This window comes from Streptomyces sp. NPDC055955 (genome assembly GCF_042270245.1).
Taxonomy (GTDB): domain Bacteria; phylum Actinomycetota; class Actinomycetes; order Streptomycetales; family Streptomycetaceae; genus Streptomyces.
Window position 1 is genome coordinate 173,015 of the sequence record NZ_JBHJYS010000001.1, and the last position, 57,379, is coordinate 230,393.

Here is a 57,379-nt window from a genome sequence, read left to right on the forward strand (position 1 = left end):
GGTCGACAGACGAACTCACTCCTTGGATTGCCTGCACGCCGGCGCGGCGGGCACAGGCGTGGTGGGGGCGCCCCGGGCCGAGACCGGCCGGGCGGCACGTCGGCAGAGGCTATCGGATGATGAGAAGCGGGCGTTCACCGCCCGTTTACGGCCCGATAAGAGCGGTCTGAGTGTGCCCGACCGCCCCGTCATCATTGTCGATCAAGGCCCCGCCCCACAAACCGCCGGTCGCGCGAGGGCCCGGGCAGGCGCACAGGGGCACACCCTAGGGTGGTCGACCATGACATGGCTGATCACAGGTGGAGCGGGTTATATCGGGGCACATGTGGCGCGGGCGATGGCTGCCGCCGGTGAGGCCGTGGTCGTCCTCGACGACATCTCGACCGGGGTGACCGAGCGGCTGCCGTCGGACATCGAGCTGGTCAGGGGCTCGGCCCTGGACGCCGAGCTGGTGAAGCGGGTGTGCGCCGAGCACTCCGTGACCGGTGTGGTGCATCTCGCGGCCCGCAAGCAGGTCGGGGAGTCCATGGAGCGCCCCGAGCTCTACTACCGCGACAACGTGGGCGGCCTGGCGGTACTCCTGGACACGGTCGCCGCGGCCGGCGTGCGACGCTTCGTCTTCTCCTCGTCCGCGGCCGTGTACGGCAATCCGGATGTGGACCTCATCACCGAGTCCACCCCCTGCGCGCCGATGAGCCCGTACGGCGAGACGAAGCTGGCGGGCGAGTGGCTGGTGCGGGCGGCCGGCCGTGCGCACGGCATGGCGACCGTGTGCCTGCGCTACTTCAACGTGGCGGGCGCCGCCGCCCCCGAACTCGCGGACACCGGCGTCTTCAACGTGATCCCGATGGTCTTCGACCGGCTGAGCCGCGGCGAGGCCCCTCGGATCTTCGGCGACGACTACCCGACGCCGGACGGCACGTGCGTACGTGACTATCTGCACGTCGCCGATCTCGCCGAGGCCCATCTCGCGGCCGCGCGCCGGCTCACGGAGCCGGGCGCGACGGGCGACCTGACGGTGAACATCGGCTCCGGCGAGGGCGTCTCCGTACGGGAACTGGTCGACCTGATCTCCGAGGTCAGCGGCGATCCGCGGGCGGCCGTGGTCGAGCCGCGCCGCGCGGGCGACTCCCCGCGCGCGGTGGCCGTCGCGGAGCTCGCGGCGAAGGAGCTCGGCTGGGCGACGCGTCGCGGGGTGCGCGAGATGGTCGAGTCGGCGTGGGCGGGCTGGCGGCTGCGACACCCGCAGACCGCCGGCAACTGAGCCTCGCGACGCCCTGACCTGCACCCATTTCCGCAGGTCAGGGCATATGACAACGGTGTTCAGTGCAGTGTTTGCAGATACCCCCTACCCGTAGTTCACTGTGATATCGGGGGCGGCCGACGAGGTGCGCCGCACAACGGACGGAGGGCGGTTTCCATGGGGGCCGGACACGATCACGGGCACAGCCACGCGCCCACGGGCACGGCCTCGGCCGCGCATCTGGGCCGGCTGCGCATCGCGCTCGGCATCACGCTGACCGTGATGGTGGTCGAGATCGTCGGCGGGGTCCTCGCGGACTCGCTCGCCCTGGTCGCGGACGCGGCACACATGGCGACCGACGCGCTCGGCCTCGGCATGGCGCTGCTCGCCATCCACTTCGCCAACCGTCCCGCGAGCGAACAGCGCACGTTCGGCTTCGCCCGCGCCGAGATCCTGGCCGCGCTCGCCAACTGCCTGCTGCTGCTCGGCGTCGGCGGCTATGTGCTGGTCGAGGCGATCCGGCGGTTCATGGAACCCGCCGAGACCGAGGGCGGGCTGACGATCGTCTTCGGCGTGATCGGCCTCGTCGCGAACATGATCTCGCTGTCGATCCTGGTGCGCGGCCAGAAGGAGAGCATCAATGTGCGCGGCGCCTTCCTCGAGGTGGCCGCGGACGCGCTGGGCTCGGCCGCCGTGATCGTCTCGGCGACGGTCATCCTGACCACCGGCTGGCAGGCCGCCGACCCGATCGCTTCGATCGCCATCGGCCTCATGATCGTCCCGCGGACCGTGAAGCTGCTGAAGGAGACGCTGAACGTCCTGCTCGAAGCGGCCCCGAAGGGTGTCGACATGGCGGAGGTGCGCGCGCACATCGCGGCGCTCCCCGGCGTCCTGGACGTGCACGACCTGCACGCTTGGACGATCACCTCGGGCATGCCCGTCCTGTCCGCGCACGTCGTCGTGAGCTCGGAGGCCCTCAACGCCATCGGGCACGAGAAGATGCTCCACGAGCTCCAGGGCTGCCTCGGCGTCCACTTCGACGTCGAACACTGCACCTTCCAGCTGGAGCCGGTCGGACACGCGGAGCACGAGGCGAAGCTCTGCCACTGAGTTCTCGTCCGTCAGGGACCGGGCGCGCACGCTGCGTGCTACGTTGGCCAGGAATCTTTGAGGAGGTGGGTTGATGACTGTCGTCGCGGTGAGCGCTGCCCCGCGCAGCGACAGGTGCATCCCCATCTCCCGGGCCACCGGCTGACTCTCCCCCTCTTCGGTTGTCGGGGCGTCGGCGGGGCCCTCACACCCAAGGGTTCGAACCGTTGACAGACAACGCCGTACGTGACGCCTTCTTCACCCTGCACCGCGGACTTCCCCGCCAGGGCCCCGGCTCCGACTCCACCACCTTGCGACTCCTCTCCCTCGTGGGGCCGCTGCCCGAGCGCCCGCGCGTGCTCGACCTCGGCTGCGGCCCCGGCCGCTCCGCTCTGCTCCTGGCCGCCGAGACCGGCGGCCAGGTCACCGCGGTCGACCTCCACGAGCCGTTCCTCGACGAGCTGCGCGCCGCCGCCGAGGCACGGGGCCTCGCCGACCGGATCCACCCCGTCAACGCCGACATGGGCGAACTCCCCTGTCAGGACGCTTCGTTCGATCTGATCTGGGCCGAGAGCTCGGCCTACTCCATCGGCTTCGACCAGGCACTGCGGCGGTGGAAGCGGCTGCTCGCCCCGGGCGGCTCGCTCGCGCTCACCGAGTGCGAGTGGACCATCGCCGATCCGTCCCCCGAGGCACGCGCCTTCTGGGAGCCGCACTGCGCGCTGCGGACGACCGACGAGAACGTCCGGGCCTGCACCGGCGCCGGGTACTCCGTGCTCGGTGTCCACCGGCAGCCCGAGTCCGACTGGGACGAGTACTACGGCCCGCTCGCCGAGCGCACCGAAACCGCGGACCCACAGGCACCCGGCATGGCGGAGGCCCTCGCGGGCGCGCGCGCCGAACTGGCGATGCGGCGCGACCACGGCGAGGACTACGGCTACACCGGCTACGCGCTGCGCCCCGCGGCGGCGTGGCCCACGCGGCCCGAGTCGGCCTCCGACGCCGCGGCCGTGCACGCCGTGAACGCCGCCGCCTTCCCGACCCGGGCGGAGGCCGACCTCGTGGACGCCCTGCGGGCGGACACCGACGCGTGGCTGCCCGGCCTGTCGTACGTCGCCGAGGCGCCGGACGGCACCGTGGCGGCGCACGCGCTGGTCACCCGCTGCCTGGTCGGCGGCGCGCCCGCGGCGGCCCTGGCACCCGTCGCGGTGCTTCCGGGACACCAGCGCACCGGCGCCGGTTCGGCCGTCGTCAACGCGGTGCTCGACGCGGCACGCGCGCGTGGGGAGCGGCTCGTCCTCGTGCTGGGGCACCCGGACTACTACCCGAGGTTCGGCTTCACGCCCGCCTCCGGGTACGGCATCCGGCCCGCGTTCGAGGTGCCCGACGAGGCGATGATGGCGCTCGTCCTGGGCGCGGCGGACGGTTCCTGGCAGGTGCCGCAGGGCACGATCACCTACCCGGCCGCTTTCGGCGTCTGACCCTGTGCATGTCCCGCCCGGCCCCCGGGCGGGACATGCGGGCGCCGCCAAGTGCCTGGACTGTCTGTCCGGTACGGCAGACTTGGGGTTCGAGGACCGAAGCGAAGGATGGGTATGCCGACCACACCTGCCACCGCGGCGAACAGTTCGTCGAACGGCACCGGAGAAGCGATCTTGCTGGAACTCGTCGACGAGGACGGCAGGACGATCGGCACGGCGGAGAAGCTCTCCGCGCATCAGGCGCCCGGACAGCTGCACAGAGCGTTCTCCGTGTTCCTCTTCGACGAACAGGGCAGGCTGCTGCTCCAGCAGCGCGCGCTCGGCAAATACCACTCCCCCGGCGTGTGGTCGAACACGTGCTGCGGGCACCCGTATCCGGGCGAGGCGCCGTTCGCCGCGGCCGCCCGCAGGACATTCGAGGAGCTGGGGGTCTCGCCGTCGCTGCTCGCGGAGGCGGGGACGGTGCGCTACAACCACCCGGACCCGGACTCGGGCCTGGTGGAGCAGGAGTTCAACCACCTCTTCGTGGGGATGGTCCAGGCGCCGCTGCGGCCGGACCCCTCCGAGGTCGGCGGGACCGCGTTCGTGACGGCCGAGGAGCTGGCCGTGCGGCACGCCCAGGGGCCGTTCTCGGCATGGTTCATGACCGTGCTGGACGCCGCCCGGCCGGCGATCCGGGAGCTGACGGGACCGTCCGCCGGCTGGTGAGTCCGCCGGTCAGGCGACGACGGGTCTGAGGGGCAGGGCTGCCCAGATCACCTTGCCTCCGCTCGCCGTGTGCTCGACGTCGCACACCCCGCCCGCCTCCCGGGTGACCTCGCGTACGAGGAGGAGGCCACGCCCGCCCGTCTGCCCGTCGGTGGCCTCCAGAGCGGTCGGGCGGTAGGGGTGCTCGTCCTCCACGGAGACGCGCACCCACTCGGCGCCGACGGCGACCTCCACCGCGAGGACGGGCGAGAGCAGGGCCGCGTGCCGCACGGCGTTGGTGACCAGCTCGGAGACGATGAGCAGCAGCCCCTGGACGAGGTCGTCCGAGGCGGGTACGCCCTGCCGGACCAGCAGGTCACGTACGGCGTGCCGGGCCTGCGGCACGGACGCGTCGACGGCCTGCGCCGTGAAGCGCCAGACCCCCTCGTACGGTAGCGGACTTCCCGGTTCCTGCACGGGGGGCGCTCCCCCAGTGCCCTGAGGACGCGGGCGGGACCCCCACCCCTGGTCGCTCATCGTCCGGTCGCCGCCCTTGCGCTCGATTGTCACCACGCATCGAGTGTTGGGAATCCACTGGTCCGTACCGAATGACTGACCAGAAGTCAGCGAGTATCGACGCAATTTGACCGTTGGCGTATGACAGCGTCAGGTGTGCGACCGATCCTGCCGTTCTGGTTTCCTCTTCGATGCCTGTTCAGGTTGTACGTGTCGGGACGCCCCATCGGCCGTCGTACGCCCGAGGACGCGTCGGCCGGACGGCGCCAGGACGCCTCCTCACCGGCCGCCCCTTGGTGATCGCATGTTCGAGCCCTGCGGATAGCATCCGGCGCATGTCGCACACACCGCCGCAGCTCACCCACTCGGTCACCGACGGCATCGCCACCGTCGTCATCGACCACGCCGCCAAACGGAACGCCATGACCGACGGCATGTGGCGCTCGCTCCCGCCGCTGCTCGCCCGGCTCGAGGCCGACCCGTCGGTGCGTGTGCTGGTACTGACCGGGGCCGGCGGGACCTTCTGCGCGGGCGCCGACATCTCCGCACTCGGCGGCTCGGGCTCGCGGGCGCAGGAGCTCGCGGTCGCGGCCGAGGAGGCACTCGCGGCCTTCGCCAAGCCGACGCTGGCCGCGGTACGCGGGTACTGCGTGGGCGGTGGCTGCCAGCTGGCCGCGGCGTGTGACCTGCGGTTCGCGGCCGAGGACACGCTGTTCGGGGTCACCCCGTCGAAGCTGGGGATCGTCTACCCGGCGGGCTCGACGCGCCGCCTCGCCTCCCTGGTGGGACCCGCGACGGCCAAGTACCTGTTGTTCTCGGGCGAGTTGATCGGCACGGAGCGCGCCCTGCGGACCGGGCTCGTGGACGAGGTGCTCGCCGGGGACGAACTGGACAAGCGCGTCGGCGAGTTCGCGCGGATTCTCGGTGAGCGTTCGCAGCTGACGCAGGCCGCGGCGAAGGAGTTCGCCGACGGGCGCGTGGACCGGGCGGCGCACTGGGCCGAGCAGGCGCGCGGAAGCGGCGACACCGCGGAGGGCGTCGCCGCGTTCCTGGAGCGCAGGAAGCCGCACTTCACGTGGACCACGTCAGAGTGAAGCGGGCCTCCCGGCACACCTCATCGGCGAAGCCGCTCCCCCGGACCGTCTCGGCGTGAAGCCGGTCCCCCGGACGGTCTCAGCCAGCGTGATGCCGGTCCCCCGGACCACCTCAGGGTGAAGCCGGTCCCCCGGACGGTCTCAGCCAGCGTGATGCCGATCCCCCGGACCACCTCAGGGTGAAGCCGGTCTCCTGGACTACTCCAGGAAGAAGCGGCTCTCGGCGCGGAACTTCTCGACGAGGTGTGCGGGGGCCTTCTCGGGCGAACCAGCGTCGTAGGGCGGCTGCGGATCGTACTCGGTGAGCAGCTGTACGGCCTGCGCGTGTTCTTCGCCCGCGATCGTGCCGACGAGGGTCAGGCCCATGTCGATGCCTGAGGAGACCCCGGCGGCGGTGACGTACTTGCCGTCGACGACGACCCGTTCGCCCGTCGGCTCGGCGCCGAACTGCTTGAGCGTGTCGAGCGCCAGCCAGTGCGACGTCGCGCGCCGGCCGTCGAGCAGACCGGCTGCGGCGAGGAGCAGGGAACCCGTGCACACGGAGGTCGTCCAGGTGCTGGTGGCGTCGACGGTGCGCAGCCAGTCGAGCAGCACCTCGTTCTCCATCTGCGCGCTCTGGCCCGGGCCGCCGGGAACGACGACGACGTCCGGGTCGGTCAGCTCCGGCAACGCCTTGTCGGCGGTGAGGGCGAGCCGCCCGGTGTCCGACCGCACGGGCCCGGTCCGTTCGGCGACGAAGGTGAGTTCCGCGTCGGGCAGCCTGCCGAGCGTCTCGTAGGGGCCGACGGCGTCGAGCGCGGTGAAACGGTCGAAGAGGACGATGGCGATCTTCATCGGGTGCCTTTCGGTCAGCATGTGCGGGGTTCGGACGGGCGCCGGCCCGGTGGACGAGTTCCGGCCGCGCAAAAGCGGCGGCGGTACTCGGCCGGGGACGCGCCGAGCGTTCGGGCGAAGGCGCGGCGCATCGCTTCGGGAGTGCCGTAGCCGCAGGTGCGGGAGATCTCCTCGACGCCGTCGGAGGTGTCCTCCAGGAGGCGGCGCGCCTGTTCGAGGCGGACCAGGTCGACGTACCGGCCCGGGGTCATGCCGGTCTCCGCCTGGAAGGCGCGGGCGAAATGGCGTGGCGAGAGGCGGGCGCGGGAGGCGAGCGCCTCGACGGAGAGGTCGTCGTCGGGATGCTCGGTGATCCAGTGCTGGACCTCGCGCAGCGGCTCGCGGCGCGCGGTCTGGGCGGAGAGCTGGGCGCTGAACTGGGCCTGGCCTCCCGGGCGTCGCAGGAACACGACGAGGTGGCGGGCGACCGTCAGCGCGGTGTCGCGGCCGTGGTCCTCCTCGACGAGCGCGAGGGCGAGGTCGATGCCCGCGGTGACGCCGGCCGAGGTCGCCACGTTCCCGTCGCGTACGTAGATGGGGTCCGGGTCGACCTCGACGGCGGGGTGGTCGCGGGCGAGACGGTCGCAGTACGCCCAGTGCGTGGTCGCCCGGCGGCCGTCGAGCAGGCCCGCCTCGGCGAGCAGGATGGCGCCCGTGCAGACGGAGACGAGACGCTCCGCGCGCGGGCCGTGCTCCCGCAGCCAGGCGGTCAGGCGCGAGTCCGGGCGGCGCGTGCCGCGGCCGCCGGGGACGAGGAGCGTGTGCGGTGCGGGCGCGTCGGCGAGCGCGTGGTCGGGGACGAGCGTGAGCCCGCTGGAGGTGCGCACGGGACCGCCGTCGAGGGAGGCGGCGCGGATGCGGTACGTGTCCGCGGGGCGCGGCCCTCGGCAGAGGGCGGCACCGGCGAAGACCTCTGCCGGGCCGGTCACGTCCAGGCTCTGGACATCGTCGAACAACAGGATGAGCACGGTGCGGGCGGCCATACGGCCAGTGTTCGGGCTCGGCCCGAGGGCCGCAACGACGAGTACCCCACCTTTCCTGCCATCGGTGGGCCCGGTGCGCTGGGAGCGGCCCGGCCGGCGGCTCTGCGAACGGTGTGGCGAACGAGCCGCGCCCCGCACGTTCCACCCGTACCAACCAGTCGGTAACGTACTGGCATGACGACCTCTCCGGCTTCAGACCCCCGCGCCGCCCGCCGCTGCCACAACATGCTCAATCCGTTCCACTCGATGCACTACTTCTCGCCCGACCTGGGCAAGGAGTTGGGCGCCATCGGGATCACCCATCGGAGCGCGGCCTACTTCGCGGCCCGCGCTGCGGCGATGGGGGCCGTCGGCGCCGGGACCGTGACGGCGACGTTCTACAACTTCAAGCACGAGCTCGTCGCCGAACACGTGCCCGCGGTGTGGGAGACGGCCTCCCCGGAGACGGTCCTCGCGGCACGCGCGCGTGCCGTCGACTCGACGCTGCGCAGGCTCCTCGGGGACGAGATCGTGACCTCCCCGGAAATGGCCGAGGCGGCCACGCTCGCGCTGCGGGCCACGGAGGCCTGCACCCGCCACGCCCGGCCGCTCTACGCCGGCCACGCCGACCTGCCGGTGCCCGAGGAGCCGCACCTCGCGTACTGGCACGCCACCACCCTGCTGCGTGAGCACCGCGGCGACGGGCACCTGGCCGCGCTGCTCGCCGCCGGCCTCGACCCCGTCGAGGCGCTGGTGAGCCATGTGGCGACCGGCAAGGGCATGGCCCCGAAGTGGCTGCTCGCCACGCGCGGCTGGACCCGCGAGGACTTCGACGCGGCCGCCGACCGGCTCAGGGAGCGCAAGGTGCTCGACGCCCAGGGCGAGTTGACCGACCTCGGCGTGGCGCTGCGCCGCGACCTGGAGGAGCAGACCGACCGGCTCGACCGGGAGCCGTACGCGCACCTGGGCGAGGCGGGCGTGGCCCGGCTCACGGAGCTGGCCGGCGGGTTCATGGGCACCGCACTCGGCGCGGGCGCGTTCCCGGCCGACCTGATCGGCAAGGCCGCCTGAAAGGCCACCAGGCGCCGGCAGGCCGGTGGGCTGCCCCCCGTTGTCGGCGCCACCTGCCACAATTGCCGCGCACCCTCAGTTGAGAAGGCGGTACGGCATCGTGGCAACACCCAGCGCAGGTCCCATCACAGGGTCCATCGAAGGCAGGATTGCCGAGGAGCTCGGCGTACGGGAGCGGCAGGTGAAGGCCGCCGTCGAGCTGCTCGACGGCGGTTCGACGGTCCCGTTCATCGCGCGCTACCGCAAGGAAGCGACCGAGATGCTCGACGACGCGCAGCTGCGCACGCTCGAGGAGCGGCTGCGCTACCTGCGGGAGCTGGAGGAGCGGCGCACGGCGGTCCTCGACTCGGTCAGGGAACAGGGCAAGCTGACCGACGAGTTGACGGCGCAGATCATGGCCGCCGAGACCAAGGCGCGCCTCGAGGACATCTACCTGCCGTTCAAGCCGAAGCGCCGCACCAAGGCGCAGATCGCGCGTGAGGCGGGGCTCGAGCCACTGGCGGACGGGCTGCTCGGGGACCCCACGGTGGAGCCGGCCGCGGCCGCGGCCGCGTTCGTCGACGCCGACAAGGGCGTCGCGGACGCGCAGGCCGCGCTCGACGGCGCCCGCGCCATCCTCACCGAGCGCTTCTCCGAGGACGCCGACCTGATCGGCGAGCTGCGTGAGCGCATGTGGGGCCGGGGACAGCTGGCCGCCAAGGTCCGCGAGGGCAAGGAGGAGGCGGGCGCGAAGTTCGCCGACTACTTCGACTTCTCGGAGCCCTTCACCGCGCTGCCCTCCCACCGGATCCTCGCGATGCTCCGCGGCGAGAAGGAGGAGATCCTCGACCTGACCCTGGAGCCGGAGGAGCCGGGGGACGCGGTCGGCGGCCCGTCCTCGTACGAGCCGATCGTCGCGGACCGGTTCGGCATCAGGAACCAGGGGCGGCCCGGGGACAAGTGGCTGTCCGACACCGTGCGCTGGGCCTGGCGGACCCGCATCCTGGTGCACCTCGGCCTCGACCTGCGGCTGCGGCTGCGCACGGCGGCGGAGGACGAGGCCGTGCAGGTCTTCGCGGCGAACCTGCGGGACCTGCTGCTCGCCGCCCCGGCGGGCACGCGCGCGACGCTGGGCCTCGACCCCGGCTTCCGCACGGGCGTGAAGGTCGCGGTCGTCGACGCGACGGGCAAGGTCGTGGCGACGGACGTCATCCACCCGCACGTGCCCGCGAACCGGTGGGACGAGGCGCTGGCCAAGCTGGCCCGGCTCGCCCAGGAGCACAAGGTCGACCTGATCGCGATCGGGAACGGCACGGCGTCGCGCGAGACCGACAAGCTCGCCGGTGAACTGATCACCAAGCACCCGGAGTTGAACCTCACCAAGGTGATGGTGTCGGAGGCGGGCGCGTCGGTGTACTCGGCGTCGGCCTTCGCCTCGCAGGAGCTGCCCGACATGGACGTGTCGCTGCGCGGCGCCGTGTCGATCGCCCGCCGCCTCCAGGACCCGCTGGCCGAGCTGGTGAAGATCGACCCGAAGTCGATCGGTGTGGGCCAGTACCAGCACGACCTGTCCGAGGTGAAGCTGTCGCGCTCCCTGGACGCGGTCGTCGAGGACTGTGTGAACGGCGTGGGCGTGGACGTGAACACGGCGTCCGCTCCCCTGCTGGCCCGCGTGTCCGGCATCAGCTCGGGCCTCGCGGAGAACATCGTGGCGCACCGCGACACGAACGGCCCGTTCACGTCGCGCAAGGGCCTCAAGGACGTGTCCAGGCTGGGCCCGAAGGCGTACGAGCAGTGCGCGGGCTTCCTGCGGATCCGGGGCGGCGACGACCCGCTCGACGCGTCGTCCGTGCACCCGGAGGCGTACCCCGTGGTCCGGCGCATGGTGAAGACGACGGGTGGCGAGGTCGCGTCCCTCATCGGGAACGCGGCGGCGCTGCGGTCGCTGAAGCCGGCCGAGTTCGTGGACGACACGTTCGGTCTGCCGACGGTTTCGGACATCCTCAAGGAGCTGGAGAAGCCGGGGCGCGACCCGCGTCCCGCCTTCAAGACGGCGACCTTCAAGGACGGCGTCGAGAAGATCTCCGACCTGGCCTCCGGGATGGTCCTCGAGGGCGTCGTGACGAACGTGGCGGCGTTCGGCGCGTTCGTGGACGTCGGCGTGCACCAGGACGGGCTCGTCCATGTGTCCGCGATGTCGAAGACGTTCGTGAAGGACCCGCGGGACGTCGTGAAGCCGGGTGACATCGTCAAGGTGAAGGTCCTCGACGTGGACATCCCGCGCAAGAGGATCTCGTTGACGCTGCGCCTCGACGACGAGGCGGCGGCGGGCGAGCCGGGTGCCGGGGGCGGGGCAGGTGCCGGCGGTGGTGGCCGCCGGGAGCGTGGCGGGCGCCCGCCGCAGCAGCGAGGGCAGCAGCGCCAGGGCCAGGCACAGGGCGGTCAGGGCCAGGGCGGCCAGGGCCGACGCCAGCAGGGACAGGGCCAGCGGCAGCAGTCCCAGGGCCAGCGGCGCGGTGGGGCCTCCGCGCCCGCCCCCGCGAACAGCGAGATGGCCGAAGCGCTGCGCCGCGCGGGCCTGCTCGACCCGAAGGGGCGCTGACACACCCGGGGCCGGTCACCACACAGGTGACCGGCCCCGGGGGGCCACGCCGAAGCCCGAAGCGGGCGGCACACGTCAGCCCACGCGCCACGCGTCGGCACACGCGGCACACGTCAGCCCCACCCCACGCGTCGGCCCCGCACGCCACCGTCGACTCGTGTGGCCACGCGGTCACGCGGTCACGCGGTCACGCGGTCACGCGGTCACGCGGTCACGCGGTCACGCGGTCACGCGGTCACGCGGTCACGCGGTCACGCCGCGGAACGTCAGACGGACAGCTCCGTCACCTTGCCGTCGGCGACCTCGATGCGGCGCTGCGTCCTGACGGCGTCCAGCATGCGGCGGTCATGGGTGACGAGCAGGAGCGTGCCCTCGTAGGAGTCGAGTGCCGACTCCAGCTGCTCGATGGCGGGCAGGTCGAGGTGGTTCGTCGGCTCGTCCAGGACGAGCAGGTTGACGCCGCGCCCCTGGAGCAGCGCCAGCGCGGCCCGGGTGCGCTCGCCCGGTGACAGCGTGGCCGCCGACCGCAGGACGTGATCGGCCTTCAGGCCGAACTTCGCGAGCAGCGTGCGCACGTCGGCCGGTTCGGTGTCCGGCACGGCCGCGCAGAACGCGTCGAGCAGCGACTCCGAGCCGTGGAACAGGGCCCGCGCCTGGTCGACCTCGCCGACGACGACACCGGAGCCGAGCGTCGCGTGCCCCGCGTCCAGGGGCACCCGGCCGAGGAGCGCGCCGAGCAGCGTCGACTTCCCGGCGCCGTTGGCCCCGGTGATCGCGATGCGGTCGGCCCAGTCGATCTGGAGCGAGACCGGACCGAGCGTGAAGTCGCCCCGACGCACCTCGGCGTCGCGCAGCGTGGCGACGACGGCGCCGGAGCGCGGCGCCGCCGCGATCTCCATGCGCAGCTCCCACTCCTTGCGCGGCTCGTCCACGACGTCGAGGCGCTCGATCATGCGCTGCGTCTGCCGGGCCTTGGCCGCCTGCTTCTCGCTGGCCTCGCTGCGGAACTTGCGGCCGATCTTGTCGTTGTCCGTGGCCTTGCGGCGGGCGTTCTTGACGCCCTTGTCCATCCAGCCGCGCTGCATCTGGGCACGTCCTTCGAGAGCCGCCTTCTTGTCGGCGTACTCGTCGAACTCGTCGCGGGCGTGGCGGCGGGCGACCTCGCGCTCCTCCAGGTAGGCCTCGTATCCACCGCCGTAGAGGTTGATCTCCTGCTGGGCGAGGTCCAGCTCCAGGACCTTGGTGACCGTGCGCGTCAGGAACTCGCGGTCGTGGCTGACGACGACCGTGCCGGCGCGCAGACCGCGCACGAAGGACTCCAGGCGCTCCAGGCCGTCCAGATCGAGGTCGTTGGTCGGCTCGTCGAGCAGGAACACGTCGTAGCGGGACAGCAGCAGCGAGGCGAGACCCGCGCGGGCGGCCTGGCCGCCGGAGAGCGAGGTCATCGCCTGGTCGAGGCCCACGCCGAGGCCGAGGGAGCCGGTGACCTCCTCGGCGCGCTCGTCGAGGTCCGCGCCGCCGAGGTCGAGCCAGCGCTCCAGGCTGACCGAATAGGCGTCGTCGGCTCCCGGCGCCCCGTCGACGAGGGCCTGGGTGGCCTCGTCCATGGCCCGCTGCGCGGCGTCGACGCCGGTGCGCCGGGCGAGGAACTCGCGCACGGTCTCGCCGGGGCGGCGCTCCGGCTCCTGGGGCAGGTGCCCCACGGTCGCGCCGGGCGGTGAGAGCCGCAGCTCGCCCTGCTCGGGGGTGTCGAGGCCGGCGAGGAGTGTGAGGAGCGTGGACTTCCCGGCGCCGTTGGCGCCGACGAGCCCGATCACGTCGCCGGGCGCGACCACGAGGTCGAGCCCGGAGAACAGGGACCGGTCGCCGTGCCCGGCGGCGAGGTTCTTGGCTACGAGAGTGGCAGTCATCAGACCGCCGATTTTAGCGATCGGACGGACCGCCCACGCCAGCCGCTCCCCGTCGGCGCACGTCCCCCTCACCGGATCACGGGCGCCACCAGCACGCTCCCCGTGGTGCGGGCCACGACGAACGACTCGCCCCTGGTCGCCGTCGGGTCGAGCGCGATGCGGTGGCGGCCCGATTCGAGCACGGCGTCGAAGACGTCCTCGGCGTGGGTGCGGTGGAGCCGGTCGAGGCGGTACACGGTGAGGCGGACCCGGCAGGCGGAGGTGACCTCCAGGCTCGCCTCTCCGTCGGCGGCGACGAGGCGGGTGAGGCGCCGCTGCGGGACGGCCCGCCGGTCCAGGGCGCTCTCCACCTGGGCGACGAGAAGCGGGACGATCGGGGCGAGCCCGTCCACGAACGCCGCCTCGGCGCCCGCCCGCTCGAACTGTTCGCGCACCGCGGCCCGGTCGGCCTCGCCGACGGCGCGCCCGAAGGCGACCGCGCCGTAGGTACGCAGTTCCTCGGGCGGCACACCGGCCGCGTCCTGGGTGATCTCGGCGCCGATGCCGATGGTGCGCAGAGCGGCGGCGAGTTTGGCGAGAACGGCGACGCGGGCCCCGATGAGCAGGACACGACGGGCCGGGGCCGGCTCCGCGGCGCCGTCGAGCAGCGGCCGCAGGGCCTCGCGGTACGCGGCGCCGTCGAAGTGGAAGGGGCCTATGCCGTGGTAGCCGTTGCGTTCCAAGTCGGCCCGCTCCTCGGTCTGCCAGGCGAAGTCCCGCCAGATGACGTCGGGCCCGTCCGCCTCGATGACCGCGGTGACGGCCCCGCATGCGAGAACCTCGCACTCGGGGCACCCGTAGATGACGTAGCGGCCGCCGGGCAGCGGCGCGTCCGCTTCGAGGAGCAGGCCGCGGACGTGGGCCGTGAAGATCGCCGGCGGGACGTCGGAGGCGAGCGGGGAGACGGCGTCGAGGTCACAGAGCTGGAACAGCAGCGGCGAGCCGTTCACGATGAAGTCCAGGAACTCCCGGTGGACTTGGTAGCCCCCGTTCGTGAGAACTCCACCGGCGCGCATGGCCGGTGCCAGGCCGAAGGTCGCGTACTCGGCAGACATGTCCGGAGTATTCCCACCCGAGAGCTGATGTGAGCACGGCATGACGCATTCGGCTACCGTCCGCTCGTGGACAGTGACACGAGCAGCGATGTGATCGTGGTCGGCGGCGGGGTCATCGGCCTGACGACGGCGCTTGAACTCGTCGGTACGGGGCGGCGCGTGGGCCTCTGGACGCGGGACCCCACCGCGCTGACGACGTCGGCGGTCGCGGGCGCGTTGTGGTGGCCGTACAAGATCGGCCCGGTGGAGCGGGTGACCGACTGGTCGCTGCGGTCCCTGCGCGTGTACGAGGAGTTGGCGGCGCGGCCCGGTGCGGCAGGTGTGCGCATGGCGGAGGGCGTGCACGCCGACACCGTCCTCGACGGTCTGGGGCCGTGGGCGGACGGGGTGGCGGGGCTACGTCCGGCGACCGCGGCGGAGTACGGGGGTGGCGCGGGCCTGTGGGCACGGCTTCCCCTGGTCGACATGCCGGTGCACCTGGAGTGGCTGAAGGAGCGCTTCCTGGCGGCCGGCGGGCGCGTGGAGACGCGGGAGGTCTCGGACCTCGCGGAGGCAGGCGCGGCGGCGCCGGTCGTGGTGAACTGCACGGGCATCGGCGCCCGGGCGCTCGTACCGGACGATTCCGTACGCCCCCTGCGTGGGCAGCTCGTCCTCGTGGAGAACCCGGGCGTGGACACGTGGTTCACCGGCGGCGGCGACTCCCCCGACACCTCGACGTACTTCTTTCCCCAGCCCGGCCGGCTGATCCTGGGCGGCACGGCGCAGGAGGACGACTGGTCGCTCGAACCCGATCCCGCCGTGGCGGAGGCGATCGTGGCGCGGTGCGCGGGGGTGCGGCCCGAGATCGCGGGGGCACGGATCATCGGGCACCGGGTGGGACTGCGACCGACGCGGCCCGAGGTACGGGTCGAGCGTGAACGGGCGCCGTGGGGCGGGGTGTTGGTCCACAACTACGGACAGGGCGGGGCCGGTGTGACGGTCGCGTGGGGCTGCGCCCGGGAGGCGGCCGGGCTCGCCGTCTCCTGAGCGCTGCGACCGCACGGGCCGGGGGCCGGGGCCTTTCGTTCGGATCGCCCGGGCTCGCGGGGCCCGGCACCACGCCTCGCGGCGTTGTCGCGTCAGTCGCCGACGCCCCGCGTGGGATCGGCGCCTCGCAGCGTTGTCGCGTCAGTCGCCGCCCTCCCGCGTGGGCTCCCTCCTCAGCCTCGCGAGGCACGGCGAGGCCGGCACGGCACCAGGCCCCTCTCCCCGGTCCGGCCCGATCCGGACGAAAAGCCCTAGCCGATCGGGTCGCCCTCACGCTCCGTGCCCTGGCCCGGCCCGATCCGGATCTCGAAGTCGCCGTCGTACTGCTCGTGGCCGGCGATGACCGCCGCCTCGACGGCCTCGACTCCCATGTCGCCGCGGACGATCAGCGGATCGTGGCGCAGGTCCCGCATCAGGGCCACGCACATCCCGATCATGACGAGGGTGAAGGGCGCGGCGACGAGGATCGTCAGGTTCTGCAGGCCGGTCAGCGCGTTGCCCGAGCCATTGCCGATGAGGAGCATGACGGCGGCGACGGCTCCGGTGACGACGCCCCAGAAGATCACCACGAAGCGGCCGGGTTCGAGAGCGCCCTTCTGGGAGAGCGTGCCCATCACGATGGAGGCCGCGTCGGCGCCGGAGACGAAGAAGATCCCGACGAGGATCATCACGAGCAGGCTCGTCGCGGTGGCGATGGGGAACTCGTGCAGTACACCGAAGAGTTGGGCCTCGGGAGTGGAGGCGTTGCCGAGCGCGCCGCGCTCTTTCAGGTTCATCGCCGTACCGCCGAAGATCGCGAACCAGATGAGGCTGACGGAGCTGGGGACGAGGATGACGCCACCGACGAACTGCCGGATCGTGCGGCCCTTGCTGATGCGGGCGATGAACATGCCGACGAACGGCGTCCAGGAGATCCACCACGCCCAGTAGAAGACCGTCCAGCTGCCCAGCCAGGCCGCGACGCCCTTGCCGCTGGACGCCTCCGTCCTGCCGATGAGCTGCGGCAGGTCACCGAGGTACGCGCCCAGGGACGTGGGCACCAGGTCGAGGACCAGGATCGTCGGGCCGGCGATGAACACGAATCCGGCCAGGATCAGCGCGAGGACCATGTTGATGTTGGACAGCCACTGGATGCCCTTCTCCACCCCGGACACCGCCGAGGCGACGAAGGCCACGGTGAGGACCGCGATGATGGTGACAAGGAGCCCGGTGCTCGCCTTGTCCATCCAGTCGAGCACCTCGACTCCGCTGCCGATCTGCAGGGCGCCGAGACCGAGGGACGCGGCGGAGCCGAAGAGCGTGGCGAAGATCGCGATGATGTCGATGACGCGGCCCCAGGCCCCGTGCGCGTGCCGTTCGCCGATCAGTGGCACGAAAACCGAGCTGATGGTCTGCCGGCGGCGGCGCCTGAACGTGCTGTAGGCGATGGCCAGTCCGACGACGGCATAGATCGCCCAGGGGTGCAGCGTCCAGTGGAAGAGGGTCGTGGCCATGGAGGTCTCCATGGCCTGGGCCGAGTCGACGGGGAGGGTGCCCGGCGGATGCGTGGTGTAGTGGGCGAGGGGCTCGCTGACTCCGTAGAACATCAGGCCGATGCCCATGCCCGCGCTGAACATCATGGCGACCCAGGAGACGGTCCTGAACTCGGGCGCCTCGCCCTCGTCGCCCAGTGTGATCTTCCCGTACCGGCTGATCGCCAGCCAGAGGGCGAAGACGACGAAGCCGGACGCGGCCAGCATGAACGCCCAACCGCCGTTGTGGATCAGCCCTTTGAGGAGGCGCGTCGAGACGTCCTCGAGGGAGTCGGTGGCGACGGAGCCCCAGATGACGAACGCCACGGTGAGTGCGGCTGTCACGCCGAACACCACCCGGTCGGTCGCCGGACTCCGTCGCCCCGTCGCCTCCGCGGCAGGTTTGATTTCGGGATTATTCACCCCTCAGGACCTACCACACATGGCGTGAATGCCCCGGATTCAGCAAGTTGTGTCGGGTTCCCCCTCGATGAGGTGGTACGGGGCACGCGCATCGAGGAGCAGCGTCACGAGCGCCCGTTCGGACTGGCGCAGCGGCACGAACACCCCGTCCCCGCCCCGGTCGTTGCGCACGGTGATCCCGTGCAGCGCCAGCTTGTCCCGCACGGCCGCGTACTGCGCCGCGTCGAGACGGTAGCCGCACGGAGGGTTCTGGATGATCTCCGCGGGCTCGGCAGGGTCGTTGTCCGCGCCGCCTACGTAGACGGGTCCGCGGTCGCGGAATCCGGCCACACGGGCGGCGCCGGTGGCCGCCTCCATCCTGGCGCGATGCTGGTCGGTGAACGTGAACAAGCCACTCAGCGCGGACAGTTGGCTGCTCACCCGGCGCCGGTTGTTGAGCGCCGGGTCGGCCTTCTCCGCGTCGGTCTGGGGATCGACGCGGCTCTCGATGAGCAGTCCGACCGCGTGCTTCACGCCGGAGACGTTGCGCAGGATGCGCTCCTGCCCGTCCCCCGCGGTCTGTTTGACGGGCTCCCCGGTCACCGGGTCGGTCCAGATGCCGTACGTACCGGTGGAGTACCCGCCCGAGTTCGCGGCAGGACGGACGTACGCCGTGGAGAGGGTCTCCGCCTCGTCGTGGACCCGGGTGTCGGTGTTGAGGTTGCGCGGCCAGAGGTCGAAGAGGTCCTTGTCGTAGTACTTGGGTGTGGCCCCGTACTCGTGGAGGTCGTAGATCACGTCGGGCTTGCGGTCGCGGATGACCGCGGCCATGGCGCGCGCCTCGGCGGTGTCCAGGGCGATGTGGTCGCGGTTGATGTCGACGCCGTCGGAGTTGCCGCGGGTGTTCGCGGCGCGGCCGTCGGGGTTGGCGGTGGGGACGACGAGCAGGGTGGTGCGGGACAGGAATGCCTTCGTCTTGCTGTCCTTGGCGTAGGCGAGGTCGCGGATCGTGGTGAGGCACGCCTCGCGGCCGGACGGTTCGTTGCCGTGCTGGCTGCAGATGAGCAGCACGGTGTTCGCGGTCCGGTGCTCGCCGACACGGACGAGCTGGACGGGCCTGCCCTGCTTGGTGGTGCCGACCGTGTCGACCAAGACGCGGTCACTGCCCTTGTCGACCGCCGCGAGGAAGTCCTGCTCCTCGGGCCCGCTGGTCCAGCCGGCTCCGGCGCGCTGCTCGAAGCCGGTCCGCGGCACCGCGGAGGACGCCTGGGCCGGGACCGTGAGCAGGGGCGCGGCGAGGACGGCCGACGTCACGGCCAGGGCGAGGGTACGGAGGTGGGGTGTCAGGGAGCGCGGTGTCATCGGGCGGCTCCCGGGACGGGGCGGAACGGGCGCGGGTCGGCCAGGCGCTCGGGCGCGGACGTGCGCGCGGCGGTGTGGGTGCCGGCCGTGGCGGCCTCGAACGCGTGGGCTCCGCCGACGAGCGGGACACGCGCGGACGTCCTGGCCAGGTCGAGAGTGAGCGTGGGCTTGGTGGACGGCGGGTCGATGAGGTCCTTGTCGGTGCCCGCGACGATCAGCGCGAGGCGGTGGCCCGCCGGCACGACGTGGTCGCTGGGGGCCAGGTCGAGAGTGATCGTGTAGGGCTTGCCGGGGGTGAGCGGCTCGCCCGTGCGGTCGGAGGCGTAGGTGCCGAGGTCGGCCCAGCCGCGACTGAACACGGTCCGGTCGACGTCGGCGGTCTTGGCCTCGGTCCGCAGGAAGCAGGAGCTGTCGCCGGCCGTGCTCGCGCCCCAGCAGGTGCGGTCGGTGAGCGTGGTGATGCCCTCGCCGGCGTCGGCGTAGTCGCGGACGGTGGCCGGGCCGAGGTCGACGAGGACGGCCGAGAGGTGGGCGGTCGCGGTCGACGGGGTGGCGGTGACGGTGACCTTCGAGGAGCCGGACAGACGCAGGTCCTTGCCGAGCGGCTCGGTGATGAACCCGGCCTTGTCGGGCGTCGACTTGTCGATCTGCGCGGCCCAGTCGGTCTCGCTCAGCTTCGGGTCGTCGGTGATCGTCTCGGTGCCCGAGCCGTGCTTCAGGCCGAGCGTGCCGACACCGGCAGCGCTCCCCCTGGCGGGGCTCAGGCGCACGGCGTCGGTGGTGCGGGGCGGCCAGACGCGGTCGGTGGTCCAGTGGTCGGGGGTGCGCTCGATGTCGGCCATCGGCTCGCGGTCCACGCCGTTGTCGTAGCCGAGGAGTTCATGGTCGAACCAGCGGTGGAGCGTGTCGACCCAGGCGCTGCGGCGGGAGTCGAAGGGGTCGACGTGGCCGGTCTGCGCGAGCCAGATCTTGCGGTCGACGCCCGCCTTCGCGAGGGCGTCCCACCACTGACCGAAGTGCTTGGCGCGGACGTTGAGGTCCTGCATGCCGTGCACGACGAAGACACTGGCCTTGACCTTGCCGGCGTCGGGCACGTAGTTCCGCTCGTCCCACAGGCGGGTCCAGTCGCCGCTCCTGGGCGCTTCGTCGACGAGTCGCTTCTGCACGGCGGCGCAGCGCGCGCGGGCCTCGGGGCTCTCGACGTAGTCGGACAGCCACTCGGGGCCGCTGTCGTACAGGGGCGCGCCCTGCTGGAAGTAGTAGTCGTACCAGGAGGAGATGCCGCCGATCGGGACGATCGTCTTCAGGCCCTCGACTCCGGTGGCGGCGACACCGTTCGCGATGGTGGCGTCATAGCTCTTGCCGATCATGCCGGTTCTGCCGTTGGTCCAGCCGGCCTTGGCGCGTTCGGTGCCCGTGCGGGTCGTGTAGCCCTTGCCACGCCCGTTGAGCCAGTCGACGACGGCCTTGCCGGACTGGATGTCGGAGCGGCCGCCGACGTCGACACAGCCGTCGGAGCGGTTGGTTCCGGCGAGGTCGACGGCGACGAAGGCGTAGCCGCGCGGCACGAAGTAGTTGTCGTAGTACAGCGGGAACTGGACGACGTTCCCGTGCTCGTCGTACGTCTTCAGCTGGCTCTCGTTGCCGCGGCCGCAGCAGGAGTAGTACGGGCTCGCGTCCATGATCACGGGGACTTTGCGGCCCTGCTGCGCGGGTTCGCGCGGGCGGATGATGTCGACGGCGACCCGGTCGGTCTTTCCGTCGCCGTCCCCGTCGAGCCGGGTGTCGACCCAGACGGATTCACGGATGGCCTTGTCGTACGAGTAGACGGGCTTCGACTCACGGGGCGCGGCGCTCTGGGCGGCCCCGGGAGAGACGAGAACGGCAAGGAGTGCGGCGGTGGCCGCGGTCGCGAGCGTCCTCCACAGGGGGCGCGTGCGTCTCTCAGGTATCGGCATGGGGCGGAAGCTACCCCGGTGAACTCCCTCGCAAAAGAGGGCAGTCCGTGGCGATGAAAGGTCCATGGGACGGATTGGCACATGTCGGCCGAATGGCGATCGTGTGACAGGTGAGGCCATGGACATGACCGGGGCGGGAGGGGCTGAATAGGGTCGGCAACAACCCTCACGGCCCTACGACTTGGAGCTTTCGTGTACCGCAGACTCATCGCCCCGGGCGCACTGGCGGCCGCTCTCATGCTGGCGATCCCGGCATCGGCGGCGGACTTCACGCCTGGGGCACCGGGCATCGGCGACCCCTACTACCCGGACTACGGGAACGGCGGCTACGACGTCTCCCACTACGACCTGCGACTGAAGTACCAGCCGAAGACGGATCTCCTGGAGGGCACGGCGACGATCCTCGCCACGTCCACGCAGGACCTCTCGCGCTTCGACCTCGACTTCGGCCTCAAGGTCAGCGAGGTCCTCGTCAACGGCAAGAAGGCGAAGTTCGCCACGTCCGGCGTGGAGGAGCTCGAGGTCACTCCGCCGGCGGGCCTGCCCAAGGGATCGACGTTCACCGTCGTCGTCCGCTACGCCGGCAAACCGTCCGAGGTGAAGCTGTACGGCTTCACGTCCTGGCAGCGCACCCCGGACGGCGGCATCGGGGCGAACGAGCCGGAGTCCGCGGCCTGGTGGTTCCCGTCGAACGACCACCCGCGCGACAAGGCGACGTACGACGTGTCGGTGGCCGTACCGGACGGGACGCAGGCGATCTCCAACGGCGTGCTCCAGTCGCAGTCGTCGAAGCTCGGCTGGACGCGCTTCAACTGGCGCTCCAACAAGCCGCAGGCGACGTATCTGACCACTCTCGCGGTCGGCAAGTTCGACATCACGACCGACAGGACGGCGGACGGCCTGCCGGTCGTGAACGCGTACAGCAAGGACCTGGGCGACAACTACGGCGCGGCGCGCGCGAGCGTCGAGCGGACCACCGAGGTCGCCGAGTGGCTGGAGACGAAGTTCGGGAAGTACCCGTTCGACGCGCTCGGCGGATACGTCCCGAACGTGCCGTCCAGCTTCGCCCTGGAGACGCAGACACGGCCGTTCTACAGCCCGAAGCAGTTCGCGAACGGCTCGAACGTGTCGGTGATCGTGCATGAGCTGGCGCACCAGTGGTACGGCGACAGCGTCTCCGTGGACGGCTGGAAGGACATCTGGATCAACGAGGGCTTCGCCCGCTACAGCCAGTGGCTGTGGTCGGAGAAGGAGGGCGAGGGCACGGCGCAGGAGCTGGCGGACTACACGTACGCGCAGCACCCCGCCGACGACTCGTTCTGGCAGGTCAAGCCCGGCGACCCGGGTGCGGAGAACCAGTTCGACATCGCCGTGTACGACCGCGGGGCGCTGGCCATCCAGGCGCTGCGCAACGAGGTCGGCGAGAAGAAGTTCGCCGCGATCCTCAAGGGCTGGCCGCAGGAGCACGCGTACGGGAACGCGAAGGTCTCCGACTTCGTGAAGTTCGCCGAGAAGGTCTCCGGCAAGCCGCTGGCGGGTCTCTTCGACACGTGGCTCTACCAGCCGTCGAAGCCGGGTACGGCCGCGGCGCAGCGGGACCGGGTGGCGCGGGCCGGGGTGGCGCCGGCGAAGCCGAAGTCGTGGAAGCAGATCGCCGCGACGAACTCGGTGCACGACCACTGACGCCTGATCGCGCGAGGGTGCAGTGACCTCGCCTCGGGCCTGTGGCTTGGGGGGCAGCGGCCTTTCGGGGGCCGCCGTCCATCAGGGCAGCGGCCCATCGGCGTCACGGCCCATCGGGGTCACGGCCCATCGGGGTCAGCGGGCGCGGGCCGCTTCGGCGGCTCGCGCCCGTCTCGCCATCGGCAGATAGCGCAGGCCCTCCGGCAGGAGCGGCACCACCCGTCGTACGACCGCGCCGAACCGTCGCAGTCTGCGCTCCTGGACCGGGGTCCACGGCAGGCCGATGGCCTCCCGCGCGTCGGACGGCATCAGCCCGATCGTGAGGAAGCGACGGAAGCGGGCCAGCGGGGGCAGCAGCACCGGCCACAGTGCGCGCAGCGCGAGCCTGACCGGCAGCGGCCCGCGGTCGGGCGGCGGGACCGGCACGTCGACCGCGACGAGTTCACGGACGACCGCCGTCAGCTCGATCTCGTCGGCCAGGACCTTGCGGTAGTAGGGCCAGAACTCCTCGACGGTCTGCGGCATGTCGCGGTCGTGCAGCCCGAGGATCCGGCCGACCTGGAGCCACTCCGCGTAGAGCCGGCGTTCCTGCGCCTCGGTGAAGGGGCGACGGCCGAGGTAGCGCTGGGCCTGGCGATAGACGGGGAAGCCGGTGGCGTGGACCCAGGCGTAGTAGGCGGGGGTCAGTGCGTGGTAACTGCGGCCACGGGCGTCGGTGCCGCGAATGGTGCGGTGGAGCTGCCGCAGGCGGCGCCCCTCCTGCGCGGCGGCGTCACCGCCGTAGACCCACAGCATCACCGAGCGCAGGGAGCGCTCGCCGCGGCCCCAGGGGTCCGTGCGGAACACGGAGTGCTCGTCGACGCCGGCACCGACGGCCGGGTGGGCCACCTGAAGGGTGAGCGCCGCCGGAAGCGCGAGCAGGGACCGTACCTCACCTGCGATGTCCCACAGGATGCCGCCGGGCGGGGGCGGCTCCGGATCGGGCTCGTGCTGCTTCATACGGCTCCCCAGCGGTTCCCGGGCGATACGTGATCCAGTATGCGACCCCGGCGCCCGGGGATGCCGCTCAGGGGTGCGCCGGACCGCCGCTGCCCTGGGACTCACTGCCCAGCCGGAACGCCAGGTCGGACGCGAGCTCCGAGACACAGGTGCGCAGGTCCGTCTCGGCGGCGGCCACCGGGCCGCGCGGCGCGGCCGTGAGGTCCGCGCAGGGCCGGACGGGGGCGCACTGGCAGAGCTGGAGCGGCTGCTCTCGCCCAGGGGCGGCCGCGCCCTGGGTACCGGAACCGGTCCACCGCCGCGCCCGGCAGAGGACCCCCGCCGCGAACAGGGCGAACGATGCGCCGATCTGTCCCACCTTGAGGTGGAATTCCAGGGGCAGGGGTACGAGGGCCATGCCTTGGGCCTACCCGACCACCCCCGACTCGCAACGTGCGGCTCGGCCCTCGCGGCCGTCACCACGCGGCCCAACGGCGAGGTGGCGCCACCTCGGAGACCTCAGCGATCTCCGACATGACGCCACCGCAGGGGCTGCCGCTGACAGTGGGGGGCGGCGTTATTCGCCGTCGGTCAGCTTGGTCAGCTCCTGGGTCGCCTCGCGCTGGATGCGGCGGCGGACGGCGAACCAGCCGGCGACGAGCAGGACCGCGATGACCGGGATCAGCATCAGGGTCTTACGGCCCGTCTCCGGGTCGTTCCACATGAGGCCGAGCACGAGCAGCAGGAAGACGATCGTGACGATCTCGGTGACCGGGGACCAGGGCAGGCGGAACGACGGCCGCTTGAGCAGGCCCTGCTTGGCACGCCGGACGAACGCCAGGTGGGCGACCATGATCATGACCCAGGTGCCGATGATGCCGATCGAGGAGACCTCGATGACGATCTCGAAGGCGTCGTGCGGGAGGAGGTAGTTGAGGCCCACACCCAGGACGCCGACACCGGCGGTGAGCAGGATGCCGCCGTACGGCACCTGGCTGCGGTTCATGCGGGCGGTGAACTTCGGCGCGGAGCCGGACATCGCCATGGAGCGCAGGATGCGGCCCGTGGAGTAGAGGCCGGAGTTGAGGCTGGACATGGCCGCGGTGAGCACGACCAGGTTCATGATGTCGCCGATGCCGCCGACGCCCAGCTTGCTGAACAGGGTGACGAACGGGCTCTCGTTCGACGAGTACACCGAGGACGGCAGCAGCAGCGCGAGGAGCAGCACCGAGCCGCAGTAGAACAGGCCGACGCGCCACATGATCGAGTTGACCGCGCGCGGGACGACCTTCTGCGGGTCGGCGGTCTCGCCCGCCGCGACACCCACCAGCTCCAGGGCGGCGTACGCGAAGACGACACCCTGCATGACGAGAACCACCGACATGGTGCCGCCCGGCATGAATCCGCCATGATCCGTGATCATGTTCAGGCCCGGGGTCTGGCCGTCGATCGGGTGCTGGGTGGCGACCAGGAAGATGCCCACGAACAGGAAGGCGACGAGCGTGGCCACCTTGATGATCGCGAACCAGAACTCCATCTCGCCGAAGTACTTCACCGAGATCAGGTTCACGCCGAGCACGACCGCGAGGGCGATCAGCGCGAGCACCCACTGCGGAATGGTCGTGAAGGCACTCCAGTACTGGGTGTACAGGGCGATCGCGGTGATGTCCGCGATGCCTGTCATCGACCAGTTCAGGAAGTACATCCAGCCGGCGACGTAGGCACCCTTCTCGCCGAGGAACTCGCGCGCGTACGACACGAAGGAACCGGAGGACGGCCGGTACACGACCATCTCGCCGAGGGCGCGCACGACCAGGTACGCGAAGACTCCGCAGACGAGGTACGCGACGGCGAGTGCGGGGCCCGCCGAGTGGAGACGGCCACCCGCTCCGAGGAACAGTCCGGTACCGATCGCGCCACCGATCGCGATCATGTTGACGTGGCGGGCCTTGAGGTCCTTGCTGTAGCCGGCGTCACCCGCGTCGGCGGGCGCCTGCGACGCATCTGTGCGGGATGCGTCCAGAGCCGTGTTGGCGGCTTCCTTGCTCACGTGGGGGGATCCCTCTGTGGTGCCCGGATCGCTCCGGGGTCCGGATGTGCTGCGGCCCGCGACATTCCTGACATGGCGCGGACCGACTGTGCACCTTCCCCCACGAGACGGGCAGCACGCGGTGGCGGAGATCACATAGCGGCACTTCTCACATGATGATCAGCCTCTGTACAGCGGATTCGACGAGGCGTATAAGCACCCGCTCATCCCCGAACGGCCCCTGGGCGCCCGCCCTTTCCGTCCCGCCGCGCTTTCACAACATTGGTGTGTCAGCAATACTGTTGAACCTGCCGGGCGTGGAACCGGAACAAGGCAGGACGCGGGACCCGAGAAGCGAGGCGCAGCATGACGACGGACACCGAGGAGCCGACGCTCACGGTCGACGAACTGGCCGCGCGCGCGGGCGTCACCGTCCGTACGATCCGCTTCTACAGCACGAAGGGCCTGCTCCCGCCGCCCGTGATCGGGCCGCGCCGGGTCGGCCACTACGGCCGGGAGCACCTCTCCCGGCTCGCGCTCATCGAGGAGCTCCAGCACCAGGGCATGACGCTCTCCGCGATCGAGCGGTATCTGGAGCAGCTGCCTGCGGACCTGAGCGCGGACGACCTGGCGATCCACCGCGCGCTGGTGGCGACCTGGGCCCCGGACTCGGCGGAGGACGTCACACGGGCGGAGCTGGAGCGCCGGGCCGGACGGGCCCTGTCCGGGGAGGATCTGGACCGGCTCGCCGCGATGGGCGTCGTCGCGTACCTGGAGGACAGCGACAGCTTCCGCGTGGACCCCGGTCTGCTGCGGCTCGGCGTGGAACTGCTCGGGGTGCCGATCGCGCACGAGACGATCCTCGCGGCGCGCACGGTTCTCATGGAGCACACCCGGGACGCCGCCCAGGAGCTGACGCGGCTGTTCCGCGACGAGGTGTGGGGACCCTACCGGGAGCGGGAGTCGGACCCGGAGCACGTGGCGGCGATGAGGTCCCTGTCGGCCCATATGCAGCCGATGGTGGTGCAGGCCCTGGTGACCGCGTTCCAGCGGTCGCTCAAGGAACAGCTGCGGGAGGCGTTCCGCGCCGAGGACTGACCCCCGGCGCGGAACCCCGTGACCGTCAGGCGTCGGTGAAGGTCTCGCCCTTCTCGGCCTTCTCGACGAGCAGCGCGGTCGGCTCGAAGCGCTCGCCGTAGCGCTCGGCGAGCTCGCGCGAGCGTGCCACGAAGCCGGGCAGCCCGCCCTCGTAGCCGTTGATGTACTGCAGGACACCGCCCGTCCAGCCCGGGAAGCCGATGCCGAAGATGGAGCCGATGTTGGCGTCGGCGACCGAGGTCAGGACGCCCTCCTCGAGGAGGCGCACCGTGTCGAGCGCCTCGGAGAAGAGCATGCGCTCCTGCATGTCCTCGAACGGGATCTCGTACCCGGGCTTGGCGAAGTGCTCGCGCAGGCCCTGCCACAGACCGGCGCGCTTGCCGTCCACGTACTCGTAGAAGCCCGCGCCGCCACTGCGTCCGGGACGGTCGAACTCCTCGACCATGCGGTCGATGACGACGTCCGAGGGGTGGCCGGCCCATGTGCCGCCCGCCTCCTCGACGGCCCGCTTGGTCTCGTTGCGGATCTTGCGGGGCAGGGTGAGCGTCAGCTCGTCCATCAGGGAGAGGACCTTGGCCGGGTAGCCGGCCTGGGCCGCGGCCTGCTCGACGGAGGCGGGCTCGATGCCCTCGGCGACCATCGCGACGCCCTCGTTGATGAAGTGCCCGATGACGCGCGAGGTGAAGAACCCGCGCGAGTCGTTCACGACGATCGGCGTCTTGTTGATCTGGCGGACCAGGTCGAAGGCGCGGGCGAGCGCCTCGTCACCGCTGCGCTCGCCCTTGATGATCTCGACGAGCGGCATCTTGTCCACGGGCGAGAAGAAGTGCAGCCCGATGAAGTCCTCGGCCCGCTCGACGCCCTCGGCGAGCAGGGTGATCGGCAGCGTCGAGGTGTTGGAGCACAGCAGCGCGTCGGGCTCGATGACGTGCTGGATCTCCTTGAACACCTTGTGCTTGAGCGCCGGGTCCTCGAAGACGGCCTCGATCACGGCGTCGCAGCCGGTGAGGTCCTGCGGTTCGGCGGTGGGCGTGATGCGGGCGAGGAGGGCGTCCGCCTTCTCCTGCGTGGTGCGGCCTCGGGAGACGGCCTTGGCGCAGAGCTTCTCGGAGTAGCCCTTGCCCCGGGCGGCGGCGTCGGCGGTCACGTCCTTGAGGACGACCTCGATGCCCGCGCGGGCGCACGAGTAGGCGATGCCCGCGCCCATCATGCCGGCGCCGAGGACGGCGACCTTGCGGACGGTGCGCTTCTCGATGCCCTTGGGACGGTTCGCGCCGGAGTTGACGGCCTGGAGGTCGAAGAAGAACGCCTGGATCATGTTCTTCGCGGTCTGGCCGGTGACGAGCTCGGTGAAGTAGCGCGCCTCGATGGTCAGGGCCGTCTCGAAGTCGACCTGGGAGCCCTCGACGGCCGCGGCGAGGATGTTGCGCGGGGCCGGGTAGGGGGCGCCGTTCAGCTGCTTCTTGAGGTTGGCCGGGAAGGCGGGCAGGTTCGCCGCGAACTTCGGGTTGGCCGGGGTGCCGCCCGGGATGCGGTAGCCGGGCTTGTCCCAGGGCTGCTGAGACTCGGGGTTGGCGTCGATGAAGGCGCGCGCCTGGGCGAGCATCTCCTCGGGGGTGGCGGCCACTTCGTGGACGAGGCCGTTCTCCAGGGCGCGCTTCGGGGTGTACTGGGTGCCCTGGAGAAGCACCTTCAGCAGGGCGTCGGTGATACCCATGAGGCGTACGGTGCGGGTGACGCCGCCGCCGGCGGGGAGCAGGCCGAGCGTGACCTCCGGGAGGCCGATCTTGGAGCCCGGGGCGTCGAGGGCGATGCGGTGGTGGGAGGCGAGCGCGATCTCGTAACCGCCGCCCAGGGCCGCGCCGTTGATCGCCGCGACGACGGGCTTGCCGAGCGTCTCGATGCGGCGCAGGGAGCGCTTGATGCCGGTGCCGGTCTCGAACGCCTGCTGGGCGTTCTCGGGGCCGACCTTCATCATGTCCTTCAGGTCACCGCCCGCGAAGAACGTCTTCTTGGCGGAGGTGTAGATGATGCCGCGGATCGAGTCCTTCTCGGCCTCGGCGCGGTCGGCGATCGCGGCGATCGAGTCCTTGAACGCCTGGTTCATGGTGTTGGCGGACTGGTTCGGGTCGTCCAGGACGAGGGTGACGATGCCGGTGTCGTCCTGCTCCCAGCGGATGGTGGTGCTGGCGGTCATGGGTGTCTCCGTGACGTGTGTGCGGGACGGCGGTGAGGTGGGGGGGGGCTGGGTTCTCGTCGCTGGGTGCGGGTTCGGTGCGGGTTGGTCGCGCAGTTCCCCGCGCCCCTGAGGGGCGCGGGGAACTGCGCGACCAGCCACGACGCACCCGCACCCGACGACTAGACCCGTTCCACGATCGTGGCGATACCCATGCCCCCGCCGACGCACAGCGTCGCGAGGCCGTAGCGCTTGTCCTGGCGCTCCAACTCGTCGACGAGCGTGCCCAGGATCATCGCGCCGGTGGCGCCGAGCGGGTGTCCCAACGCGATCGCCCCGCCGTTGACGTTCACCTTGTCCAAGGACAACCCCATGTCCCGCACAAAGCGGAGCACCACCGCCGCGAACGCCTCGTTGATCTCGACGAGGTCGATGTCGTCGATGGTGAGACCGGCCTTGGCGAGGGCCTTGCGGGACGCCGGAGCGGGTCCGGTGAGCATGATCGTCGGCTCGGAGCCGGAGACGGCCGCGGAGACGATCCGCGCGCGCGGGGTCAGGCCGTGGCGCTCGCCGACCTCCTTGGTGCCGATGGCGACGAGGGACGCGCCGTCGACGATGCCGGAGGAGTTGCCCGCGTGGTGGACGTGGTCGATCTTCTCGACCCAGTGGTACTTCTGCAGCGCGACGGCGTCGAAGCCGCCGAGGTCGCCGATGTCCGCGAACGACGGCTTCAGCTTGGCGAGCGAGTCGGCGGTCGTGCCGGGGCGCAGGAACTCGTCGTGGTCGAGGACGGTCAGGCCGCTGCGGTCCGTGACGGGCACGACGGAGCGGGCGAACCGGCCGTCCTTCACCGCGGCGGCGGCGCGCTCCTGCGACAGCGCCGCGTACTCGTCGACGTCGCGCCGCGAGAAGCCCTCGATGGTGGCGATCAGGTCCGCGCCGATGCCCTGCGGCACGAAGCCCGTCTCGTAGTTGGTCATCGGGTCGGCGAACCAGGCGCCGCCGTCCGAGGCCATCGGGACGCGCGACATCGACTCGACACCGCCGGCGAGGACGAGGTCCTCCCAGCCCGAACGGACCTTCATCGCCGCCAGGTTGACCGCTTCGAGGCCCGAGGCACAGAAGCGGTTCTCCTGCACACCGGCCACGGTGTCGGGCAGTCCGGCGGCGATGGCCGCGATCCGCGCGATGTCGGAGCCCTGGTCGCCGACCGGGCCGACCACGCCGAGCACGATGTCGTCGATGGCGGCGGGGTCCAGGTCCGGGAAGCGCCGCTGGACCTCGTGGATCAGTCCGACGACGAGGTCGATCGGCTTGGTGCCGTGCAGGGCGCCGTTCGCCTTGCCGCGTCCGCGCGGGGTGCGGATCGCGTCGTACACGTACGCTTCGGTGCTCACTCGCTTGCCTTTCAATGAGGGTGGGCCGGGCGATGAGGGTGGGCCGGGCCGGGAGGTCGGTGGGGAGTCAGCCGAGCAGGGAGCGCCCGATGATCTCCTTCATGATCTCGGTCGTACCGCCGTAGATCGTCTGGATGCGTCCGTCGGTGAAGGCCTTGGCGACGCGGTACTCCGTCATGTAGCCGTAGCCGCCGTGGAGCTGGAGGCAGCGGTCCGCCACGCGCTTCTGGAGCTCGGTCGCCCACCACTTGGCCATCGAGGCGTGCACGGCGTCGAGTTCGCCGTTCGAGTGATCGACGATGCAGCGGTCCAGGAAGGTCCGGGTGACGGCGCACTCGGTGGCCATCTCGGCTATCTCGAACCGGATGTGCTGGAGCTTGGCGAGCGGCCGTCCGAAGGCCTCGCGCTCCTTGACGTAGGCCGTGGTGATCTCCAGGAGGTGCTCCGCGGCGGCGATCCCGGCGACGGCGATGCCCATGCGCTCCTGCGCGAGGTTCGTCATCAGGTGGACGAAGGCGCCGTTGAGCTCGCCGAGGAGATTCTCCTTCGGGACGCGTACGTCGTTGAAGAACAACTCGGCCGTGTCCTGGGACTTCTGGCCGATCTTGTCGAGGTTGCGGCCCCGCTCGAAGCCCTCCGTGCCGCGTTCGACGACCAGCAGGGACAGGCCGTGCGCGCCGCCCTCGGGCGTCGTCTTCGCGACGACGATCACGAGGTCGGCGAGGATCCCGTTCGAGATGAACGTCTTGGAGCCGTTGAGCACCCAGTGGTCCCCGCGGTCCTCGGCCGAGGTGCGGATGCCCTGGAGGTCCGATCCGGCGCCCGGCTCGGTCATCGCGATGGCGGTGATCAGCGAGCCGTCGCAAAAACCGGGCAGCCAGCGGCGCTTCTGCTCGTCCGTGGCGAGCGACGTCAGATACGGCCCGATGATGTCGTTGTGGAGACCGATCGCGAGGCCGGCGGCTCCCGCGCGCGTGAACTCCTCGGCGATGACGGCGCTGTAGCGGAAGTCGTCGTTGCCGCCGCCCCCGTACTCCTCGGGCACGGCGAGCCCGAGGAGGCCCTGGCGTCCGGCCGCGAGCCAGGCGTCGCGCGAGACGATGCCGTCCTTCTCCCACTGCTCGTAGTGCGGGGTGACCTCCTTGGCCAGGAAGGTGCGCACGGTCTCGCGGAACGCGTCGTGTTCCTCGGTGAAGATCTGCCGTTCCATCGCCATCGTGGTGCCCTCCCCTACAGCCAGTTCTTGACGGTCTCGACCAGCCGGGCGGGCTCGGGGCCGACCGGGATCACGTTCAGCATGGTGACCCCCGCGGCGCGGAAGGCCTCGACACGCTCACGTACGTAGCTCTCGGGCCCGCACAGGCTCATGAGCTCGCAGAACTCGTCCGGAACGGCGGCCTCCGCCTCCTTCTTCTTCCCGGAGAGGTAGAGCTCCTGGATGAGCTTGGCCTCCTTCTCGTAGCCGTAGGCCACGGCGAGGTCGTTGTAGAAGTTCTTGCCGACCGCACCCATGCCGCCCACGTACAGGGCGATGTTGGGGCGGGCGAGGTCGCGGGCGGCCGCCGCGTCCTCGCCTATGGCCAGCAGGCCGCCCGCGACGACCTGGAGCGGTCCCAGCTCGGGCGCGCGCTTGGCGGCTCCCTCGGCGAGCGGGGCGCCCCACACCTCGTGGGCCTTCTCCGGGATGAAGAGGGTCGGCAGCCAGCCGTCGGCGATCTCGGCGGTCATCCGGACGTTCGCCGGGCCCAACGAGGCGACATACAGAGGGACTTCGGGGCGCACGGGCCTGGAGAGGATCTTCAGGGGCTTGCCGAGCCTGCCGCCCTTCTCCGGGGGCAGCGGCATGTCCGTGATGCCGTGGTGGTCGATGACCTCGCGGCGCAGGATGCGCCGGGTCAGCTCGATGGTCTCGCGGGTACGGCCCAGCGGCTTGTCGTACGCCTTCCCGTGCCAGCCCTCGACGACCTGCGGGCCCGACGCGCCCAGGCCGATGACGGCGCGGCCGCCGGAGACGGCGTCGAGGCCGGCGGCGGTCTGGGCGATGAGGGCGGGGGTGCGCGAGTAGACGTTGAGGATCGCGGCACCGATCTTCATGCGCTCGGTGCGGGCGGCGAGATAGCCCATGATCGTGGGCGAGTCGAAGCCGTAGGCCTCCGCGACCCAGACGGCGTCGAGACCCGCCGACTCGAGCGCGGCGGCGTCGTCGGCCGCCTGCCGGGGGTCGGCTGCGTAGGCGAGGGGTGCGGACAGCTCCATCAGTTCTCTTCCTTCGTCAGGCTCGGTACGTCCCAGTCGCGGGCCACGCCGGCGGTGTCGGCGCCCGGCTGGGCGGGGCCGCTGCGCACGGCGGTGGGGGTCACGGAGAAGCGGGGTGCGGGGGCGGGCTGCGTGATGCCGCCGTGGTCGGTGAAGGTGCCGCGCGCGGCGAGATGGGGGTGGCCGGGCGCCTCGCGCAAGGACAGGACCGGCGCCACGCACGCGTCGGACCCCTCGAACACGGCCGTCCACTCCTCACGGGTACGGGACCTGAACCGGGCGGCGACGGCGTCGCGCAGCTCGCCCCAGCGGGCGAGGTCCTTGCGGGCGGGCACCGTGTCCGCGATGCCGAGGAGCGCGATGAACTCGTCGTAGAACTGCTGCTCGAGAGCGCCGACCGCCATGTACTGACCGTCGGCGGTCTCGTACGTCCCGTAGAACGGGCAGCCGCCGTCGAGGAGGTTGCTCGCGCGCCGGTCCTGCCAGCCGCCGGCCGCGAGCATGCCGTGGATCATCGAGGCGAGGTGTGAGGCGCCGTCGACGATCGCGGCGTCCACGACCTGGCCCGCGCCGGTGTCGCGCGCGTGATGGAGGGCGGCGAGGATGCCGACGACGAGGTAGAGCGAGCCGCCCGCGAAGTCCCCGACGAGGTTCGCGGGGACCGTCGGCGGCTCGTCCGGCTTGCCGAACATGCCGAGGGTGCCGGTCGGGGCGATGTACGCGATGTCGTGTCCGGCGCGCTGCGCCAGGGGGCCTTCCTGACCCCATCCCGTCATGCGTCCGTAGACGAGGCGCGGGTTGCGGGCGTGGCAGGCGTCGGGGCCGACGCCCAGGCGCTCGGCGACCCCCGGACGGTATCCCTCGATGAGGACGTCCGCCTTGGCGACGAGGTCGAGGACGCGCGCGGAGCCGTCCTCCGCCTTGAGGTCGATGATCACCGACCGTTTGTTGCGGTTGGTGATGTCGTACTCGGGGTCGATCGCGAGCCCGGCGCCGCCGGGGCGGTCCACGCGCACGACATCGGCGCCCAGGTCGGCGAGGAGCATCGCGGCGAACGGGCCCGGGCCGATGCCCGCCAGTTCGACCACGCGCACCCCGGCGAGCGGGCCGCTGTTCGCCGTCCCTGCCACTGCCATCGAGCCCCCAGCACTGTGACACAACTGATGTAACACCAGCGATGCTAAGAACGTGTTCCACTCAGCACAACCCCTGAAGAGCAAGCGCTTAGTAATTTACGACGCGCTGCCTCGGTGTTGCCAGGAGGCGCGTGGGGATTCGGGGGCGCATGCCTGGGACGGCATGCCGTCACCTCGCGGGAGCGACGCTCATCGCGCGTCCAGCTCGGCCACGCGTCTCTTCGTGGCCACCGCCCGATAGCTCTCCTCCACCCAGTCGCAGAGCAGCTCCGCGCCCGGGGCGCCCTTCACGTCGAGGGGGATCCGTACCCAGCCCGCCCTGCCGAGGCCGTACCCGGCGGACTCGGCGCCGGGAGTCGTGAGCGCGTGCGCGTGGGTCTCCTCGTCCCTGAGCTTGACCGTGAGGCCCATCGGATATCTGCCGTCGTCGACGCCGAGGAACACGAACACCTTCTTGTTCACCTTCGCGACCGTCTCGCCCCAGGGGAAGTCCTCCGTGGCACCCGGCATCCCGAGTGCGAACTCCCGTACGCGCGCCCACGTCTTGAGCGCCCGCTGCGACGGCTTCCTCGGCTCGGCCACGACGACCTCCCGCTCCGGGCGGGGCCCCTGAACCTCCGCTCACCCCTCACGCTAGCCTCGGCCACCGACAACGGCGCGGGGCGCAGGGCTGAGGGGTGTCATGACCAGGCAGGACAGCGGGCACGGCAAGGATCGGGACATGCGGGACAGGCCCGGCAGAGCCGACAGGACGGGCCGCGAGTACGACATCGTGCTCTTCGGGGCGACCGGGTTCGCCGGCGCGCTCACCGCCGAGTATCTGGCGGCGCACGCGCCCGAGGGGCTGCGGTGGGCCGTCGCGGGGCGCGACACGGGGAAGCTGGAGCGGCTGCGCGAGCGCCTCACCGCGATCGACCCCGCGTGCGCCGTGCTGCCGCTGGTCCGCGCCGACGTCGCCGACCCGGCGTCCCTGCGCGCCCTCGCGGCGCGCACGCGCGTGGTCGCCACGACCGTCGGCCCGTACGTCACCTACGGCCAGGACCTCGTGGCCGCGTGCGCCGAGGAGGGCACCGACTACACGGACCTGTGCGGCGAGCCCGAGTTCGTCGACATCACGTACGTGCGGCACGACGCCCGCGCGCGGGAGACCGGGGCGCGCCTCGTCCACGCGTGCGGCTTCGACTCGATCCCGCACGACCTGGGCGTGCGCTTCACGGTGGGACAGCTCCCCGAGGGCGTGCCGCTGCGCGTCGACGGGTTCGTGCGGTCGAACGCGACGTTCTCCGGCGGCACGTTCGCGTCGGCGCTGACGCAGTTCTCGCGAGGGCGGCAGATGCTGGCCGCGCAGCAGGACCGACGGCGTCACCAGCCACGCCTCGTCGGCCGCAGGGCGTACGCGCCGACGGGCGTGCCGCGCTACGCCAAGGAGGTCGACGCGTGGGCGCTGCCGCTCCCGACGATCGACCCCCAGATCGTGCAGCGTTCCGCGCGGGCGCTGGAGCGCTACGGTCCCGACTTCCGCTACCGGCACTACGCGGCGGTGCGGCACCTGCCCGTCGCGTTCGGCGGCGTCGCGGCTACGGGCGCGCTGTTCGCCGCCGCCCAACTGCCGCCCGCGCGCAGGTGGTTGTCGGGACGGCTCAAGCCGGGTGACGGGCCGGACGAGGCGCGGCGCGCGGCGAGCTGGTTCTCGGTGCGCTTCGTCGGCGAGGGCGGCGGCCGACGTGTGTACACGGAGGTCTCGGGCGGGGACCCCGGCTACGACGAGACGGCGAAGATGCTGGGCGAGTCCGCGATGTGCCTGGCCCTCGACGACCTGCCCGAGACCGCGGGCCAGGTCACCACGGCCGTCGCGATGGGCGACGCCCTGACGGGGCGCCTGCGGGACGCGGGGATCACCTTCCGGGTGGCCGCGACGCGGTAGCGGGTGACTGCGCGCGCGTGGAGCCGCCTCGGGCTTCGCCCAGGACACGGCAGGGGGCTACGCGCGCTGCGGTGACCGGGCGACACGGGAGGTCGGCCCCATCTGGTGACCACGCGCGCGGAGCCCACTCCGGGGCTTTCGCGCGCGGCCGCGCCGCAGTGCCGGGTGACCACACGCGCGTGGAGCCGCCTCCGGCTTCGCCCAGGACGCGACAGACGGCTACGCACACAGCGGCGACCTGGACGACACAGGAAAGCCGGGCCCCAACTGCTGACCACGCGCACGGAACCCTCTCCAAGGCCCCTCGCGCGCGGACGCGCCGCAGTGACGGGCGACCACACGCGCGTGGAGCCGCCTCCGGCTTCGCCCGGGACGCGACAGACGGCTACGCGCGCGTGGCGTCCTCCTGGGTCTGGGCCTGGGCCTGGGCCAGCGCCCGCCTGCACAGGGCGTCCGCTCTGCGGGTCGTTTCGGGCTGGCGGTAGTTCGGCGTGAGGCTCAGGGTGTGGGCGCACGCGGTGTCGAGGCTCGTGCGGTGGCCGACGGAGACGTAGACGGGTTTGACGCCGTCGCGGGTGCGCAGGGCCCGGCCGACCTCCTCGTCACCGTCCAGCAGGGGCGCCGTGCTGCCGCGCGGAGCATCCGGCTCCTCGTGCGTGAAGGTGAACGGGTTCTTCGCGACCCCGATCGTGGGCAGCCCCGTCAGGACGCCGAGGTGGCTGGCGAGGCCGAAGCGGCGCGGGTGGGCCAGTCCGTACCCGTCGCAGACGACGAGCCCGGGGCCGGTGTCGAGGGCCTCCAGAGCGGAGACCACGGTGGGGATCTCGCGGAAGGCCAGCAGGCCCGGCACGTACGGGAAGGAGATCCGGCCGACGGCGGTGGACTCCTCGACGACGTCGAGGGTCGCCGCGTCGAGCACGACGGCCGCCGCGACGACGAGGTCGCGCGCGTCGTCGTAGGCCACGTCGACGCCGGTGACGAATCCGGTGCCGGGCGGGGGCCCGGGCTCGTCGAGGACGACGCGGGCGCGCAGTTCGTCCTGGACCGCGCGGGCGGAGCGCTCGTCGGTGGGCCAGTCGGCGAGGATCTGTCGGTGGCTCATGATGGCGACCACCATAGAGCGCGGCGCCGTCGGGCCACGGGTAGCCTGGCGATCATGTTTGTTCTTGAGCTGACCTACACGGCCCCGGTCGAGCGCGTCGACGCGCTGCACACAGCGCACCTCGCCTGGCTCGACGAGCAGTACGAAGCCGGTGCCTTCATCGCCTCCGGCCGCAAGAACCCGCGCGACGGCGGGATCATCCTCGCCGTCGGGGACGACCGCGCGCAGATCGAGAAGATCACGGCGGCCGACCCCTTCGTCACCGGCGACGTGTGCGCGTACCGCGTCACGGAGTTCATCGCGACGAAGACGGCGCCCGAACTGGCCGGTTTCCGGCAGCAGTTGCCGGGCTAGTCGGCCCGGGCACCGGTCGCGCTCACCGTTCCAGCCGGGCGACGCGCCCCTTCTCGCCCGAGGCCCAGCACGCGCCGTCGCGGGTGCAGTCCGCCGTGTCGTACGAGCCCGTGTCGACGGTGCGCCAGGTGCGGCCCGCGTCGAGCGTGAGGTCGGTCCCCGTCGGGCCGACCGCGAGGGCGCTCGTGCGGCTGTGCGGGAGCCAGGTGACGCCCGAGCGGTAGGCGGGGACGGGCGCGGCGGACGCCGCCCAGGTGCGGCCGCCGTCGCTCGACGTGGCCGAGGCCCGGGGAGACGCCTGGTCCGCGCGGTAGTCGCCGCCGACCGCGATGCCGTGCGTGCGGTCGCGGAACGCGAGGCCGAAGACGCCGCGCGCCGGGTCGCCCGCCGGGATCGGGGCGTCGGTCGCCCGCCAGGTCAGGCCACGATCGGACGAGTGCAGCACACGCGCGCGTGCGGCCCCGCCCGTGGCCAGCCACACGTCGCGCGGACCGGCGCTGACCAGACACTGGCCGCTCGCCGCGAACCCGGCCTCGCCCTCCTGCGCCGCGGGCATGCCGTCGCCGGGCAGGACCTCCCAGGAGCGTCCTCCGTCGCGTGTGGACAGGATCCGGTACTTGCCGTCGACGGGGTCGCTCATCGCGAGGCCGTGGCGCGCGTCGAAGAAAGTGAGGCAGTCGTAGAACGCCTTCGGGTCGGGATTGCGGAAGGACTCGGTCCAGGTGACCCCGCCGTCGTCCGTGCGGAACACCCGCGAGGCGTCGCCCTCACCGATCGCGAGGACGACCGCGCGCTTGCTGTCGAAGGCCTCGATGTCGCGGAACTCCAGCCCGCCCGCGCCGGGCGGCGACACGTTCCGCCAGTGGGAGCCGCCGTCGGAGGTGCGGAGCACCGTGCCCTTGGTCCCGGCCACCCACGCAGCGTCGCGACTCACCGCGGCAAGCCCTCGGAAGCGCGCGTCGGTGCCGCTGTCCTTCAGTTCCCAGTGCGGCGCCCCGTGCGTACCGTGCGGCCCCGCCTGTGGGTGCCCGCCGGCGGCCTGCGCCGGACCCGCCGGAGCGAACGCGAGGGCGAGCGCCGCCCCGGCCAGCCCCATGGACACCATCCGTCTCGACTTCCCCATGCCCCTCATGGCGGGCGAAGCTAGCCCACTCCCCCGGCCCCGTCCAGATGGCCCGCCGACCGGAACGACGCCTACCGGTGACCGACGTCACTCACCTTTCCTCGGCCGTTCGGTGCACGGATTCCCTCGTTCCGCCGTCTCTTCAAGTGGCGGGAAGTCTCACCCGCCGCCCGGCTCGCCGTCCGAGCTGTTGCCCGAACCGCCGTCCGTTCAGCCGTCACAAGGGAGCAGGCGTTGTCCACCGTCATCGAGCAAGCCGTAGAGGCCCGTCTCGTCGCCGCCGCGCCGCGGATGTCGACCATCCCCGCGACCTTGCGCTACGACATGCGGGACCCCTTCGCCGTGCGGATGGCGTTCCCCGCGCCGGCCACGCTCGAGGGCGTCGACGTGAGCTGGACATTCGCCCGCGAGCTGCTCTCGGCCGGCGTGCGGGAGCCGGCCGGTGCGGGCGACGTCCGGGTACGGCCGTACGGCTTCGACCGCACGGTCCTGGAGTTCCACGCCCACGAAGGCACGGCGATCGTGCACATCCGGACGGGCGAGCTGCGCCGCTTCCTCAGCAGCACGGCGGCGATGGTGCCGGTGGGCGACGAGCATCTGCACGTGGACCTCGACGGCGATCTCGCCGACCTGATGCGCGACGCGATCTGACCGTACCCACCACCGGGCTCAACTGCCTTGACCCAGAAGGGCATTGAGCTCGCCGTACTCGAGCCCGCCGGCCAGGCTCCCGTACGTTCCCTCGGTGAGCAGTTCCCGGGCCGCCCTGCGGACGAGGGCGTGCGCGGCCTGCGCGATGCCCCCGCCGACACTGATCCGGGCGACACCGAGCGCGGCGAACTCGGGCACGGACGGCGCCCCGGGCCACGCCATGACGTTGAGCGGCCCGTCGACGCCGGCGACGAGCGCCTCCACGGTCACCGGGTCGACGACCCCGGGCACGAAGATCCCGTCCGCTCCTGCCGCAAGGTAGCCCGCGGCCCGCTCCAGCGTCGCCGCAAGCCGCTCCTCCGGCTTCCCCACGCCCATCAGATACGTGTCGATACGGGCGTTCACGAACAGCGCCACGCCCTCCGTGTCCGCCGCCGCGCGGGCCACCGCGATCCGCTCCGCCTGCGCCTGCACAGGCCGCAGCGGGGCGCTCCCTCCGTGCCAGGCGTCCTCGATGTTGACGCCGACCGCTCCGGCGTCGAGCACGGCGCGCACGGTGGCGGCGACGTCCCGGGCCGCGTCGGCGTAGCCGCTCTCGATGTCGGCGGTCACCGGCACGTCCACGGCCGAGGCGATCCGCGCGACGGCGCCGAGCGCCTCGTCCCTGCCGAGCCGGTCCCCGTCGGCCACGCCCAGGTCCCAGGAAAGGCCGGCGCTGGTGGTGGCGACGGCCGCGGCTCCGGCGTCCGCGACGATGCGGGCACTCGCGACGTCCCAGGCGTTGGGCAGGACGAGCGGGCGGCCGGCGACGTGCTGCGAACGGAAGGCCAGAGCCAGGTCATTCAGATGTGTGCGGTTCGTCATGCCGCAGAGCCAACCATCCGGCTCCCCCACGCGGCTGGCGAAAATCCGACACGTACGTGTGACACCCGCTCAGCGCCTCCTCAGCCCCCGCCCGCCGAGGCGCGCGCCGCCTCCGCCGCCTTGACGGCCGCGGCGAGCGCGGCGCGGATGTCGCCCAGGCTCCGGTCCAGCTCGGGGGACAGGTCGCCGGCGCGCGCGACGAGGTCGTCGAGGCGGTCCTTGTGCGCGCGCCGGGCCTTGCCGGGGATCAGGCGGCGCAGCTTGCCCGTGGCGGCGAGGACCGCGAGGACCGCCTCGTCCTCGTCCACCTGCCCGGCCGGCTCGGCCCCCTCCAGCGCGCCCAGCACCTCGGCCCGCAGCACCTCGACGAATCCGGCGCGCTCCAGGCCGTACCGCGTCACGGGGAAGAGGCCGAGGACCCGCTTGCGCTCGGCCAACAGATAGCCCTCGGTGGCGAGTTGACGGCGCACGGTGTCGAGGGTGGCGCCCGAGCGGTAGCCGATCCAGGTACGCCACGAGCGTGGCCTCGACTCCTCCACGAGTTCCATCAGTTCATCGAGGACCAGGTCGCCGGTGCGCGCGTCGAAGACCGGGGTGACCACCCCGTCCACGTCGCTGACGACGCGGCGCCGGGCCAGTTCGACGAGTGCGGCGGCGCGGACGCAGAGCGCGAGGTCCGGGGCGCCGGAGACCCTGCCTTTCTCCGTGTCGAAGCCCAGCAGGAAGAGCCGGGCGGGCAGCGAGAGCGAGCCGTGGGGCACGAGGGCCTCCTCCTGGAGGGTGGGGGCGGGGGCGGGGAGGTTCAAGATAATTCGTTGACGGCCCGGATCCGCCTTCGTACGGTGTTGAGCGTTCCCGTTGATCCTGTTGTCGTCGATCGGAGTAGGACGTTGCTCTTCTGAGGTTCTGAGACACCGCGTCACGCGGCCGCGCCCCAGTGGTGCGCCACGTGTCCTGCGTGTGCGACCTCGGACGATCGAGCCGTCCTCCTGCCGGAATCCGGTGCAGGAATTTCCTCGGCGCCCCATGGGCGTGCGCTCTCGTTCCCTCCGGCCGTCGTCGCCCGCGGTGTCCCGACACGCTGCCCACCGTTCCCACCGAGCGACCGCGAGGCCGTATGTCTACCTCCCCCACCTCTCTCACGTGCACCTCCCTCACCTACGCCTGGCCCGACGGCACAAGCGTCTTCGACGGCCTCCAGGCCGCCTTCGGCCCCGGCAGGACCGGGCTCATCGGGCTCAACGGCGCCGGCAAATCCACGCTGTTGAAGCTGATCGCCGGTGAGCTCACCCCGACCGACGGCGCCGTGAAGGTGGCCGGCGAGATCGGGTACCTGCCGCAGAACGTCACCCTCGAAACCTCTCTGCGCGTCGACGAGGCCCTCGGGATCGCACGCGCCCGCGCCGCGCTGCACGCCATCGAGGCGGGCGACGTACGCGCGGAGCACTTCACGGCGGTCGGCGACGACTGGGACGTCGAGGAGCGCGCGGTCGCGACCCTCAACGGGCTCGGCCTGGGCCGCATCGGCCTCGATCGCACCGTCGGCGAGCTCTCGGGAGGAGAGTCCGTACTGATCCGCCTCGCCGCGCTGCTCCTGCACCGCCCGGACGTCCTGCTGCTCGACGAGCCGACGAACAACCTCGATCTGCCCGCCCGCAGACGCCTGTACGCGGCCGTGGAGGCGTGGCCGGGCGTCATGATCGTGGTCAGCCACGACCGTGAACTCCTGGAACGGGTCGACCAGATCGCCGATCTGCGCGCGGGCGGTCTCGTCCGGTACGGCGGGAACCTCTCCGCGTACGAGGAGGCGCTCGCGGCCGAACAGGAGGCGGCGGAACGCATGGTGCGGGTCGCCGATGCCGACCTGAAGAAGCAGAAGCGCGAACTGGCCGACGCCCAGGTCAAGTTGTCCCGGCGCAAGCGCTACGGACAGAAGATGTGGGACACCAAGCGCGAGCCGAAGGCGGTCATGGCGCAGCGCAAGCGGCAGGCCCAGGTCTCCGCGGGCAAGCACCGCCAGCTGCACGAGGGCCGGCTCGCCGAGGCGAAGGAGCGGCTCGACGAGGCGGTGGAGGCCGTGCGCGACGACGACGAGATCCGTGTCGACCTGCCGCACACGGCGGTGCCGCCGGGCCGCCGCGTCTTCACGCTGCTGCAGCTGCGGATGGCCTACGGGGCGTGCGTGCAGGGCGAGTTCGAGGTGCGCGGCCCGGAGCGGATCGCGCTCGTGGGGCGCAACGGTTCGGGCAAGACGACGCTCCTGCGCACGATCGCCGGGGACCTCGATCCCGTTTCGGGCGAGGCGCTGACACACGTTCCGCTGCGCTTCCTGCCGCAACGGCTCGACGTGCTCGACGAGGACTCGACCGTCGCCGAGAACGTGGCGCGGTTCGCTCCCGGCGTGACGAACAACCGCGTCAGGGCGCGGCTCGCCCACTTCCTGTTCAAGGGGGCGCGGGCCGATCAGGCCGCGGCGACCCTCTCGGGAGGCGAGCGGTTCAGGGCGACCCTCGCGGCGCTGATGCTCGCCGAACCGGCGCCCCAGCTGCTGTTGCTCGACGAGCCGACGAACAACCTCGACCTGGCGAGCGTCCGGCAGCTGACCACGGCGCTGGAGTCCTACGAGGGCGCGCTGCTCGTGGCGAGCCACGACCTGCCGTTCCTGAAGTCCATCGGGGTCACGCGGACACTGCTCATGGAAGGAGGCCGGCTCCGGGACATCACGGCGAAGGAGGGCGGGTACGGCGGATAGGCCGCGCGCCGGGCGGGCGCGGGACGGAAACGGGGTGCGAGCGGGGGATTCCGTCGCCGGCGCCGGGCTGTGCATGATGTCCGCGCCGGACCGGCCCGAAACCGGCCCGAGCCCGCCCGTACCCGTCCGCGAGCCGTCCCGTCCCGAGGAGCGCCGCACGTGCCCAGCCAGAAGGCCCTCGTCCGCCGCCCCGGCCCCCGCCTCGCGGACGGGCTCGTCACGCACGTCGAGCGCACCCCTGTCGATCCCCGGCTGGCGCTCACGCAGTGGGAGACCTACGTCGCGGCGCTGAGCGCGCACGGCTGGGAGACGGTGGAGGTCGGGGCCGCCGACGACTGCCCCGACGCGGTCTTCGTCGAGGACGCGGTGGTCATGTACCGCAACGTCGCGCTGATCACCCGGCCCGGCGCCGCGTCCCGGCGTGGGGAGACGGCGGGTGTCGAGGAGGCCGTGGAGCGGCTCAGCTGCTCCGTCAACCGGGTGCGGGAGCCGGGCACCCTCGACGGCGGCGACGTCCTGAAAGTCGGCGACACGATCTACGTCGGACGCGGCGGGCGCACGAACGCGGACGGCGTGGCCCAGCTGCGGGCCGCGTTCGAACCGCTCGGAGCGAACGTCGTCGCCGTGCCGGTCAGCAAGGTGCTGCACCTGAAGTCGGCGGTGACGGCCCTGCCCGACGGCACGGTCGTCGGGCACGAGCCGATGATGGACATGCCGTCCCTCTTCCCGCGCTTCCTGCCCGTCCCGGAGGAGGCCGGCGCGCATGTGGTGCTCCTGGGCGGCGGAAAGCTCCTGATGGCGGCGAGCGCGCCGCGGACGGCCGAGCTGTACTCGGATCTCGGCCTGGAGCCGGTTCTGGTGGACATCGGCGAGTTCGAGAAGCTCGAAGGCTGTGTGACGTGCCTCTCAGTCAGGCTCCGTGAGCTGCACTCCTGAGGCGGAATGAAGCGTCGGAGGCCACTGAGACCGGAGGGGTCAGTTCCGGGGAGCCCTTTACAGAGGGTTTAACCTACGGCAACGTAACCTACGACACCGTAGGTACAACCGCTCGTGCCTGCGATTCTTTGCCTCGCACTACTCCCGTCCCCCCTGGAGCCCTCGTGACCATCACCTCTCCCCACCTCGGCAGCTCGTCCTCCACCTGGACCGACGCCCAGCTGCTGTACGCGCTGGAGGAAGTGGTCGAGAAGGAACTGAACCGGCACCTCAAGGTGGCCAAGGACTGGATGCCGCACGAGTACGTGCCGTGGGCCGACGCCCGTAACTTCCCCGGCTTCTTCGAGGACGGCGAGGCCTGGGCGAAGGACCAGTCCAAGGTCACCGAGATCGGCCGGGTCGCGCTCGTCGTCAACCTGCTCACCGAGGACAACCTCCCCAGCTACCACCACGAGATCGCCTCCCTCTTCGGCCGCGACGGCGCCTGGGGCACCTGGGTGCACCGCTGGACCGCCGAGGAGGGCCGCCACGGCATCGTGATGCGCGACTACCTGCTGGCCTCGCGCGCCGTCGACCCGGACCAGCTCGAGCAGTTCCGCATGGCGCACATGGCCGAGGGCTTCGAGTCCGACAACCGGCACTCGATGCTGCACTCGGTCGCGTACGTCGCCTTCCAGGAGCTCGCGACCCGCGTCTCGCACCGCAACACCGGCCACCAGTCGGGCGACCCGGTCTGCGACCGCATGCTGGCGCGCATCGCCACCGACGAGAACCTGCACATGGTCTTCTACCGGAACCTGCTCGGCGCGGCCTTCGAACTCGCCCCCGACCTCACCATGCAGGCCGTGCGCGACGTCGTCGTCAACTTCCGGATGCCCGGCCACGGCATGCCCGGCTTCGAGCGCGCCGCCGCCCAGATGGCCATCGGCGAGATCTACAACATGCGCATCCACCACGACGACGTGATCCAGCCCGTGCTGCGCTTCCTGAAGGTCCTGGACATCGACGGGCTCGGCCCGGAGGGGCTCAAGGCGCAGGAGGAGCTCGGTCTGTACATGGGCGGCCTGGACAGCGAGGCCGCCAAGTTCGACGAGAAGCTGGCGGCCCGCAAGGCCCGCATGGCGGCCCGCGCCGGCGGCTGACCCACACTCCGTCACGCAAGCACGCCCCGGGCCACGCGCCCGGGGCGTGCCGCGTCCCGGGCGCGTGGCCCGCTCACCCGCGGCGCAGCTGGTAACGCTCCTTCTCGGAGAGGCCGCCCCAGACGCCGAAGCGTTCGTCGTTGGCGAGCGCGTACTCCAGGCAGGCGGAGCGCATCTCGCACCGGCCGCAGATGCTCTTCGCCTCGCGCACGGAGCTGCCGGGCTCGGGAAAGAAGAAGTCGGCGCCCGTCTGGGCGCACAGCGCCGCGTCCTGCCATGAGGGGACGGGGGCCGCGGGAGCGCCGGCCACGGAGCGCAGCGTGTGGTTCGAGTACATGCCGCAGATCGTGCCGCGCGGCGAAAAACAGACGATCAACGACTGATCAACGCGGCGCGCCGGGCGGATCGCGATCTGTGCCCACCCCGCTCGACCCGGCTCGGGTCCGGTCCGGGTCGGGTCGGGTCGGGTCCGGCTCAGGTCTGGTCCGGGTCCCCCTTGATCACCGCGAAGCGGGCGCCCTGCGGATCGGTCAGCTTGGCGATGCGGCCGACGCCGGGCAGGCTCGTGGGCGCGAAGCGCACCTTACCGCCGAGCCCCTGGGCCCGTGCGGCGATCACATCGACGTCCGGCACATGGAAGTACGGCGTCCAGTGCGCCCCGATGTCGGCCTCCGACGGGTCGTCGCCCAGCGTGACCATGCCGCCGAACATGTCGTCCTGGCTCGTGCCGGCCGGGTTCACCGTCACATAGGTGCCGCCCGGGAACGACACGTCGAACGTGCCCCAGCCGAGCACCGAGCCGTAGAAGTCCTTCGCCGCGGCGACGTCCGGGGTGTACAGCTCGATCCAGTTGAGCGAGCCGTCGTCCGTGGCGAGATCCAGGCCCTTGTTCCGTCCCGGCTGCCAGAGGCCGAACGTCGCCCCCGCGGGATCGGCGATGACGGCCATGCGGCCCAGGTCTGTCACGTCCATGGGCCGGAAGGGCGCGGATCCGCCGACCTGCTCGGCGGCCTGCACGGTCGCGTCCGCGTCCTGCGTCTGGAAATAGACGGTCCAGGACGGCGGGGCCTGGTCGGACGTGACCGTCATGCCGCCGGCGACGGTCCTGCCGTCGAGCTGGAACAGGCCGTAGCCGCCGACCTCGGGGCCGCCCGTCTGGAACTGCCAGCCGAAGAGACCGCTGTAGAAGGAAACGGCGACGTCGAGATGCGGCGTCCCGAGATCCAGCCAGTTCGGCGAGCCGTCGACGAAACGGGTGGTGAGCATGGTGCCCTCCTCGCTGAGGGTGCCCCCTTGCAGGGGTCCTGCTGTCTGCCTCACCGAGTCTGGCACCGCGCACCGACAATGGAGGTTCCACGCGCCGCCACCGCCCCGGAAGGCCACCTGGCCGACGCCGGGCCACCGCGCGGCGATCGCCCGGTCACCGCCCACCCCTCGCGTCGGCCACCACGTCAGCCATCGCCAAGAGTTGAACGATTCACATAAATGGGAGCGCTCCCCGTCACAAGTCTTGACCTGTCGCGCCCCACTCGCAACAGTAGGGCTCCCCCACACATCAGGAGTCCTCCGTGATATCGCGCAGACTGTTCCTGACAGGCGCCGCCACGGCCGCCACCGCACTCACCTACCCGGTCTGGGGCAGCGCCCTCAGCCCGGACGCCAAGGCAGCCCCCGCCACCTGCGAACTCGCCCTGCAGAACAAGTCGTTGCCCGGCACCGTGCGCGCCTACGTCACGGGCCACGAGCAGGGCACCGACCGCTGGGTACTGCTCACGCCCGACGGCGGGGTCTACCACCCCGACTCACCGGCCGCGCCGCAGACCCCCCTGCCCGTCGACTGCGCCATCCCCCTGGGCGCCGCGGGTTCGGCGCCGAAAGTGCTGACACTTCCTCAGATGTACGGTGCCCGCGTCTACTTCGTACGCGACGACACTCTCGACTTCTTCCTCAACCCGGGCCCCTCGCTCGTCGAGCCGGCCTTCGCGACCTCCACCGACGCGAACTACGGGAAGACCTGGTCGTTCTGCGAATTCACCTTCAACTCGGACCAGTTGTACGCGAACATCAGCTACGTCGACCTGGTGACCGCCCTGCCCATCGGCCTGACCCTGGAGGGCGACGCCACACACACCGTCGCACCGCCCCCGGACGGCGCAGTCGAGAAGATCGCCGCGGATCTCGCCGCCCAGGCCGCCAAGGACGGGCAGCCCTGGGACAAGCTCGTCATCCGCGGCGGCGACGGCAAGGTCCTGCGCGTCATCTCGCCGCAGAACCTGATGGCCCCGTTCTTCGACCGCCCCGACCAGATGCCGTTCAGGGACGTCTGGGACAGCTATGTCGACCAGGTCTGGGAGAAGTACCGCACGACCGACCTGAAGATCGACCTCCAGGGCGGCCGGGGCGTGTTCACGGGCCGCGTCAGCGGCGACACCCTCACCTTCGACGGCGGACACAGCTTCCCCAAGCCCGCCTCGAAGGACATCTTCACCTGCAATCACGGCCCGTTCACCAACAACCCGGGCGACCCCGACGACAAGAAGGGCCTCCTCGCCCGTCTCGCCGCCGGGTTCAACCGCAGCATCATGCTGACCCACCCCGAGCAGCCGAACGGCGCCTCGACCGCCGACTACTACCAGGGCGACGTCACCAACCACTGGTCGCGGGTCGTGCACGCCAACTCGCCCATCGGGTACGCCTTCCCGTACGACGACGTGCGTCCCGACGGGCAGCCGGACGTGTCCGGCGCGGCGAACGACGGGAACCCGCGGCGCTTCACCGTCAGCGTCGGATCGTAGGTCCCGGGCGGCTCACGCCCCGGTGTCCTCGCGGATGAGCTCTGCCGCCTTCTCCGCGAGGGCGACGGTCGGGGCGTGGGTGTGGCCGCGGGTGATGCGCGGCATCACCGAGGCGTCGACGACGCGCAGGGCCTCCACCCCCCTGACGCGCAGCCGCGGGTCCGTCACCGAGCCCTCGTCGGCGCCCATCCGGCAGGTGCCGACGGGGTGGTAGAGCGTCTCGGCGCCCGCACGGATCACCCCCGCGAGCTCCTCGTCGCCGACGGTCCCCGGGTACGGCGCGAGGGGCCCGTCGGTGTACGCGGCGAACGGCTCGGCCGCGAAGAGCTCCTCGGCACGGCGCACCCCGGCGATCAGCGTGCGCAGATCCTCGTCCCGGGACAGATAGCCCGGGTCGATCAGCGGCCGCGCCGAGGCGCCGGCCCCGCCGGGGGTGATGCGGCCCTTGCTCTGGGGCTGCAGAAGGACGACACCGATCGTGACGCCGTGCTCGACGGGCGGGGTGAGCCCGTGGTTGACGAACGGCACGGGTGCGTAGATCAACTCGATGTCGGGAGCGTCCAGTTCGGGGCGGGTCCTGATGAAGGCGACCGCCTCCCCGACGTTCGACGTGAGCGGTCCGCGGCCGGAGAGCAGGAAGCGGCCCACGTTGGTGAGGGAGTCCGCGCCGGTGAGGGTGATGGGCCGCGGGCAGCGCATCGTGACGGCGTAGGAGAGGTGGTCCTGGAGGTGACGGCCGACGTCGGGGGAGGCGACGCGGACGTCGATCCCGGCCTCGGTGAGCTGCTCGGGGTCACCCACGCCTGCCTGCTGGAGCAGTTGCGGCGAACCGATCGCTCCGGCGCTGAGGACGACCTCGCGGCGCGCCCGCAGGATGCCGGGGACGCCCTCGGCGACGACGCCTGCCACGCGGGTGCCGTCGAAGTCGAGGCGCGTGACCCGGGCGTCGGTGTGGATGTGCAGGTTGGGCCTGCCCTTGGCCGGCTTCAGATAGCCGTCGGCCGCGCTCCACCGGCGGCCTCGGTGCTGGTTGAGCGGGGTGAGCGCGAAGCCGCCGTGGTCCTCGTGGTTCAGCTCCGGCAGATGTTGCAGCCCCGCGCCGCGGCAGGCGTCGAGGAAGGCGGACGTCGACTCGTTCGGGTCGCGCGGCGGGGAGATCCACAGCGGCCCCTGGGTACCGTGCGGGGAGTCGGCCCGCTGGGTGCCCGCCCAGCGTTCGGCGCGCTGGAAGTAGCGCGCGAGCTGCCGGTACGACCACTCCTCGCCGGCCGCCTCGCCCCACGCGTCGTAGTCGTCGCGGTGGCCGCGCACCCACATCATGGCGTTCATCGAGGAGCAGCCGCCGAGTGTGTGGCCGCGCGGCCAGTACAGCTCACGGCCGTCGAGCCGGGACTGCTTCGACGTCGAGTAGTCCCAGTCGTACGGCGTCTTGAACAGCTTGGGGAACGCGGCCGGGATACGGATCTCGGTCTTGCGGTCGCGCGGGCCCGACTCGACGAGCGCGACGCTCACGGCCGGATCCTCCGACAGCCGCGCGGCCAGCACGGAGCCGGCGGACCCTGCCCCGACGATGACGTAGTCGTACTCGCTGTCCTTGCTCAACTCGGCTCCCGGTGTGAGTGGTTGGGGCGTCCGGCGACCATCTCCGCCGTCCCGGGAGATGTACACCCGTGGTGCGCACCCAGGTGAGGTCTTCGCAACTTCGCCTCACGAATCCCGCCACCGGCACGCGGGTCCCACCGTCCGGCACACCTGCTCCAGGAGCCGCTGCACTGTGGCCGTCGGTGCTACATGGTGTGGCCCGCGGAGTGATGCGGCTCGTAGCCCGGGACGGTGCCGTCCTCCTTCTTCACCAGGAACAGCCCCACCATCCCCATGTCGGAGTGGCTCTGGACGTGGCAGTGGTACATCCAGGCGCCCGCCCCGACCCCCTCGCCCGCGATGATCTGGAAGCCGAACGAGTCCGCGGGGCCGACGATCTTGTTGTCGACGACCCGGCTCGGGTCGTCCGGGCCGGTGAGCATGCCCGTGCGGTTGTCCGCCCAGCGATGACCGTGCATGTGGAAGGTGTGGTAGTACTCGCCGTGCGTGATCATGACGATCTCGACGCGATCGCCCACCGTGGCCTCGAAGTCGGGGCCTTCGTGCGCCGGCTTGTTGTTGATGGTCATGTCGTTGAAGACGATGGTGAACGTGGTGTCCGGGAGGACGTCGCCCTTGCGCCGGACGATCACCGGTCCGTACAGACCCTTGCGGATGCCGCCGGTGCCGTGTTCCGTGCCGACGACGTGGTCGTGGTAGTGCCAGTACCCCGCACTGCCCGCGCGCCACGTGCCGTCCTTGCGCCGGCCCGGGGCGTGGGTGCGCCAGGTGTAGGTGCGCTTGCCGCCGGGCTCGACGTCGCTCCTGTTGAGCTTGGTGCCGTCGCTGGAGACCTCGTAGTCGAGGCCGTGGACGTGCAGGCTGGCCGCCACGTCCATGGTGTTCTCGAACTCGATGTGCAGCGTGTCGCCCTCATTGAGCTCGATGAGGGGGCCGGGCACGGAGGCCTTCCCCTTCTCGAACCCGTAGCCCATCTGCCCGTCCGCGAGCTTCTCGGCGTACATCTTGATGTGCTTGACCTCACCGCCGGCCGGGGCCGTGCGCACCGGGCCGTCGGCGGGGGCGGCATCGGTCGCCGCGATGAGTGACAACGATGTCGCCGTCGTCGCGGCGGCGGCCCCACCCATCAGCACCCGCCGGTTGAAGCTGCGTCTGTCCATGCCGAACTCCCCACTCTCGTACGGGACTTACGCGGACATGCCACCAGTGCCTGTCGTGACGGCCAGAGAGACGGTAACCGGCTGATCTTCGTTTATCCACACTCAGGACAAAGTTCGCGCCATTGCGGCCATACCTATTGGCGCGCCGATAAAAGAGGTCTAGCTTCATCCGCGCCGTACCTGTGACCGACGAGGGGTGGGTGAACTCATGCGGTCCACGCCGCATCAAAAACCCTTGGGCGTAAGAGGGTTGGACAGAGAAAGACGCAGACGACGCCGCGCGGTTGCCGCGGTCGTGGCGTCCGGGGCGGTCGCCGCCGGACTCCTCACCGGGCCCGCCGCCAGCGCGCGTCCGTTCCCCGAACCATCCGTGACAACGATGTCCCTGCCGTCACCTCCCGGCGGGGCGAACGTGCGCGTCCTGGTGTACTACGGCTCCGCCGCGGGCGGCGACGAGTCACCGGTGGTGAACGCGGGGATCGCGGCCATCGAGAAGATCGGCCAGAGCGGCCCCGCCGCCCAGCGCTTCAAGATCACGGCGACGGACGACGCGTCCGTGTTCACCGACGCCACCAAGCTGGGCCGCTTCAACGCGGTCGTCTTCCTGACCGGCGGCGGCGACGTGCTCGACCCGGACCAGGAGGCGGGGCTCGAGTCGTACATGGAGGCCGGCGGCGGATTCGTCGGCATCCACGACGCGGCCCGCGCCGAGCCGTACTCGGACTGGTTCACCGGGCTGATCGGCGCGCGCCCGGCGGACTCCAGCCCGGCGAACGTCCAGCGGGCCACCGTCGAGGTCGGTGACCGTCAGCACCCGGCCACCAAGGACCTTCCCGTGCAGTGGAAGCGGCCCGACCAGTGGCTGAACTGGGTGAAGAACCCGTCCGGCTCGGTGCACACCGTGGCCCGGGTCCGCGAGTCGACGTATCAGCCGGGCGCGAGCGCCAACGGCGCGGACCACCCGGTGTCCTGGTGCCGCGACTACGACGGCGGACGCTCCTTCTACACGGGCATGGGCGGCACCGCCTCCAGCTACGACGAGGTGGACTTCCAGTCGCATCTGCGCGGCGCCCTGTTGTGGACGAGCCGCATCGTGCGCGCCGACTGCAAGGCCGCGATCGACTCCAACTACAAGGCGGAGCGCCTCACCCAGCCCAACCAGGCCGGCCAGAACGACCAGATCGGCGAGCCGCACGGCCTGGTCACCGCACCCGACGGACGCGTCCTGTACATCGGCCGCGGCGGCGCCGACTCCTCGCAGCCGGTGATCACCGACTGGAACAACCCCGATGTCGGCAAGGGCAAGGGCGAGATCCACGTCTACGACCCGAAGACCAAGAAGGTCACCCAGGCCGGGGCGCTGACGGTCTTCGGCAACAAGGGCGGCGGCGACGAGCTGACCAAGGTCGAGGAGGGACTGCTCGGCATCGAGCTCGACCCGAAGTTCGAGCAGAACGGCTGGGTGTACCTGCACTACACGCCGCACTCGCAGATCGACCGTGACAAGCAGATGGCCGAGCGCCGCGTCTCGCGCTTCACACTCGACCTGAACACCAACAAGCTGGACATGGACAGCGAGAAGGTGCTGCTCAAGTGGCCGGTGCAGATCCACAGTTGCTGCCACGCGGGCGGCGGGATGGCCTGGGACTCCAAGGGCAACCTGTACATCGCGACCGGTGACAACAACTCCTCCGGCTTCAGCGACGGCTACTCGGGCAACAACCCGCAGCCGAACTACAAGGGCGTCTCCTTCGCGGACGCGCGCCGCACCGCCGGCAACACGAACAACCTCAACGGCAAGATCCTGCGCATCCACCCGGAGGCCGACGGCACGTACACGCTGCCGGAGGAGAATCTCTTCACGGGCAAGGAGACGGCCGAGGGCGGCGGCAAGACGCGCGGCGAGATCTATGTGATGGGCGTCCGCAACCCGGCCCGCATCTCCGTCGACAAGAAGACCGACACGCTGTACGCGGGCTGGGTCGGTCCGGACGCCGGTGAGCCGTCGACGACCTGGGGTCCGGCGAAGTACGACACGTTCGCGGTCATCACCAAGGCGTCCAACCGCGGCTGGCCGTACTGCATGGGCAACAAGCAGCCCTACCGCGACCGCAATCTGCCGGACCCGACGAAGCCGCTCGGCTGGTACGACTGCGACCACCCGAAGAACGAGTCGCCGAACAACGACGGTCTCGTCAACCTCCCGCCGGTCACCGGCAACAACATCTGGTACTCGCCGCAGGGCGGGGCGCCCGACTACCCGCGCGACGCCAACGGCGTCCCCTCGTACAAGAAGGAGGAGGCCAAGTACCTCCTGCCGTGGCTGAAGGGCGGCGGCCAGGCCGCGATGGACGGTCCCGTCTACCGCTACGACGCGTCCGTCCCGAACGCCGACAAGTGGCCGAGTTACTGGGACGGCAAGTGGTTCGTCGGTGACTTCTACGACGCCACACAGCCGCGTCACGCGGTGCTCATGGACCCGAAGACGGCGGGCGACGGCGGCATCCCGGTGCACGCCGAGAACCTCAAGAAGATCGTGCCGGTCGGCAACGACGGCATCAAGAACCTCATGGACTGGAAGTTCGGCCCCGACGGCGCGCTCTACGTCCTCGACTACGGCCGCGGCTTCTTCACCTCGGACGCCAAGTCCGCCCTGTGGAAGGTGACGTACACGGGCGGCGAGGCGACCCCTGCGGCCGGTGACCTGGCCAGGAAGGCGCAGTGATGAGGATGCGCAGCAAGAACCGCCGAAGACTGTGGACGGCACTGTTCGCCGCCCTGCTGATGGCGCTCGGACTCGGCTCCCCCGTCGCGTTCGGGCAGGACGCCCCGGTCGCCGCCGCCCAGCAGGTCCTGACCTGGACCGGCAGCGACGACATCACCAAGTACGCCTCGGCGCCGACGACGGCGGTCGCGGGCGCGACGACGATCGTCTTCGAGAACAGCGCGGCGACCGGCAACACCATGGGCATGCCGCACACGCTGACGTTCGACACGTCGGACCCCGAGTACAACAACGACGTGTCGGTGAACATCCTGGCCAACCCGAACGACAGTGAGGGCGGCAAGCACTCGGTCGAGGTCACCCTGACCCCGGGCCGCTACCGCTATCACTGCTCGATCCCCGGCCACGAGGCCATGCAGGGCATCCTCGTCGTGACCGAGGGCGGCGGCGAGGACACGGCCGCGCCGGAGACCTCGGCGACGGTCGAGGGACAGAAGAACGCCCAAGGGGAGTACGTCGGTTCGGCGTCGGTCAGTGTGACGGCGACGGACGCGGGCTCCGGTGTCGACAAGGTCGAGTACGCGATGGGCGCCGACGGCGCCTGGCAGCCGTACACGACCGCCGTGGTGGTCGACCAGGTCGGGGCGCACAAGATCCGCTACCGGGCGTCCGACAAGGCGGGGAACGTGGCGGCGGAGAAGTCGGTCGACTTCACCGTGGTCGCGCCGCCCACGGACGACAAGACGCCGCCGGAGACCTCGGCGACGGTCAGCGGCGAGAAGAACGACAAGGGCGAGCACCTCTCGATGGCGACGGTCACGGTGACGGCCTCCGACACCGGTTCCGGCGTCAACTCCATCGAGTACGCGGTGGGTTCCGACGGCGCCTGGCAGCCGTACACCTCACCGGTGATGGTGCACGAGGTGGGCGCCCACACCGTGCGCTACCGCGCCGCGGACAAGGCGGGGAACGCAGCCGCCGAGAAGTCCGTCGACTTCACCGTGGTCGCGCCGCCCGTGCAGGACAAGACGCCGCCCGAGGTGTCGGCGAAGGTCGACGGCGAGAAGAACTCCGACGGCGCGTACCTCAAGAACGCCAAGGTGACCGTCTCCGCGACGGACGCCGACTCGGGTGTCGACAAGATCGAGTACTCGCTCGACGCGGGCCCCTACCTCGCCTACACGGCGCCGGTCGTGGTGGACCGGGCGGGCGCGCACACGGTCGCCTACCGGGCGAGCGACAAGGCCGGCAACACGTCGGAGGCGAAGTCGGTGGCCTTCACGGTCACGACGGGCGGCGGGGTCCCGGCGCCCGACTGCGCCGAGTACGACGAGCGGCTGACGGTGATCGTCGGCACGGTCGACACGGGCATCCCGAACCGGGTGACCAACAACCGGTGCCGGATCAACGAGCTGATCGAGGACGAGCGCGAGTGGACCTCGCAGGCCCTCTTCCTCAAGCACGTCAAGACCGTCACGGACAAGCTCCTCAAGGAAGGCGTGATCGACCAGCGCGAGTACAACAAGATCAACCGCGCCGCCAAGCAGTCGGGGATCGGCAAGCCCGGCCAGACCGAGGGCTACCGCAAGATCTTCGACGGCACGCAGGACTCGCTCGACAAGTGGGAGCAGGTCGGCGGCGGCAGGTTCGGCCTGAACGCGGACGGCTCGATCACGTCGAGCACCACGGTCGAGGGCATGGGCATGCTGTGGTACCCGCAGCGCAAGTACGGCGACTTCTCGCTGAAGCTCCAGTGGCGGGACGACGCGCCGGGCACGGGCAACGCCAACGGCGGTGTCTTCGTGCGCTTCCCGTGGGTCCACGACCACCCGGAGGAGTCGCGGCCCGAGTGGGTCGCCATCAAGTACGGGCACGAGGTGCAGGTCCTCGACCGTCCTGACGGCGACATGTACAAGACCGGTTCGATCTACGGCTTCGACCGCGTGGGTCTCGCGGGCGCGGGCGTCACGCAGAAGGGCACGTGGAACGACTACGAGATCCGTGTGGTCGGCCAGCACTTCTCGATCCTGCGCAACGGCGTCCTGATCAACGAGTTCGACAACACGGGCGGTCAGGTCTTCGAGCCGCCGCGCGGGGACGACCCGGGCACGGACGGCCGGCGGTTCTCCTCCGGCTATGTCGGGCTCCAGGTGCACAGCACGTCGGACGTCATCTCGTACCGGGACATCCGCATCAAGGAGCTGTGAAGGCAGTACCAGCACGGCAGTTGAGCGTGCCGAGCCGGGTCAGTCCTCGTGTCTGGCCCGGCTCGGCTGCACCCGCTTGGGCTCACCCGGCATCTTCGGGTACTCGGGCGGGTACGGCATGTCGCCGAGGCCGCGGTCCCGTTCGTCCCGGTCGGCGAGTTCGAGGAGCGCGTCGAGCGAGAAGGCGTGCTCGTCCATGTCCTCGTGGACGTCGCCGACTTCGGCGTAACGGGCCGGCATGGAGCCGATGTCGAAGTCGGCCGGTCGCGCGTCGTCGACCTCGTCCCAGCGCAGCGGAGCGGAGACGGGGGCGTTCGGCCGTGGCCGCACCGAGTAGGCGGAGGCGATGGTGCGGTCGCGCGCGGTCTGGTTGAAGTCGACGAAGATGCGCTCGCCCCGCTCCTCCTTCCACCAGGCCGTGGTGACCCGGTCCGGCATGCGGCGCTCCAGCTCGCGGCCGCAGGCGATGGCCGCGCGGCGCACCTCGACGAACGTCCAGCGCGGGGCGATCGGCACGAACACGTGCATGCCACGGCCCCCGGAGGTCTTGGGCCAGCCGCGCAGGCCGCCGAAGTCATGGAGGACGGAGCGCAGCTCGTGGGCGGCGCGGACGGCGTCGGTGTAGTCGGTGCCGGGCTGCGGGTCGAGGTCGATGCGCAGCTCGTCGGGGTGGTCGGGGTGCGCGCGGCGGACGGGCCAGGGGTGGAAGGTGAGGGTGCCGTACTGGGCCGCCCAGATGACGGCGGCGATCTCGGTGGGGCACATCTCGTCCGCGTGGCGCCCGCTGGGGAAGGTGATGGTGCCGGTGGGGATCCAGTCGGGGAGGTTCTTGGCGGCACGCTTCTGGTAGAAGGACTCGCCGTCCAGCCCCTCCGGGTAGCGCTGGAGGGTGGTGGGCCGGTCGCGCAGGGCGCGCACGATGCCGTCGCCGACGGAGAGGAAGTAGCGGGCGAGGTCGAGCTTGGTGTAGCCGGGCTCCGGGAACATGACCCGGTCGGGGCTGGACAGACGTACCGTCCGCTCCCCCGCCTCCAGCTCCACCGCCGCGCCGTTCGACTTGCCCATGCGGGCCACGCTAGGCGCATCGGCCGACTTGCGCATACCGGGCGGGTGAGGGCGTATCGCGTCAGAATCGGCTCATGGTCATGGATCTGCCGGTGATGCCGCCCGTGAAGCCGATGCTCGCCAAGTCCGTCGCGAAGATCCCGCCGGGGATGAGTTACGAGGCGAAGTGGGACGGCTTCCGCGCGATCGTGTTCCGGGACGGCCCGGGCCTGGAGATCGGCAGCCGCACGGGCAAGCCCCTGACCCGCTACTTCCCCGAGCTGGTCGCCGCGCTCCTCGACCGGCTGCCCGAGCGCTGTGTCCTCGACGGCGAGATCGTGATCGCCCGGGGCGGGCGGCTCGACTTCGACGCGCTCACCGAACGCATCCACCCGGCCGCGTCCCGGGTCAAGACGCTGGCGGAGCGGACCCCGGCGTCCTTCGTGGCGTTCGACGTCCTCGCGCTCGGCGACGAGTCGCTGATGGACGCGCCCATGGTGGACCGCCGGGCTCGCCTGACCGAGGCGCTGTCGGGCACGACGCCGCCCGTCCACCTGGCCCCTGCGACGACCGACGCCGAGCTGGCGCAGACGTGGTTCGAGCAGTACGAGGGCGCGGGCCTCGACGGGGTGATCGCCAAGCCCTTCGACCTGCGCTACCGCGAGAACGAACGCCTGATGTTCAAGATCAAGCACGAGCGGACCGCGGACTGCGTCGTGGCCGGCTACCGCTTCCACAAGAGCGGCCCGGTGGTCGGCTCCCTGCTGCTCGGCCTGTACGACGACGAGGGCGTGCTCCAGCACGTGGGCGTGTGCGCGGCGTTCACGATGAAGCGGCGCACGGAGCTGATCGCGGAGCTGGAGCCGCTGCGGCTGGAGTCGGCGCAGGACCATCCGTGGGCCGCGTGGACCGAGGAGTCGGCGCACGAGAAGGCCCGGCTGCCCGGGGCGACGAGCCGCTGGACCGGCAAGAAGGACCTCTCGTGGGTACCGCTCGAACCGCGGCTCGTCGCCGAGGTGGCGTACGAGCACATGGAGAACGGCGCCCGCTTCCGCCACACGGCCCGCTTCCGCCGCTGGCGCCCGGACCGGACGCCTGAGAGCTGCACGTACGCACAGCTGGACGAGCCGGTCCGGTACGACCTGGCGGATGTACTGCGCTGAGAACCGCGGTGGACGGATGTGCCGGACGGAAGTGTGTGAGGACCGTGCCCGAGGGCCCGCCGGGTGCCGTCAGGCCAGGCCGAACAGGCAGTCCACGGCGACTGGGGTGCCGTCGGCCGTCACCAGCCGAGGCCGCCCGCCGCCTGATGTCCGCGCACATCCAGCACTCCGGCGACCTGATCGCGGACCACCTCGCCGCTCAGCGCTGAGCACCGTCTCTCG

47 protein-coding genes (1 of these 47 only partly in view) are annotated in these 57,379 nt (G+C 71.3%); 20 read left to right on the top strand and 27 right to left on the bottom strand.

Annotated elements, in window-relative coordinates; translation table 11 throughout:
* Window positions 1-9, bottom strand: partial view of a DUF5941 domain-containing protein gene (locus ACFC96_RS00690; protein WP_376609891.1) — the start only. It extends 1,806 nt beyond the left edge of the window; the window shows 9 of its 1,815 coding nt (coding positions 1-9); it begins with the start codon at window positions 7-9; its stop codon lies off the left edge, out of view.
* A 271-nt stretch (window positions 10-280) separates the two neighbouring features.
* Here ACFC96_RS00690 and galE point away from each other — a divergent pair, with 271 nt between their 5' ends.
* From galE to idi, 4 genes are all read left to right on the top strand, one after another.
* Window positions 281-1,264 carry a UDP-glucose 4-epimerase GalE gene (galE, locus tag ACFC96_RS00695; protein ID WP_376609377.1) on the top strand — a complete coding sequence of 328 codons (984 nt, stop codon included), beginning with the start codon at window positions 281-283 and terminating at the stop codon, window positions 1,262-1,264.
* A 156-nt stretch (window positions 1,265-1,420) separates the two neighbouring features.
* Window positions 1,421-2,353 carry a cation diffusion facilitator family transporter gene (locus tag ACFC96_RS00700; protein ID WP_376251750.1) on the top strand — a complete coding sequence of 311 codons (933 nt, stop codon included), beginning with the start codon at window positions 1,421-1,423 and terminating at the stop codon, window positions 2,351-2,353.
* Window positions 2,354-2,559: 206 nt separating this feature from the next.
* Window positions 2,560-3,813, top strand: a complete 1,254-nt coding sequence (locus ACFC96_RS00705) for a bifunctional class I SAM-dependent methyltransferase/N-acetyltransferase (RefSeq protein ID WP_376609379.1) — start codon at window positions 2,560-2,562, stop codon at window positions 3,811-3,813.
* Between the two features lie 114 nt (window positions 3,814-3,927).
* Window positions 3,928-4,521: an isopentenyl-diphosphate Delta-isomerase gene (idi, locus tag ACFC96_RS00710; protein ID WP_376251746.1), complete on the top strand. Its 594-nt coding sequence runs from the start codon at window positions 3,928-3,930 to the stop codon at window positions 4,519-4,521.
* Between the two features lie 9 nt (window positions 4,522-4,530).
* Here idi and ACFC96_RS00715 read toward each other — a convergent pair whose 3' ends face one another.
* Window positions 4,531-5,037: an ATP-binding protein gene (locus ACFC96_RS00715; protein WP_376252141.1), complete on the bottom strand. Its 507-nt coding sequence runs from the start codon at window positions 5,035-5,037 to the stop codon at window positions 4,531-4,533.
* 314 nt (window positions 5,038-5,351) lie between these two features.
* Between ACFC96_RS00715 and ACFC96_RS00720 the strand changes: the two genes are divergently transcribed.
* Window positions 5,352-6,110, top strand: a complete 759-nt coding sequence (locus tag ACFC96_RS00720; RefSeq protein WP_376251745.1) for an enoyl-CoA hydratase/isomerase family protein — start codon at window positions 5,352-5,354, stop codon at window positions 6,108-6,110.
* A 198-nt stretch (window positions 6,111-6,308) separates the two neighbouring features.
* Here the strand turns inward: ACFC96_RS00720 and ACFC96_RS00725 are convergent, their stop codons facing one another.
* Together ACFC96_RS00725 and ACFC96_RS00730 are read right to left on the bottom strand one after the other, a co-directional pair.
* Window positions 6,309-6,944, bottom strand: coding sequence for a DJ-1/PfpI family protein (locus ACFC96_RS00725; protein WP_376251743.1), 636 nt, complete (start codon window positions 6,942-6,944; stop codon window positions 6,309-6,311).
* Between the two features lie 14 nt (window positions 6,945-6,958).
* Entirely contained in the window at window positions 6,959-7,966 is a 1,008-nt protein-coding gene (locus ACFC96_RS00730; protein WP_376609381.1) for a GlxA family transcriptional regulator, read from the bottom strand.
* 174 nt (window positions 7,967-8,140) lie between these two features.
* Between ACFC96_RS00730 and ACFC96_RS00735 the strand changes: the two genes are divergently transcribed.
* Together ACFC96_RS00735 and ACFC96_RS00740 are read left to right on the top strand one after the other, a co-directional pair.
* Complete coding sequence (locus ACFC96_RS00735) at window positions 8,141-9,016, top strand: hypothetical protein (RefSeq protein WP_376251740.1); 876 nt, start codon at window positions 8,141-8,143, stop codon at window positions 9,014-9,016.
* Window positions 9,017-9,116: 100 nt separating this feature from the next.
* Window positions 9,117-11,597 (top strand): Tex family protein, encoded by a 2,481-nt coding sequence (locus tag ACFC96_RS00740; RefSeq protein WP_376609383.1) that lies wholly within the window; start codon window positions 9,117-9,119, stop codon window positions 11,595-11,597.
* Window positions 11,598-11,863: 266 nt separating this feature from the next.
* Here ACFC96_RS00740 and ACFC96_RS00745 read toward each other — a convergent pair whose 3' ends face one another.
* Window positions 11,864-13,507, bottom strand: coding sequence for an ABC-F family ATP-binding cassette domain-containing protein (locus ACFC96_RS00745; RefSeq protein WP_376609385.1), 1,644 nt, complete (start codon window positions 13,505-13,507; stop codon window positions 11,864-11,866).
* Window positions 13,508-13,575: 68 nt separating this feature from the next.
* Window positions 13,576-14,601 (bottom strand): oxidoreductase, encoded by a 1,026-nt coding sequence (locus ACFC96_RS00750; protein ID WP_376609386.1) that lies wholly within the window; start codon window positions 14,599-14,601, stop codon window positions 13,576-13,578.
* Window positions 14,602-14,667: 66 nt separating this feature from the next.
* On the opposite strand from ACFC96_RS00750, the gene ACFC96_RS00755 reads away from it, so the two are divergent.
* The gene (locus ACFC96_RS00755) at window positions 14,668-15,627 is read left to right on the top strand and encodes an FAD-dependent oxidoreductase (protein ID WP_376609388.1); all 960 of its coding nucleotides are present in this window, start codon (window positions 14,668-14,670) and stop codon (window positions 15,625-15,627) included.
* Between the two features lie 251 nt (window positions 15,628-15,878).
* Here ACFC96_RS00755 and ACFC96_RS00760 read toward each other — a convergent pair whose 3' ends face one another.
* The 3 genes from ACFC96_RS00760 to ACFC96_RS00770 form a co-directional block, all read right to left on the bottom strand.
* Complete coding sequence (locus tag ACFC96_RS00760; protein ID WP_376252139.1) at window positions 15,879-17,492, bottom strand: BCCT family transporter; 1,614 nt, start codon at window positions 17,490-17,492, stop codon at window positions 15,879-15,881.
* Window positions 17,493-17,600: 108 nt separating this feature from the next.
* Complete coding sequence (locus tag ACFC96_RS00765; RefSeq protein WP_376609390.1) at window positions 17,601-18,902, bottom strand: M14 family metallocarboxypeptidase; 1,302 nt, start codon at window positions 18,900-18,902, stop codon at window positions 17,601-17,603.
* The gene (locus ACFC96_RS00770) at window positions 18,899-20,860 is read right to left on the bottom strand and encodes a Xaa-Pro dipeptidyl-peptidase (RefSeq protein ID WP_376609392.1); all 1,962 of its coding nucleotides are present in this window, start codon (window positions 20,858-20,860) and stop codon (window positions 18,899-18,901) included. Before ACFC96_RS00770 ends, ACFC96_RS00765 begins: the two co-directional genes overlap by 4 nt.
* Before the next feature lie 192 nt (window positions 20,861-21,052).
* On the opposite strand from ACFC96_RS00770, the gene ACFC96_RS00775 reads away from it, so the two are divergent.
* Window positions 21,053-22,543 carry a M1 family metallopeptidase gene (locus ACFC96_RS00775; RefSeq protein WP_376251727.1) on the top strand — a complete coding sequence of 497 codons (1,491 nt, stop codon included), beginning with the start codon at window positions 21,053-21,055 and terminating at the stop codon, window positions 22,541-22,543.
* A gap of 135 nt (window positions 22,544-22,678) precedes the next feature.
* Here the strand turns inward: ACFC96_RS00775 and ACFC96_RS00780 are convergent, their stop codons facing one another.
* From ACFC96_RS00780 to ACFC96_RS00790, 3 genes are all read right to left on the bottom strand, one after another.
* The gene (locus ACFC96_RS00780; protein WP_376609394.1) at window positions 22,679-23,542 is read right to left on the bottom strand and encodes an oxygenase MpaB family protein; all 864 of its coding nucleotides are present in this window, start codon (window positions 23,540-23,542) and stop codon (window positions 22,679-22,681) included.
* A gap of 67 nt (window positions 23,543-23,609) precedes the next feature.
* Window positions 23,610-23,939, bottom strand: a complete 330-nt coding sequence (locus ACFC96_RS00785; RefSeq protein ID WP_340460606.1) for a hypothetical protein — start codon at window positions 23,937-23,939, stop codon at window positions 23,610-23,612.
* A gap of 159 nt (window positions 23,940-24,098) precedes the next feature.
* Window positions 24,099-25,571 (bottom strand): amino acid permease, encoded by a 1,473-nt coding sequence (locus ACFC96_RS00790; protein ID WP_376251724.1) that lies wholly within the window; start codon window positions 25,569-25,571, stop codon window positions 24,099-24,101.
* Window positions 25,572-25,916: 345 nt separating this feature from the next.
* On the opposite strand from ACFC96_RS00790, the gene ACFC96_RS00795 reads away from it, so the two are divergent.
* A complete protein-coding gene (locus ACFC96_RS00795; protein ID WP_376609396.1) occupies window positions 25,917-26,648 on the top strand; it encodes a MerR family transcriptional regulator in 732 nt (243 codons plus the stop codon).
* Between the two features lie 25 nt (window positions 26,649-26,673).
* Here ACFC96_RS00795 and ACFC96_RS00800 read toward each other — a convergent pair whose 3' ends face one another.
* The 6 genes from ACFC96_RS00800 to ACFC96_RS00825 form a co-directional block, all read right to left on the bottom strand.
* A complete protein-coding gene (locus ACFC96_RS00800; protein WP_376609398.1) occupies window positions 26,674-28,845 on the bottom strand; it encodes a 3-hydroxyacyl-CoA dehydrogenase NAD-binding domain-containing protein in 2,172 nt (723 codons plus the stop codon).
* A 161-nt stretch (window positions 28,846-29,006) separates the two neighbouring features.
* Window positions 29,007-30,221: an acetyl-CoA C-acetyltransferase gene (locus tag ACFC96_RS00805; RefSeq protein ID WP_376251718.1), complete on the bottom strand. Its 1,215-nt coding sequence runs from the start codon at window positions 30,219-30,221 to the stop codon at window positions 29,007-29,009.
* 67 nt (window positions 30,222-30,288) lie between these two features.
* Complete coding sequence (locus tag ACFC96_RS00810; RefSeq protein ID WP_376609893.1) at window positions 30,289-31,431, bottom strand: acyl-CoA dehydrogenase family protein; 1,143 nt, start codon at window positions 31,429-31,431, stop codon at window positions 30,289-30,291.
* 20 nt (window positions 31,432-31,451) lie between these two features.
* Window positions 31,452-32,477 carry an LLM class F420-dependent oxidoreductase gene (locus tag ACFC96_RS00815; RefSeq protein ID WP_376251717.1) on the bottom strand — a complete coding sequence of 342 codons (1,026 nt, stop codon included), beginning with the start codon at window positions 32,475-32,477 and terminating at the stop codon, window positions 31,452-31,454.
* A complete protein-coding gene (locus ACFC96_RS00820) occupies window positions 32,477-33,613 on the bottom strand; it encodes a CaiB/BaiF CoA transferase family protein (RefSeq protein WP_376251715.1) in 1,137 nt (378 codons plus the stop codon). The genes ACFC96_RS00815 and ACFC96_RS00820 overlap by 1 nt, the downstream gene beginning before the upstream one ends.
* Window positions 33,614-33,802: 189 nt before the next feature.
* A complete protein-coding gene (locus ACFC96_RS00825) occupies window positions 33,803-34,123 on the bottom strand; it encodes an MmcQ/YjbR family DNA-binding protein (protein WP_376252133.1) in 321 nt (106 codons plus the stop codon).
* 211 nt (window positions 34,124-34,334) lie between these two features.
* Between ACFC96_RS00825 and ACFC96_RS00830 the strand changes: the two genes are divergently transcribed.
* On the top strand, window positions 34,335-35,537 hold the full coding sequence (locus ACFC96_RS00830; RefSeq protein ID WP_340460143.1) for a saccharopine dehydrogenase NADP-binding domain-containing protein: 1,203 nt from the start codon (window positions 34,335-34,337) through the stop codon (window positions 35,535-35,537).
* Window positions 35,538-35,922: 385 nt separating this feature from the next.
* Here the strand turns inward: ACFC96_RS00830 and ACFC96_RS00835 are convergent, their stop codons facing one another.
* Window positions 35,923-36,639, bottom strand: a complete 717-nt coding sequence (locus tag ACFC96_RS00835; RefSeq protein ID WP_376609400.1) for an endonuclease V — start codon at window positions 36,637-36,639, stop codon at window positions 35,923-35,925.
* 54 nt (window positions 36,640-36,693) lie between these two features.
* Between ACFC96_RS00835 and ACFC96_RS00840 the strand changes: the two genes are divergently transcribed.
* Entirely contained in the window at window positions 36,694-36,993 is a 300-nt protein-coding gene (locus ACFC96_RS00840) for a YciI family protein (RefSeq protein WP_376609402.1), read from the top strand.
* 22 nt (window positions 36,994-37,015) lie between these two features.
* On the opposite strand, the gene ACFC96_RS00845 is transcribed toward ACFC96_RS00840, so the two are convergent.
* Window positions 37,016-38,116 (bottom strand): WD40/YVTN/BNR-like repeat-containing protein, encoded by a 1,101-nt coding sequence (locus tag ACFC96_RS00845; RefSeq protein WP_376251711.1) that lies wholly within the window; start codon window positions 38,114-38,116, stop codon window positions 37,016-37,018.
* 234 nt (window positions 38,117-38,350) lie between these two features.
* On the opposite strand from ACFC96_RS00845, the gene ACFC96_RS00850 reads away from it, so the two are divergent.
* On the top strand, window positions 38,351-38,767 hold the full coding sequence (locus ACFC96_RS00850) for an SsgA family sporulation/cell division regulator (RefSeq protein ID WP_340459941.1): 417 nt from the start codon (window positions 38,351-38,353) through the stop codon (window positions 38,765-38,767).
* Window positions 38,768-38,785: 18 nt separating this feature from the next.
* On the opposite strand, the gene ACFC96_RS00855 is transcribed toward ACFC96_RS00850, so the two are convergent.
* Window positions 38,786-39,631 (bottom strand): isocitrate lyase/phosphoenolpyruvate mutase family protein, encoded by an 846-nt coding sequence (locus tag ACFC96_RS00855; protein WP_376609403.1) that lies wholly within the window; start codon window positions 39,629-39,631, stop codon window positions 38,786-38,788.
* Between the two features lie 80 nt (window positions 39,632-39,711).
* Window positions 39,712-40,437, bottom strand: a complete 726-nt coding sequence (locus tag ACFC96_RS00860) for a GPP34 family phosphoprotein (RefSeq protein ID WP_376609405.1) — start codon at window positions 40,435-40,437, stop codon at window positions 39,712-39,714.
* 311 nt (window positions 40,438-40,748) lie between these two features.
* On the opposite strand from ACFC96_RS00860, the gene ACFC96_RS00865 reads away from it, so the two are divergent.
* The 3 genes from ACFC96_RS00865 (at window position 40,749) to ACFC96_RS00875 (ending at window position 44,461) form a co-directional block, all read left to right on the top strand.
* Window positions 40,749-42,383 (top strand): ABC-F family ATP-binding cassette domain-containing protein, encoded by a 1,635-nt coding sequence (locus ACFC96_RS00865; RefSeq protein WP_376251706.1) that lies wholly within the window; start codon window positions 40,749-40,751, stop codon window positions 42,381-42,383.
* Window positions 42,384-42,542: 159 nt separating this feature from the next.
* Complete coding sequence (gene ddaH / locus ACFC96_RS00870; RefSeq protein WP_376609407.1) at window positions 42,543-43,319, top strand: dimethylargininase; 777 nt, start codon at window positions 42,543-42,545, stop codon at window positions 43,317-43,319.
* Window positions 43,320-43,483: 164 nt separating this feature from the next.
* Entirely contained in the window at window positions 43,484-44,461 is a 978-nt protein-coding gene (locus ACFC96_RS00875) for an acyl-ACP desaturase (protein ID WP_376251703.1), read from the top strand.
* 73 nt (window positions 44,462-44,534) lie between these two features.
* Here ACFC96_RS00875 and ACFC96_RS00880 read toward each other — a convergent pair whose 3' ends face one another.
* Window positions 44,535-44,798 carry a WhiB family transcriptional regulator gene (locus tag ACFC96_RS00880; protein ID WP_376251701.1) on the bottom strand — a complete coding sequence of 88 codons (264 nt, stop codon included), beginning with the start codon at window positions 44,796-44,798 and terminating at the stop codon, window positions 44,535-44,537.
* 137 nt (window positions 44,799-44,935) lie between these two features.
* Window positions 44,936-45,727 (bottom strand): VOC family protein, encoded by a 792-nt coding sequence (locus tag ACFC96_RS00885; RefSeq protein WP_376609409.1) that lies wholly within the window; start codon window positions 45,725-45,727, stop codon window positions 44,936-44,938.
* A gap of 302 nt (window positions 45,728-46,029) precedes the next feature.
* Here ACFC96_RS00885 and ACFC96_RS00890 point away from each other — a divergent pair, with 302 nt between their 5' ends.
* Window positions 46,030-47,256, top strand: coding sequence for a glycoside hydrolase family 64 protein (locus ACFC96_RS00890; protein WP_376609411.1), 1,227 nt, complete (start codon window positions 46,030-46,032; stop codon window positions 47,254-47,256).
* A 12-nt stretch (window positions 47,257-47,268) separates the two neighbouring features.
* Here the strand turns inward: ACFC96_RS00890 and ACFC96_RS00895 are convergent, their stop codons facing one another.
* Together ACFC96_RS00895 and ACFC96_RS00900 are read right to left on the bottom strand one after the other, a co-directional pair.
* Window positions 47,269-48,858, bottom strand: a complete 1,590-nt coding sequence (locus ACFC96_RS00895; protein ID WP_376609413.1) for a GMC family oxidoreductase — start codon at window positions 48,856-48,858, stop codon at window positions 47,269-47,271.
* Between the two features lie 185 nt (window positions 48,859-49,043).
* Window positions 49,044-50,018 carry a multicopper oxidase domain-containing protein gene (locus ACFC96_RS00900; RefSeq protein WP_340459025.1) on the bottom strand — a complete coding sequence of 325 codons (975 nt, stop codon included), beginning with the start codon at window positions 50,016-50,018 and terminating at the stop codon, window positions 49,044-49,046.
* A gap of 208 nt (window positions 50,019-50,226) precedes the next feature.
* Between ACFC96_RS00900 and ACFC96_RS00905 the strand changes: the two genes are divergently transcribed.
* Together ACFC96_RS00905 and ACFC96_RS00910 are read left to right on the top strand one after the other, a co-directional pair.
* Complete coding sequence (locus tag ACFC96_RS00905) at window positions 50,227-52,743, top strand: ThuA domain-containing protein (RefSeq protein WP_376609415.1); 2,517 nt, start codon at window positions 50,227-50,229, stop codon at window positions 52,741-52,743.
* A gap of 5 nt (window positions 52,744-52,748) precedes the next feature.
* A complete protein-coding gene (locus ACFC96_RS00910; protein ID WP_376609417.1) occupies window positions 52,749-54,950 on the top strand; it encodes an OmpL47-type beta-barrel domain-containing protein in 2,202 nt (733 codons plus the stop codon).
* Window positions 54,951-54,989: 39 nt separating this feature from the next.
* Here ACFC96_RS00910 and ligD read toward each other — a convergent pair whose 3' ends face one another.
* The gene (gene ligD / locus ACFC96_RS00915; RefSeq protein ID WP_376251689.1) at window positions 54,990-56,015 is read right to left on the bottom strand and encodes a non-homologous end-joining DNA ligase; all 1,026 of its coding nucleotides are present in this window, start codon (window positions 56,013-56,015) and stop codon (window positions 54,990-54,992) included.
* A gap of 80 nt (window positions 56,016-56,095) precedes the next feature.
* Between ligD and ACFC96_RS00920 the strand changes: the two genes are divergently transcribed.
* Complete coding sequence (locus tag ACFC96_RS00920) at window positions 56,096-57,157, top strand: ATP-dependent DNA ligase (RefSeq protein WP_376252130.1); 1,062 nt, start codon at window positions 56,096-56,098, stop codon at window positions 57,155-57,157.
* Window positions 57,158-57,379: the final 222 nt, after the last annotated feature.

Coding starts and splice junctions, on each gene's coding strand:
- ACFC96_RS00840 (WP_376609402.1), top strand. CDS start 36,694: ATGTTTGTTCTTGAGCTGACCTACACGGCCCCGGTCGAGCGCGTCGAC.
- ACFC96_RS00715 (WP_376252141.1), bottom strand. CDS start 5,037: ATGAGCGACCAGGGGTGGGGGTCCCGCCCGCGTCCTCAGGGCACTGGG.
- ACFC96_RS00855 (WP_376609403.1), bottom strand. CDS start 39,631: ATGACGAACCGCACACATCTGAATGACCTGGCTCTGGCCTTCCGTTCG.
- ACFC96_RS00745 (WP_376609385.1), bottom strand. CDS start 13,507: ATGACTGCCACTCTCGTAGCCAAGAACCTCGCCGCCGGGCACGGCGAC.
- ACFC96_RS00835 (WP_376609400.1), bottom strand. CDS start 36,639: ATGAGCCACCGACAGATCCTCGCCGACTGGCCCACCGACGAGCGCTCC.
- ACFC96_RS00725 (WP_376251743.1), bottom strand. CDS start 6,944: ATGAAGATCGCCATCGTCCTCTTCGACCGTTTCACCGCGCTCGACGCC.
- ACFC96_RS00735 (WP_376251740.1), top strand. CDS start 8,141: ATGACGACCTCTCCGGCTTCAGACCCCCGCGCCGCCCGCCGCTGCCAC.
- ACFC96_RS00845 (WP_376251711.1), bottom strand. CDS start 38,116: ATGGGGAAGTCGAGACGGATGGTGTCCATGGGGCTGGCCGGGGCGGCG.
- ACFC96_RS00720 (WP_376251745.1), top strand. CDS start 5,352: ATGTCGCACACACCGCCGCAGCTCACCCACTCGGTCACCGACGGCATC.
- ACFC96_RS00905 (WP_376609415.1), top strand. CDS start 50,227: ATGCGGTCCACGCCGCATCAAAAACCCTTGGGCGTAAGAGGGTTGGAC.
- ACFC96_RS00780 (WP_376609394.1), bottom strand. CDS start 23,542: ATGAAGCAGCACGAGCCCGATCCGGAGCCGCCCCCGCCCGGCGGCATC.
- ACFC96_RS00700 (WP_376251750.1), top strand. CDS start 1,421: ATGGGGGCCGGACACGATCACGGGCACAGCCACGCGCCCACGGGCACG.
- ACFC96_RS00770 (WP_376609392.1), bottom strand. CDS start 20,860: ATGCCGATACCTGAGAGACGCACGCGCCCCCTGTGGAGGACGCTCGCG.
- ACFC96_RS00765 (WP_376609390.1), bottom strand. CDS start 18,902: ATGACACCGCGCTCCCTGACACCCCACCTCCGTACCCTCGCCCTGGCC.
- ACFC96_RS00900 (WP_340459025.1), bottom strand. CDS start 50,018: ATGGACAGACGCAGCTTCAACCGGCGGGTGCTGATGGGTGGGGCCGCC.
- ACFC96_RS00830 (WP_340460143.1), top strand. CDS start 34,335: ATGCGGGACAGGCCCGGCAGAGCCGACAGGACGGGCCGCGAGTACGAC.
- ACFC96_RS00785 (WP_340460606.1), bottom strand. CDS start 23,939: ATGGCCCTCGTACCCCTGCCCCTGGAATTCCACCTCAAGGTGGGACAG.
- ACFC96_RS00880 (WP_376251701.1), bottom strand. CDS start 44,798: ATGTACTCGAACCACACGCTGCGCTCCGTGGCCGGCGCTCCCGCGGCC.
- ACFC96_RS00910 (WP_376609417.1), top strand. CDS start 52,749: ATGCGCAGCAAGAACCGCCGAAGACTGTGGACGGCACTGTTCGCCGCC.
- idi (WP_376251746.1), top strand. CDS start 3,928: ATGCCGACCACACCTGCCACCGCGGCGAACAGTTCGTCGAACGGCACC.
- ACFC96_RS00885 (WP_376609409.1), bottom strand. CDS start 45,727: ATGCTCACCACCCGTTTCGTCGACGGCTCGCCGAACTGGCTGGATCTC.
- ACFC96_RS00865 (WP_376251706.1), top strand. CDS start 40,749: ATGTCTACCTCCCCCACCTCTCTCACGTGCACCTCCCTCACCTACGCC.
- ACFC96_RS00825 (WP_376252133.1), bottom strand. CDS start 34,123: ATGCCGGGTGCCACGGAGGACTTCCCCTGGGGCGAGACGGTCGCGAAG.
- ACFC96_RS00810 (WP_376609893.1), bottom strand. CDS start 31,431: ATGGAACGGCAGATCTTCACCGAGGAACACGACGCGTTCCGCGAGACC.
- ACFC96_RS00820 (WP_376251715.1), bottom strand. CDS start 33,613: ATGGCAGTGGCAGGGACGGCGAACAGCGGCCCGCTCGCCGGGGTGCGC.
- ligD (WP_376251689.1), bottom strand. CDS start 56,015: ATGGGCAAGTCGAACGGCGCGGCGGTGGAGCTGGAGGCGGGGGAGCGG.
- ACFC96_RS00795 (WP_376609396.1), top strand. CDS start 25,917: ATGACGACGGACACCGAGGAGCCGACGCTCACGGTCGACGAACTGGCC.
- galE (WP_376609377.1), top strand. CDS start 281: ATGACATGGCTGATCACAGGTGGAGCGGGTTATATCGGGGCACATGTG.
- ACFC96_RS00815 (WP_376251717.1), bottom strand. CDS start 32,477: ATGGAGCTGTCCGCACCCCTCGCCTACGCAGCCGACCCCCGGCAGGCG.
- ACFC96_RS00920 (WP_376252130.1), top strand. CDS start 56,096: ATGGATCTGCCGGTGATGCCGCCCGTGAAGCCGATGCTCGCCAAGTCC.
- ACFC96_RS00800 (WP_376609398.1), bottom strand. CDS start 28,845: ATGACCGCCAGCACCACCATCCGCTGGGAGCAGGACGACACCGGCATC.
- ACFC96_RS00750 (WP_376609386.1), bottom strand. CDS start 14,601: ATGTCTGCCGAGTACGCGACCTTCGGCCTGGCACCGGCCATGCGCGCC.
- ACFC96_RS00730 (WP_376609381.1), bottom strand. CDS start 7,966: ATGGCCGCCCGCACCGTGCTCATCCTGTTGTTCGACGATGTCCAGAGC.